The organism is Mesorhizobium sp. M0854, from assembly GCF_040319815.1.
Classification (GTDB): Bacteria; Pseudomonadota; Alphaproteobacteria; order Rhizobiales; family Rhizobiaceae; genus Mesorhizobium.
Genome location: NZ_JAMYOL010000026.1, coordinates 1 through 56,847, shown reverse-complemented (window position 1 = coordinate 56,847; position 56,847 = coordinate 1). Strand labels below are relative to the sequence as shown.

Below are 56,847 nucleotides of genomic sequence, written 5' to 3'. Positions count from 1 at the left end.
CCTTGAACCAGGAGATGCGCGAACGGCTGTGGAAGCGTGTCCAAGAGCACGCCGGGCCACCGCCGAAGGGCAAAAACGGCCGGCGACCATGGGTCAGGCCGGGCTGAAAGCCCACGTCAAGCATCTACGGGGCGAGTTCGGATTTCGCCACGCCTCACTGCAGGATTCAGAGAGGAGTGATACCTCCAGCGAACACGGCACGAATTAGCCGGCAAACCGCGGCGGGCGGGTGCCTTGGGGACAAGATGGTAGATTGCCAATGCGTTTGCGGGTGTGGCCTTAAGTCGCAAACTATTGGCTTCAGAAGCAGGGCGTCGGGCTTCATTGACGGTGCTGCCAATACCATATGGTGATCCATAGCCTCCCAAACGAGAGAAGCTCGCCCCTGACGGGTCGCACTGCGGCCGTCACCCGGCAATTGCTGTGAACTAGGAAACCATCATGCCTGAAAATATCAGACTAACTTCGAGAGATGTCCCCCTCATTCAGCTAGGCCTCTATCAATGCCGCTTCCCGGTGAGCGAAGACCCGTCAGTACCCGGTGGTTATCGTTTTTGTGCTGGGCCAACTTCGCCGGATCGCGTCTACTGCGATCACCACCACAACATTGTGACCGCCGTGGACCCTCGTCGAGCCCGTTCGGGTCTCCACCTCGCTCAACGACGCGCTGCGTAAGTCTGACTGGCGGCGGCCTCCCGGCCAGGCGCTATGCGCTCCAAGGCCTTGGCTACGACCATTCCGTCGGCTCGGTCTGGCGCATCCTCCCTTATGCCGTCTTCGCCGATGTATCCCCCCGTCGCCCGATTGAGAACGACGACTTCTCGCCGAAGCGATCGCTTCGTAGCCCGACTGGAAGCTCAGTGTGCTTTTGTAGAGGTCGAGGGTCCAATCCAACGTCTGGACTCCACTGGAGTGCCTGCACTCGAGAGCGATTGGCTCTGCGGCAGCCGATAAGGACCAAATGCGCCATCTGCGGAAGTTCGAGGCATCGCCGATGAACGGCAGCCATCGGGCCCGTCGCAGAAGTTGGGGTGCGAGCGCACTATGGCGCAAGTCGGCCCCATTGCCGACTTTCCCGCACCCAATATTCCTATGAAGGATGATCTTGCTTTGAGGGCAACCACCGTCCACAACACAAAGGCTTCAACGGTTTTTATGCGGCCAATCGGACTTCTGCCGGGCCACAACCGGACAGCCGTTCACTCCGGCAACCCCGCGAACCGCATGTGTCCGATCCAGCGATCGAGGGCCCCGGGGGCGAGGTAGTTTTTCTCCCATTGCCTGCGTTGTTTGCTGATGGAGTCGCCGGGCGAGTCTTTGAGGAAAACCGCAAGTGCTTCCTTTGCTTCCCGCTTGTTTCCCAGACAAGCGTGGATCCCGGCAAGCATGCGCTGTGCGCCGCTCGGGATTCTAGACATTTTCCGCATCGCCGTCAGCGCAGCCCCGCAATCGTTCTTTTCGTAGAGCGCCCAGCCCATCTGCCAGTGGAACCAGTCAGGGTGGAAGGGATCGATGCCCTTGGCCTGCTCGATCCGATCAATCGCTTCGTCCGTGCGGCCAACGTTCAGCAGCACGCCTGCACTCATGACGAGGATATTCGAGTCGCTGGGGTTCAGGACAATCGCCTGATCGTACCGGGCAAGGGCCTGCTCCATCTCGCCGGCTTCGGTGTGGATGCTGGCGCGGATGTTATGCGCCTCGGAATCGTCGGGAGCGAGTAGAATAGCCTTGTCGGCGTATTCGGCGGCCCGCTTCAACGCCTCGTCGGGGTTATTTTCCTGCTTGTGCCAGAATACCGCGTCATTGCGATAGGACCAGGCCAGCCCAATATAGCCGAACTGGGCGTTCGGATCCGCTTCGATCGCCTTGAGGCTGAACTGCCTTAGCAGATCGTTCCCCGCGGCAGAGAAATTGATCTCGGCCCTTCCCATCAACTCGGCCCTTCCCATCAGGTAGTAGCGGAGCGCGCTGACCTGCGCGGCGTCACTCCTTGGCAGCGGGCGCTGGATTCTCTGCCCGACCCGATCCGCAAGCGTGCGGATGATTTCCTCCTGGACGACGAAAAAATTGCCAATCTCCCGGTTGTAGGTGTTGGCCCAGACATGCGATCCGTCATGCGCATTCAGCAACTGGGCGGTCACTTTCAGCCGGTCTCCGACCTTCTGCTGGCTGCCTTCGAGCAGGTAGTCGACGCCGAGTTCATCTCCGATCTTCCTGGTGTCGACCGGCTGGTCGCGGTACCTGAAGCTCGAGTTTCGGGCGATGACGGCATAAGTCTTGCTCCGCGAAAGCTCGGTGATGATCCCCTCGGCGACGGCATCGCTGAGATATCCCTTATCCGCGCCGGTACTGAAGTCGTCGAAGGGAAGGATCGCAATCCTCGGCATGTCGCTCGAAGGAACTGGAGCGGCTCGCCATATTTCCGCGCCGTAGTATGCGCCGATCGCTGCCGGAGCGAGAACGATTGCAGCAAGAATGAAGCCGCGCTGCGAGAATCGTGTCTTGGCACGTTCCGTGTCGGCTGCGGCGTTTGCGTCCGCCGCGTCCGACGGATTGGCATTCAGCCGGTAGCCTCTCTTTGGGAGGGTTTCCACGATCACGTGCGCGTCGTCCCTCAATGCGCGGCGAATATCGGCAATGCATTGAGTGAGGCTGTCGTCGGTCACGAAGGTCTCGGGCCAAACCGCCTGCATCAGCGCATCCTTGGACACGATTTCGCCCGGTCGCGCCGCGAGCACCGAGAGCACCTCGGCGGACTGGCTGCGAAGATTGACCGCTTTGCCTTCGACGGTTCGGAGTTCTTTGCTTTTCGTCAGGAAGGCAAAACCGCGAAACGTGATCGTTTCAGCAGATTTCAGGTCAATTTCAGGGGCCGTTCGGGACATTTCACCTTCCTGGCGCGCTTTCTAGTTTAGCCCATTCGGCCTTCGCCTCCAAGCGATCCCAGCAGCACCGGATGAAACGGAGGACGACATGAATCGCACCAAGATCATCATCGCTCTCGCTCTTCTTTTGGCAACGCAAACGGCTGCAAAACCGGATCCCCGCATCGCGAGATTCTGTGGTCCTAACCATGTCAACGAGGTTGCCTCAGACGACGTCCGTCCCAACCCCGGCGGTTATTGTGTCGCCAGCCTTAAATCGATGGATAACCGGGCCATGTTCACCGCCATCGCTGTCACAATCCTTCTGACCAACCAGGGGGAGCTAATCAGGCTCCCCGACGTGAAACCCATGACCTCCATGGCGGAGTGCAGAGCTTGGACCCATCAACAGGAGTTCATGCGCGTACTCCCCGGCTATCTCGCCACCTTCCATTACTGCGACAACGCATCAGAACCATGATTTTGCAAGGCCTGGCTGTTCACGCTCGGCCGAAGGATGGCACCACTCCTGCCGGGACCAAGGTGTCGAGATCGGGCCTGTTCCGCCGATCTGTGCGAGCGAATATTTGCTGCGCGTCAACCGTGCCGGTGGAGCGCCCGGTGCCAAGATGCCGATCCATACACATCCGGGACCGGAGGCCTTCTATGTGCTGGGCGGCAAGCTCGGCCAAAGAACGCCCCCCGGAGTGAGCTATGCCGAAGCCGGCACGACCATGGTCGGACAGGGGGTCGACATGCCGATGGAGGTGTTCAGCGCCGGCACAACCGCTCTTGATGAGCTGGCCATCTTCATGGTGGACGCCAATCGGCCGTTCTCGTCGCCGGCCAGCCTCGACTGAGGCGACGTTTCGCGGGGTGGCGCGCATGTTTGGTACGAACTGAGGCGGCACCCCAGCGAAGATCCGCAAGATTCGGGAAATTTGGATTTTCGCTTACACGCATCATCGAAGCCGTCGGGCGGCACTGGGCGCGGCGCTATCCGCATCTCAGCCGCAGCTCGCGCTGGCTCCCGGATCATATCGAGTCCGGCGGGACAAGAAAACAGTTCTCATGCTCTTGGGTCGGATGGAGGCATATATGATAGTCGCCGTCCTGCGACGGAATCTCATCACCATATGGGATGAAATATCGCTGTTGCCGCGTGATCTTCCGATGATCCCCGGTCCTCAGGATCACAACCCAGCCACCGAGACGAACATGAACCGCGCCGTTTGGGATTCGCTGACACTCGCCATGTTCGGCGTCGCCGTGACAGCAGGCCGGCGGATAGCTCCATCCGGACGGGGCATCATGTGCGCTCGAGGGAACCAAGAATCCTGACGACGAAAGGGCCGCAAGGACGACCGCGGCAGGGCTTGGCGCCGCGGCATTCCCTTTTCCGATTGCCGCTTCGGCCACATGTTGAAGCAATTACACGCCTTTATTAGCATTAGCTAACAAAAAGGTGCTGAGGCGTCATCTTATGCACCCGTTCTTGCGTTCCGTTTCGGCATGCTGTCTACCCGGTTCTATCCCGGTTGTGTGTCTCAGTTTGAAATTTCGCGTTCGCTTTCGTTACGCCGTTTCCTGCCTTTGCGTGACAACCGCGTCATCCAGAGGGCAGTGCAACATCACGACCGATGCGGAATCCGTCAAAGCGGTGCGAAACTTCGTAGGAGCAAGGTCTTCGCGAGTGCCGGGCAGGGGATATTTGTCACCACCGCCTCTCGTTCTCGAAAGTAGAGCGAGCGCTACCGAGGAAGGCCCGAGAGACGAAGTCAAGGCTGCATCTGGAGCTGATCGACGGAGAGCAGTTGCTTGAGATGCCTTACACAACCAACACGCCGAAGCCTGCCCTGCCTCCGCCGCAGGTCAAACTCGACCAGGAATGGCGGGGCGTCCATGGCCCGGGCCATTCTCGCACCCGACTTTTACCGATTACATGAGCGGATGGCCCCGTTGGGGGAGCCGCAGACGCGCTCGGCCGAAAGTGTCTGGCATTTGGTCTGAAATCGATCGGGTCGAAGCCAATTTCCGCCTGCCGCGCTTCACGCTATTGCAAGACATTCAAATTTGAGCTTCCGCACTCATGCTTTGTCGAGGGTATCTCCGTAGGTTTTAGCCGTTCTGAATCGCCGTCGGCGACGATGACGACGAAATAGGAGAACGCAATGGCTCGCAATCACGTTGAACGTCTTGGAGAGTTTAGGGAAATCTTGGTCGCGACTCGACGCGAAGGAGTCCGTAACGTGCACCACACTCGCGACGCAATGCGGGCAAGTGGCTTTCAGATCGGGGACAGCGACGGCTCCAGCTACGGAGCCGAGCTGAAGGTGCTCCAAGAGGAAATTGAGGCAGTCGATCGCGCTATCGAAGACGAGAAGCGGTTGGCCCTGGCCCTCGACAGCGCGGCTCAATCCCGCCGACCGACTAAACCGAGAATCGTGAAGGGAACATAGAGTCCGGTAAGGCCCTTGGCGCCCGTCGCGTCGATCGCCTTCGGTCGGGCCCGTCGCCGCCGTGGTGCAGTGCCCTAAGCGGACGTTTCGCTTTCGGCCCCTAGTGCGACGTAGAGCATTTGCTCGGTAAAAATCGCTCCTGTGAACTCCGACCTCGTATGGCGGACCAACAGGTTCGGCCAACATCAGGTGAGACGTAGTCCCAACAAACATGCAGTTCAGACAATCGATTACGCGTCTTTGTTGAAGTCGTGCCATGCGGCCGATCCGAAAGGATCGGCCGCATCCGGCATCCTTCACCTTCACTGACTGAAACACGCTTAAAAAAATCGGGCCCGAGTAGACTAAGTTCCATGGACTAAGTCAGAGGCCCGCAATGCGCACCGTCAATATCCACGAGGCCAAGACATCTGTCTCGTCTTGTCGACAGGGGGCCAAAGGCGAATCCTTCATTATCGCCAAATCCGGCAAGCCGATGGTCAAGGTCGTTGCCATAGACGCACCTGCGGCCGGCGAAATGCGTCGGGTGGGTTTTATGGCCGGGCGGTTTTCAGTTCCGGACGATTTTGATCGCATGGCCGATGACGAAATCGAGAAGCTGTTTGGCGGCCATGAAACTTCTTCTCGATACCCATCTTCTGCTCTGGGCGGCGGGCGAGCCCGAAAAGCTCCCGCCCGCAGCCCTCGCTGAGATCGAGAATGCCGATAACCACTTGACATTCAGCGCCGCAAGTCTCTGGGAGATTGCCTTTAAACGCGGTCTGGGGCGCCCCGACTTCAGGGTCGATGCGCGTCTTTTACGTCGGGGCCTGATAGACAATGCCTATCATGAGCTGCCAATCACCGGCGAGTATGCCATTGCGGTGGATGGGCTTCCACCCATCGACAAGGACCCCTTCGGTCGGATCCTGATTGCTCAATCGATTGTGGAAGGCATTACTTTGCTGACCGTCGACGATCTGGTCGCGCAGTATCCTGGGCCCGTCCGTCGTCTCTGATCAAGCTAGGCCCCAAGCCCCTCGGTAGGGTAGTCCAGCTATCGCTTCAGACCACCCATGAACGCCTTTACTCGAGCAGAGTCGACTTGGTTCCACCAGACGCCGTCGTGCTTCAGCGCGCTGGCGATGATGACCCCGTCGACAATGGCGAGGATATCCTTGGCATTGTCCGGCGTGACACCGCTGCCGACCAGCGTCGGCAGGCCGGCGGCCTGCTTGATCATACTTATGTAGCCCAAATCCGCGGCGTGGCCGGTGCGCTGGCCAGTGGCGATGATGGCGTCGGCGTCGAAGAAGACCAGGTCCTTGACCAGTTCCTCCACCGGGCGGTCGGCGACGATGGCGTGTGCGCCGTGCTTGACATGGGCATCGGCGAAAATGCGAATGCCGTTGGCGCGCAGCCTGGCGCGGTAGCGTGCCGCGCGGCCCGATTCGCCTTCGACAAAGCCCTCATTGGCGACGTAGGCATTTGCCCATTGATTGACTCGCACGAAGCCGGCGCCGGCTGCGCTGGCGATCGCCAGGGCCGGGATCGCGGCATTGGCCAGCACATTGATGCCGATCGGCCTGCCGAGTTCGCGGCGGATGCGGTCGGAAACCACTGCCATGTAGGCCGCCGTCTCCGGGCCGATATCATCAGGCTTGGCGAAGGGGATGTCGCCATGGTTCTCGACGATGACGCCGTCGCAGCCGCCGTCGAGATAGGCCTTGGCGTCGTCGAGCCCGCGCTGGTAGATCGCCTCGATAGCCTCGCCGTCATAGCGCGGCGCGCCGGGCAGCGGCGCCAGATGAACGACGCCGATCACCACCTTTGTGCGGCCGAAAAGGTCCACGAGCGCGTCGCCGCCAGATTGGCCGAGCTGGGTCATGAGAGCTCCATTTGATCGATGAGCGCCGCCATCTCGGAGGCGGAAGGACAGGATGCCAGCGTACCCGGCCGTGTCACGGCGATTGCGGCGGCGGCGAGCGCCAGCTTCAGCGCCGAGATGACCGGCATGCCACGGGCAAGCCCACCGGCCAGACAGCCGCAGAACACATCGCCCGCGCCGCTGGTGTCGAGCGCCTCGACCTGCGGCACCGGCAAGCGAAGCGGTTCCGTCCGGTCCGTGCCAAGCACGATACAGCCTGCGGCACCGAGGGTGATGACGACGGTGCCTGCGCCTTTGGCCACCAGCGCGCCAGCGGCTGCTGTCATGTCATCCCGGCCGGTCAAGATTTGCGCTTCGGATTGGTTGACCACCAGAACCTCCGCCAGGCCGAGATCGGGCAGCGAGGCCGTGTCGATCGGGCTGGCGTTGAGAACGGTGCGCGCACCGTTTTCCTTTGCTGCTCTGAGGCAGGCATTGGTCACGGCAGTCCGCAAATTTCCCTGGCAGACGAGGGTGTCGCCGGGGGCGATCCAGCGGACAAGTGCTGTCTGCGTCACCGGATCGAAGGCTTCGCTGCAAGCGACGCCGCTGACGATGAAATTCTCTCCGCCTTTATCGACGACGATGGTCGAGCGGTCGCTCGGCAGCTCGAATTCGCTCACCTCAAGGTCTGACAGCTCGCTGTCGAGGCGGCTCCTGATCCATGCGCCTGCGGGGTCCTTGCCGAGCGCCGTCCAGAACGTCACCTCTGCACCAGTCCGTGCTGCTGCGACCGCCTGGTTGGCGCCTTTGCCGCCGAGACCGTCGGCGTAGCTCACGGCATTCAAAGTCTCGCCCGCGGCAGGGAAGCGGCCGACACGAAACATGGTGTCGACGCAGGCATTGCCGACGACGTGGACATGCATGACTCAGCTCTCACCGGTCGCCCAGCCCAGCATCTGTTCGAACAGGGTCTTGTAGCCTGGCCAGGCGATGAATTGCGGCGGCAGCCAATGCGGCCCGACATCGGATGTCCAGGCCACGGTGCGGCCCTTGCCGTAATGGCCGGTGACAAGCAGCGGCAGCGAGCCATAGTCCGACGACACGCTGGCCAGGACCTCGGCCCCGTCGTTCAGCGTCACCTCGTTAAAACCGAGCAGGATCGGCCAGTCCGAGCCGAGGCCCCTGAGGATGGGATGGCTCGACCCTGGTTTTGGCACCGGCGCAAAACCTTCGGGAACCTCGACGCGGTCGTCGTAGGCCAGGCAGTTCACCGGTAGCACGTCCTCGACCGGGGTCTTGTGGTAGCGCGCGCCGCCATTGATGCCCTGGAAGCTGTAGTAACCGCCGAACATCAATAGACCGCCGCCGCCGCTGACGTAATCGCGGAGCAGGCGCAGGCGGTTCGGCGTCGGCTTGGAGTGGACCCAGGTGTCGGGATGCAGCAGCAGCGTGTTGGCGCCGATGTCGGAGAGCACGACCGCGTCATAGGCCGACAGCGCCTCCATGGTCTGTGGAAAGCCGCGCTGCGCCTCATGCGCCGGCATGAACATGACGTCGAAGTCGGTCGCCTTCAGTGCGCCCAGCAACTCGTCTGCGCCGGTGTGGTAGGTAACGGTCGGAAACTGGTCGAAACCCTTGATATGGGTCGCGGTCGACACCCAGGATTCGCCGGCAAGCAGGATCTTCTTCTTGGACATTTGAACTCCAGTGTAATTCCAGGCCGCTTAGAGCCGCGCGAATACGCTTTTCGGATTGGCGATCAGCATGCGGTCGATGGCCGGCTGCTCGACGCCGTGGCGTTTCAGGCGCGGTATGAAATGCTTCAGGATATAGCCATAGCCGAAGCCGCCGAAGCGCGTCAGCATGATCTTGAGGAACACATCCTGCGACAACAGCAGGCGGTCGCCGAAGCCCGCCTCGACAAGGGCGGCGATGGCGCGTGCGTTCTCTTCGTCGGAGGGCGATTGCGCGTCCTGGTCGGCATAATAATAGTCCATGCCGATCATGTCGTATTCGAGGAACGCGCCGCGCCGGGCGAGGCTTTTCTGGTAATCGGGATCGTCGTGGCTCGGGTTCATGTGGCAGAGCACGGTGTGGCGAAGATCGGCGCCCTCGGCCTCGACGATATCGAGCACGTCGTGCGCCAGCCGCTCCCAGCCAGGCAGATGGATCGACAGCGGCACGCCGGTTATGCGCGAGGCGCGCGCCGAAGCCCGCAGCGACTTGCGTTCCTCGGCGGTGAAATCCTTGCTGACGCCGACTTCGCCGATCAGCCCGGCCATGATCGGCGGCTGCGTCTCGCCGCCGCCGACATCGTTGACGATGAACTCGGTCACGGCGTCCACCTCCATCGCCTTCAGCCATTCGGGATGGGTGTGCTCGAGATAGAAGCCGGTGCCCATGACGATCTTCAGGCCGGACATGCGGCTGATGCGGGCGAGCTTTTCGGGGTCGCGGCCGATGCCGATATTGGTGGCATCGACGACGGTGTGGCCGCCCAGCGCGCGATAGCGCTGCAGCTCCGACAGCGCCAGGTCGGCGTCGTCGAGCGAAACGTTGTCGCGGTTGACGTAAGGGTTCATGCGCAACTCGCCGATGATCTCGATGTTCACCGGCTGCTCGGCGATCGCCATGTCGTCGGGATGGCAGGGGCATTTCCAGCTGCGCGCGCCATCGAGCAAGATGTGCTCGTGCATCAGCGTGATGCCCATGTCGTCGACCGGAACCGGGCCGAGCACGGTCATCACATGGCCTGTTTCGACCCCGATCGCCAGCCGCTGGCCCGGCACTGCGTCATCGAACAGACCGCTCATCGGCTCAACGGCTCCGCACGGCGCCGCGAAACAGGCGGAAGTTCAGCCAGATGGCGATCAGGATGATCGTTCCAGTGACTATCGGCGTCAGGAAAGGCGACAGATGCGCCAGGATCAGGCCGTTGCCGATGACGGCCACGGTCAGCGCGCCGAGCACCGTGCCGATGATCGTTCCGCGGCCGCCGAACAGGCTGGTGCCGCCGAGCACGACGGCGGCGATGACTTCCAGCTCGAAACCCTGGCCGGCATTCGAAGATCCCGATCCAAGCCGGGCAGCAATAATGATCCCGGCAAGGGCTGCCGCGGTGGCGGAAATCACATAGACGAAGAGCGTCGTCTGCCGCGTGTTGACGCCGGCGCGCCGCACCGCCTCGGCATTGGCGCCGATACCGGTGACATAGCGGCCGAATGGCGTCTCGTTGAAGGCGAGATAGGCGATGGCCAGGATCGCCAGCGCGATCAGCGCCGGCACCGGCACGCCAAGAAACCAGGCGCGGCCCAGCACGGTGAAAGCGCTTCCTGGCTCGATGGGGATGGAATAGCCGCCGGTGATCAGCAGCGCCACGCCACGGATCACCGAAAGCCCGGCAAGCGTGACGATGAAGGACGGGATGCCCTCATAGGCAATGAAATAGCCCTGTACCGCCCCAAGCAGGGCACCGAGCGCCAACATGGCGAGGATAACGACTGGCCACGGCAGGCCAAACTGCAAAACCGTCGCCGACAGCGTCGCCACCAGCGCCAGCACGGAGCCGACCGAAAGATCGATGCCGCCAGTGGTGATGACGAAAGTCATTGCCGCGGCGACGATCAGCAGCGGCGCCGACTGCCGCAGGATGTTCAACAGATTGGGCGATGTCAGAAACGCGTCGGTCGCAACCGAGAAGATGATGCAGACGACCAGAAAGAACAGCGCGATCGAGACGACGCTGCCATTGGCGAGCAGCGCATCGCGCCAGGTGCCCCTGCGTACTCGTGAGGGCTGGGCGGTGTGGATCGCGTCGCTCATGCCGGCGCTCCACCGCGATAGCCGTTGGTGGCGGAACGCGCACTGAACTTGCGGCCGACGATCAGATTGACCACGTCTTCGATATTGGTCTCGCCGATCAGCCGCTCGGCGACATTGCGCCCTTCATACATGACCTGGATGCGATCGCAGACGAGGAACAGATCCTGCAGCCGGTGGGTGATCAGGATGACGCTGACACCGCGCGCACTGACCGCGCGGATCAGTTCGAGCACCGCCTCGACTTCGGCCACGGCAAGCGCTGCCGTCGGCTCGTCCATGATCAGCACGGCCGGCTCGAACGAGGCGGCGCGGCCGATCGCGATCGATTGGCGCTGCCCGCCGGAGAGGTTTTCGACCTTGAGCCGCGTGTCTGCAATGACGATACCGAGCCGATCGAGCATCTGGCGCGTCTCGTCATGCATGCGCTTCTTGTCGAGAAAGGAAATGCCTGCGATGCGGCGGCGCGGCTCGCGGCCGAGAAACAGATTGCCGGCAACATCGACCGTGTCGCACAGCGACAGGTCCTGGTAGACCATCTCGACGCGCGCCGCACGTGCGTCCGCCGGCGAGCTGAAGATCACCGGCTTGCCGTCGATCTCGATGGTGCCGGCGTCGGGAACCACTGCCCCCGACAGCACCTTGCTCAATGTCGACTTGCCGGCGCCATTGTCGCCGACCAGCCCCAGCACCTCGCCCGGCTTCAGCGTCAGCGACACGTCATCGAGCGTCTGGATGGCGTTGTAGCGCTTTGAGATGCCGCTCATCCGCACCCGATAGGTCTGGCCACTGCTCATCTGGAATTCCACGCGATTGCAAGGGATCCGCGGCGCAGCCTCGGGCGGCGCCGCGGCTCGGTCGCCGACGCAGTTTACTTGAACATCGCGCGATATTGGTCGACATTCTTCTTGGTCACGATCGTCACCGGGATATTGATGATCGGGTCGATTTTCTCGCCCTTCTTGATCTTGCCCAGCGCTTCGACCGCGGCCTTGCCTTCGCCGGCCGGATCCTGCTGCACGACCGCCACCACCCAGCCGTCATCGATGCCCTGAACGGCCTGCTTGGTCAGGTCCCAGCCGAACACCTTGACGTCGCCGGTGCGGCCCTGGCTGGTCACCGCCGAAACGGCGCCGAGCAAGGCCGGCTCTCCGGTCGCATAGAGCGAGTTCATGTCGGGATTGGCCGTCATCAGGTTTTCCGAAGCGCTCAACGCGGTCTCCTGAACGTTCTGGCCGTCGACTGTGTCGAGGAAGGTGACGCCCTGGCCGCTTTCGGTCACCGCCTTCTTGAAGCCGTCGAGCCGCTGGTTCTGGATGAATGAATTGAGTGCGCCGACGATGCCGATCTTGGCCTTGCCGGCCATATCGGTCTTCACATAGTCGGCGTAGAATTTGCCGATGTCCTCGCCGGCCTTGGTGTTGTCGACGCCGATGAACGAAATATTGTCGCCGTCGGGGATCTGCGCGTCGATGGCTATGACGGGAATGCCGGCCGCCTTGGCTGCAGTAATCGCAGGCTTGACGCCGTTGACGTCGATGGCGACCAGAATGATGCCGTCGACTTTCTGCGTGATGTAGTTCTCGATCGCGTCGTTCTGCGCGCTCGGCACATTGTTGGCGTTGAAAATGACCAGCTTGGCGCCAGCGGCGTCGGCAGCCTTTTGCGCGCCTTCGTTGATCTGGTTGAAGAACAGGGCCTGCTGGTTGATGTTAACGAGAGCGAACGTATCGGCAAGCGCCGATCCCATGGCTGCCGAGCCCATGGCGATGGCGGCGGCACAGCCGGCGAGAAGTTTGAACAGACGCATTTCGGTTCCCCTTGCTTGCGGACCAGACCTCGGCTGGTCCCGTTGGTGCTACAGGCACGAGGCAAGCATTCAAGAGACTTGAATATTTGTCAATCCAAATGAACGCAGAGCGTTGCTCAGAAAGTCGCCGGCGTGTTGACCCAGAAAATGCTAGCGCGTTCCTCGCCGATGTTGCGGTAATGATGCGGCAGCTCCGACCTGAACACGAAGGCATCACCCGTGGCGAGAGCATGGCTCTTGCCGTCGACGATCAGTTCGATCCGCCCGGCGAGCACGTAGCCGACTTCCTCGCCGGCATGCTGGATCGGACCTTCGCTCGAGCCCTCTGCCTCGATGTGATGGATGTTGCATTGTAAGAGGTGGCCAGGCGAATACGGGATGATGCGTTCGAGCGAAATTCCTTCGCCACGCCGTAGCGCGTCGAGCGCGATCAAAGGCCTTGCGCCCGCCCGGAATACGATCGCCTCGTCGTCGTCGACTTGCTCGAACATCCAGCCGATGTTGGTGTCGAGAACCTCGACCAGACGGTGAAGCATGGGCAGGGACGGCGAAGCCTTGCCGTTCTCGATCTTGGACAGCAGGCTTTCCGAGCAATTCGCAGCCGCGGCCAGCGTCTTCAGCGTCATGCCGCGTGTCTGGCGGGCGAGGCGCAGCCGAGTTCCAAGTCTTGCGGCATTTACGGTGGCGTCCGTTTCTGATTCTGGCCGCCGTCGATCGATTTTGTTCATCTGTTCGCCAACCATTCAACGGTCAAGGGCAACTATCGCGCGAGCAAAAGACCTCGGCTGACGATTTGCAAGTGCTGATGCGTCAAATTCGAGACTGCAGCCGCAGCTGCCTCATCCGGCGAATGCCGCTCCCGCATGAACCGTGCTGATGATCCCGCGCCAGTTACCCCCTATCGCTTGGCTGTCCATCGTGGTCGAAGTCGCCAGCCGTTACCGCGTTTGCGTCACGTGGCGAGTGGACTTGGAACGACAATGCGGGCAAGGCGGGCCACGCAGCCAATCTACACAACCACGGCGCGCCGACACGATCAAATCTGGACTGTCACCGAATTGCGGAGCGCGCCCAGAAGTCACCTGCGGCAGCGCTCCATGGAATTACGCCCAGGGCGCGCAGGCTCTCGATAGCCGCGACGTATCCAATGAAATCGCTGGGGCAGTCGCGCACCGCTTTAGCTTCGGCAATTTTGAAGAAAGTCCAACAGAATTAATTGGACTAGCACATTGCTTATGTAAGTTGCGGAAGCGACGCGCGGTTAATGCTTTAGAAGTATAGATACATCGACACGAGGTGCGAAGAAGCAACGCCAATACAGCTGGTTGGTTACAACATATTTATTTTCGCAGATATGGTATTGCCCGTCCGGGGATTCCTGTACCCGGTCCCGTGGGATGGTGAAATTATGCGGCAAATAAGTGTACCCGCCGTCCACCCTGGACCGCACCGAAGACCGGGGTACGGCGCGGCAATCTGAACCGCCGCAGCACTTGAATTTGGTCTGTGGGTCAATCTTATCTTGGTACCAATCATGGGCGTTAGCGGCTGTTGCGGCGGCGATACACATCGCCGTGAAGATGAGCCTTCGCATGGCATTCCTCAAGTATCTGGCAGGCGCTGCTCGTTGGGTTTCCATGTATATTAGCTTTCCATTGAAAATACCATTGGCCCCGACCGACTTAACGCAGCTCCAGCAAGCGACGCTCGCAACGGAAGACCGCATTGGGTCACGTCAGGACGACACTTGCGCCGACCAAAGGTCAGCTCTTGTCGCTCCGGGTTGGAGACCCGACCGTCTGCTCTGCGCCAATGTCGGCCGTAGACGTCGGTCTTGCCATTGCCCGGAAGCAGACGTCGCCCAAAGCGGGAGCGATCGTGGTTGCGCGACATCTCGAGCACAGACTAGCTATAGTGGAGCGTTACGGCGACCCAGCAGCAGAGCGATGCCCAACGCCGGAAGCGTCGCCGTCGCGACGACGAGGAAGACGAATTGCAGGCCGGCCGACGCGGCGACCAAGCCGAGCGCCGGGCTGCCGAAGCCGAGCGCCACGTCGAGGAAGACGGTGTACAGTCCCATGGCCAGGCCGCGGCTGCGTTGCGGAAGATGGCTTACGGCCTCGGCACCGAAACCGGGATAGACCAGCGAGTAGCCAAGGCCAGTCAGGCCCGCTCCGATGGCGGCGAGAACAGGCCCGGGCGCAAGCCAGGTCAGCATCAGCCCTGCCGCCTCGACCGCCACGAAGATCACAGCGACGCGCGCGCCCCCCAACCTGTCAGGCAGGTGGCCGAAGCACAGCCTTGCCGCGATCAGCGACGCGGCATAAGCGGTGAAGGGAAGCCAGACCGGCTGCCAGCCGCGTTCGGCAAAGAGCAGCGCGCCAAAGGACAGGATCGCGCCATAGCCAAGGCTGCTGAAAGCAGCTCCGACGCCGGGAAGCCAGACCGCTTGCGCCACGCTCGTCCATGACTGTCGCGCGGCGCTCGCGGCGAGGCTGGTGCCACGCATAGGCAGTATGGCAAGCAGCGTCGCAAGCGGCAGGCCGACCGTCGCGAGTGCGATCGCGGCGAAGCCGCTCGCCGCGTAAAGCGCAGATCCGATCGGCGCGCCTAGCGCGAGCGCCGCGAACATCGCCATGCCCACCCAGGCTATGACCTTTCCGGAGTTCTGTCCGCCTGCAAGGGAGAGACCCCAGGCGACGCCGCCGGTGATGATGAAGCTCTCAGACGCGCCCAGTACCGCCCGGCCGGCGAAGAGCGCCGATGCGGACGCTATCGGCCGGTCGAGCAATGCCAGCGAGCCGAGGTAAATGAACCCCGCCAGGGCAGCGGCAATGAGGCCGACGATGACGGCCCGCTTGCCGCCGCGCCCATCGGCATAATTTCCGGCTCCAATGCGCGACAGCATCGAGGCGACAAACTGGCTGCCCGTCACCAGCCCGACTGCGAAGGGGCCGAAGCCGAGCTGCTGGTGAAGATGCAGCGGCAGGACGGGTAGCACCAAGCCGATCAGGAGGAAGCCGGCGAAGACAGCCGCCATGATTGGCACCAGTTCCGCCATCGCGCCATTTCGGTCAGAAGTCCGCGCCATTGTGGCCATCGATGACATGTTGACAGTCGGGCTGTTCCGATCAGTAACGTTCGTAGGTCACGCGCCAGCCTTCGGCCGGATTGTCCGGGGTGAGGACCAGTTTGTTGTCCGAGACTTCGAATTTGCGTTTCATGCTCTTCCCGACAAGATTGCGGACCACGGAGGACTCGATCGTGATGACGAAGGTCTTGTCCTGGTCGTTGATGGCGACCGGCCCGTAATAGGCTTCGTAGCCATTGGCTGTATAAGGCGTGTCCGGCGCCTTGGCGTCGGGGTTCTGGGCCTGCACCGAGAGGGTGCCGGCCTCGGTGAAGATGACCTGGCCGGAATATGGCACGGGCTTGAGGTTTCCATCGGCACCGGCCTCGAGCGACCTCATGCGCCATGCGCCAATGATCGGGGACTCTTGGGAGAAAGCCGGCGTGATAACTGAAAGCGCAAGGGCGGCGATCTTCAATCTCATCGTCATATGCGTTGTTCCTTTTCTGATTGTTGTGGGTGCGGACAGGCCGTCCGTCCAATCTTCCCTCACACCGAAAGCATGACCTTGATGGCGCGCCGCTCGTCCATGGCGCGGTAGCCTTCAGCGACCTCGGCCAACGGCAGCTTGAGGTCGAAGACCTTGCCGGGCTTGATCCGACCTTGCAGCACACGGTCCATAAGGTCGGGCAGGAAGCGGCGCACTGGCGCCGGGCCGCCCAACATGCGCTTCTGGCCGAAGAATAGTTTTTGGCCGTCGAAGCTCACGCCGTGCGGCACCCCGACATAGCCGATGGTGCCGCCGGGGCGAGAGCAGGCCAGCGCCTGGTCGAAGGATTCCGCCGTGCCGACGCATTCCAGCACCGAGTCCGCGCCGACGTCCTTGGTGAGCTCTTTGATCCGAGCCACACCTTCCTCGCCGCGCTGAGCGACGATGTCGGTGGCGCCAAACTCGCGGGCAAGTTTTTGGCGGCTGACGTGCCGGCTCATGGCGATGATGCGCTCGGCGCCCATCTCCTTGGCCGCAAGCACGCCCATCAGGCCGACCGCACCGTCGCCGACCACCACCACCGTCGATCCTTCTCGGACCTCGGCTGCGTCGGCCGCATACCAGCCGGTGCCTAGCACATCGGACACGGCCAGCAGGTCGGGGATGAGTTCGGCCGGCGGCACCTCGGCGGTGGCGACCAGTGTGCCATCCGCCAACGGCACGCGGGCATAAGGCGCCTGCGCGCCCGACATGAATTCGCGTTGCACGCAGGACGACTGGAAGCCGAAGCGGCAGTGCGGGCAGGTATTGTCGGAGAGACAGAACGAGCCGACGACGAACTGGCCGGGACGGACCGTGCGCACCTCTGCGCCGACCTCGACGACGATGCCACAATATTCGTGGCCCATATGCATCGGGCCGTCGACCGGCTGCAGCCCGCGATAGGGCCACAGGTCCGAGCCGCAGATGCAGCTTGCCGAGAGCTTGATGATGGCGTCCGTTGGCTGCATGATTTTCGGATCGGCGATTTCCTCGCAGCGGATGTCGCCCGGTTTGTGAAGAACAGTTGCGAGCATTTTGGTTCCTTTCGAGTGGAGAAGATCAGGCGCCGTAGTCGGCGTCGCTGACATGTTCCAGCCAGTCCACGACCTTGCCGTCTTTGACCTCCTGGAGGGCAATGTGGGTCATGGCGGTCTGAGGCGACGCGCCGTGCCAGTGCTTTTCGCCGGGCGCGAACCAGACGACGTCACCCGGACGGATTTCTTCGACCAGGCCACCCTCGCGCTGCACGCGGCCAAGGCCCGAGACGACGATCAGCGTCTGGCCGAGCGGATGCGTATGCCAGGCGGTGCGGGCGCCGGGCTCGAAGGTCACCTGTGCGCCTTGGACCCGCCCGGCATCGAAGGGATTGAAGAGCGGATCGATCCGCACCGTGCCAGTGAACCAGTCAGGCGACCCCTTGGCGGAAGGCCTCGTGCCTGCGCGAAGAATGTCCATGGTGATGTCCTTGTGTCCTCAAATGCGTTCGATGCGAAGCGGGAACGCGCCGCGAATGTGCAGGGCCTGCTCGCCCTCATCGAAGCGGCCGAGCCTGATCAGCCCGGGATGGCGATAGTCGGCGTAGAACATGGCCAGGTTGCCCCAGGGCATGAAATAACAAAGGTCATAGGGCTGCTCGTTGGCGAACGGACCGCTTCCCTCTTCAGTCAGCTTGCGCGGCAGATAGGCGATCTTCTCGTTATGCGCGTAGTCCTCGATCTTGAGGTCGAGCGGCAGCATGGAGAAGAAGTCGCGCGCCGACGGATTGTCGTAGAGCGTGGCGGTCATGGTGCGGCCGTTGAAAACCATCCTGATCTTCATGTCGGTGGGCTCCTGGCTGACTGAGGCTTCGCGGTCTTGGCCGGCGGCTGCGCGAGGCAGGGCCGCCACCGCGAGCGCGGCGCCGAGCAATGTCCGGCGGCTGAGCGGCGCACGCTCGATGGTCATGGCAAAGACCTCCGGGCCATATGCGATGCGGCAAAGGCGGCGAGCGCCGATCCGCAGAGCAGCACCGCGCCGAAAGTGAATGCTCCCCACCAGCCGACCGTATCGAAGAGCGTGCCGCCGATCGCGGCACCGCCTGTAATGGCGAGCTGGATGACGGCTACCTGCAACCCGCCGCCGGCCTCTGCGTCGTCCGGCAACGTTCGGCTGAGCCACGTGCCCCAGCCAACCGGCGCGGCCGTGCCGAAGAAGCCCCAGGCAACGAGCAGCAGCGCTGTGGGAACCGGCAAGGCACCGACGGCGATGAGCACAGCTGCCAGCGCGGCCATGACCAGCGGGATGACGATGAGGATGCTGAACAGGCGCGTGCGCAAAAGCCGGCCGACGCACCATGTGCCGAGCACCCCTGCCAGCCCCATCGCCAGCAGGATCGCCGAAAGCTCGGCGATGTCGAGCCGAGTGACGCTCTCGAGGAAGGGCCGCAGATAGGTGAAGAGCGCGAACTGACCCATGAACAGCATCATGATTGACGCCATGCCGGTGGCGACAGGAAGACCGCCGAGGAGCGCCAGCGGATTGCCTGGACGCTTCCTCCGGCGCGGGGGCAGCGCCGGCAGGCTTGTCCACTGCCAGACCAGCGCCAGGACCCCAAGCGGCACGACGAGGAAGAAAGCGCCGCGCCAGCCGACATAGGCGCCAAGAAAACTGCCCAGCGGCGCGGCGACGGTGGCCGCAATGGCATTGCCAGCGTTTAGCATGGCGAGACCCTTCGGAACCATGTCTTGCGGCACGAGGCGCATGACGATCGCGGTCGACATCGACCAGAACCCGCCGATCGCGATGCCGAGCAGCGCCCGGCCGACCATGAGGAACGCGTAGTTCGGCGCGAAAGTGACAGCGAGCCCGGATACGATCAGGAGAAGGGTGAAGCCGGTCACAACCAGGCGGCGGTCGATCCGGCGTGTGAGGCCCGCGACCAGCAGGCTGGTCACGACGGCGAAAGCGCCCGAAATCGAGATCGCCTGTCCCGTGCGGCCCTCGGTGATGCCGAGATCGGCCGCTAGCGGCGACAGCAGGCTGACCGGCATGAATTCCGACGCGATGAGCACGAAAACACACAGCGCCATCGACAACACCGCGCCCCATGCGGCGCGGTCTTCGACAAGCCTTGTGTCGTAGGTCGTCTCCATGATTGGCATCCTTGCAAGGCGACTGGGGCGGATCAGCCGCCCATCCCCGTCGCCATGCCGGAAGATATTGCAGAGGAACCCATTCTATTAGACTGAGTAATTCGCATGGACTTATCTGCTCATGATATAAATGTCCGACCGGAGGTGCCCTATGCAGCGCGATGGCATGAAGGATCTGCTCTGGTTCGTGGCGGTCGCGCGGGAGCGCAGCTTCACCAAGGCGGCGGCCAAGCTCGGAACCTCGCAGTCGACCCTGAGTTCGACAATCAAGGAGCTTGAAGCTCGTCTTGGCGTCCGCCTGCTGACGCGTACGACGCGGAGCGTCGCTCCGACCGAGGCCGGCGAGCGACTTTTCCAATCTCTTGTTCCCCGCTTCGAGGAAATCGAAGCCGACCTCGCAAGCCTGGTGGCCTTTCGCGACAAACCCTCCGGAACGGTCCGTATCACGCTGTCCGACCATGCGCTCCAGACGACCGTCTGGCCGAAGCTGCAGCCCTTGCTCGGCGACTATCCTGACGTGTGCGTCGAGCTCTACAGCGACAACGGCTTGAAGAACATTGTGGAAGAGCGCTTCGACGCAGGCGTGCGGCTTGGTGAGAGCATCGACAGGGATATGATCGCAGTGCGCATCGGGCCGGATTGGCGGCTCGTGGCCGTGGCTTCTCCCGAGTACTTTTCTCGCCATCCGGTTCCGACCGCACCCCAGGATCTGGTCGACCATGACTGCATCAATATGCGGCAGGCGACGTTCGGCGGATTATATGCCTGGGAATTCGCCAGGGATGGCCGCGACCTTCGTGTGCGGGTGGAAGGCCAACTCACCTTCAATTCGTCCATTCCCATGATCGAGGCTGCGATAAGCGGTTTCGGGATCGCCTATGTCCCGGAAAACCTCGTCAGCCAGCACATCGCCAAGGGATGCCTTAGGCTCGTGCTTGACGACTGGAGTCCGCCGTTTGCGGGCTATCACCTCTACTACCCGAGCAGGCGACAGCTCTCGCCTGCGATGGCGGTGATCGTTGAGGCGCTCCGCCATCGCATCTGACGGGAGGTCGGGCAGTTTGCGTCTCAGCGCCGCAAGGCCCGATCTGGCTACCTCGGGGGTCGTCCAGAGTGATCACCAGGGCTTTGCGCTGTCAATTTTCGCGGCGGCCACCATCTCCTCCTGCGAAGCGTTGCCGAAAAGACCGGTAGACGTTCTTTCCGGGACCGCTCTACATTTTTGGCGTCGAGGTCGACCGCAACCCACCTGTATCCACGCTCGTCGAGCAATCTGCCGATCACCCGGTCTACCCACCCGAACCCGGCAATGACGAATGTCCGGACACGGCGGACTGAAGCAACGCAGCATTTTCCACTTTGAGGCGAAGTAATTCTCAACTATGGTCCGCCAGGCTTTTGGCATGAGGGGGAATATTGCCGATGGTTTTATCACGCAGGGGTGTCGTGCTCGGCGGCCTGGCGCTGGTCGCGATGGGTGCAACCGGCAATATTGCTCAAGCAGCGGCGGCAAAATCCTTTTTCGCCGGTACCGCCAGCGACAACAATTTTGTGTATCGCAAGACCAACTTCGCCAAGATCGACAAGAGATGGCATCGCCAGATCGTCAAGTATTTCAGTAGCGAGCCGGTCGGCACCGTCGTGGTCGATACCCGCCACCATTTCCTCTACGTCATCATGGAAAACAAGACTGCCATCCGCTACGGCGTCGGCGTCGGCAAGGACGGCTTCAAATGGTACGGCCGCGCGACGATCGACCGCCGCGCGCTGTGGCCGGACTGGGTCCCGCCTCCCGAAATGCGCAAGCGCAGGCCGGAGCTACCGGACATGATCGCAGGCGGCGCGTCCAACAATCCGCTCGGGCCGCGCGCGCTCTATCTGCACCGCGACGGCGCCGACACCGGCTACCGCCTGCATGGCACGCTGGAGCCATGGAGCATCGGCACCGACGCTTCCAGCGGCTGCATCCGCATGTTCCCGGAAGACATCATCGACCTCTACCAGCGCTGCCCGATCGGCACCGCGGTGCAGGTCCTGCCGCACATCGCCGACCAGGCGCCCGCTTCCACCACTGTCGAATGATTGGCGCCTCATGAACCGCATCATTGAAAACACGCGCCGGCTGCTCGCCGCCGGCCTGCTACTGCTGGCCGCATCCTGCTCGACCAGCAACACGCTGGCCCCTCCCACACCCGACGTCACCAACACCGAGGTTGCCGGCTTCCAGAACGTGCAGCCGGGCAGCGAGGAGGATTTTATCCTCAATGTCGGCCGCCGCACCTATTTCACGCAAGGTTCGGCCGCGCTCGATTCGGTCGCCAAGGCCACCCTCGACACCCAGATCGCTTGGTTGGCAAAGCATCCGCGCTGGCTGCTCAAGCTGCAGGGTTTCGCCGACGATCCCGGCGCGAAGGAAACGGCGCTGTCGCAGCAGCGCGCCGATGCGGTGATGGACTACCTCGCCGCCGGCGGCATAGACCGCAACCGCATGTGGGCCAAGGGCTACGGCAAGGACAGGCTCGTCCGCGAGTGCCCCGACACCGCCTGCAGGTCGCAGAACCGCCGCGTTGTGTCTAATTTGCGCGATGTGAGGGACGAGCCGTAGGGGGCTGCTGTTCTGCTTGTGACCCGAAGCAGTGACGGAGGTTGCATATTGCCGGTGGCGCCAGGAGTATCGTGGCCTAAAGGGCGACCCGAGAACACCAGGATTGGGGTCTTGAGATCAACGCAGCTGAACAAATTCCCAGTTCGATTGTCGCCGCCGGGCCATCGTCACTGCTAGTGCGTGCGGCGGTAACGGACGAAGTAACCCTCCTTTTCGAGATCAATACTCGTCAACCTATCGACCAACGAACGGAATCGGTTGTCCGTTTTTTGGCCGTCTAACGACGTTTTCCTCTCGATCAGCGCGGTGAGCAACTCTGCCAACTCATTCCGCAAGACAAGCTCCTCCTCGAGTCCGGGCTCCGGCAACTTTGGCTCAGTGCAAAGCATTTCATATAGCTTTTGCCGCCTCCATGGCAGGTTCCATTCCCGGAGCGCCGGAGAGGTGTTACCATTTTCGTCGATATGAACGAAACCGAGGCTGTTGGGCCACTTAATCTCCCTACCGGCGACGTGCCCCACCGTCTTGCCATTCGAGAACTCGTGGCAACCCCCGCATGTAATCGCTCCCGCCCTTGCCAGGGCCTCGTTTGATGAGACGCCTTTCGACAAGAGGTCCAACTGGGAAAGTGCTGCAACAATTCTCGGCTTGAGCCCTGAGGCTTCCAGCTCAGGATCGTCCTCAGAGTTCGAAGATATGTTCTGGAATTCGTTGAACCGGTTATCGATGTCGGCACCGAACTCGTTCAACAGACTAAGCATGTAGGCCGCTATCGCTGGATCGTCGCCTGGCACAGGCGATAATGTAAGCTCGGGATTGAAAAGTTGAGGGAGGTACTGATCAACAAAGGCCTGCTGATAGGCTATGCGTTGCTGCTCCTGCGCTTTTCCGTCTATCGCGCCTTTACTGTCGTCGCGGTAAAATTCTGCCAAGGCATTTTTCTTCACGGTCTCGATTCGGAAGGCCGTGTCAGAGGTGTTGGAAGGAGGCACAATCTTCCATTCACGCAATTGCCAGTGCTCTGGGCCGTTAAGCGTAGCATTGCCGCGAACTTGCCCGTCCGGTATGCCGTAGTTCTTGGCCAGCACCGCTGCGACAAAGCCTGAACCTAAGCCTTTGTAGTAAAATGTTTCAAGATCCGCCGCCATTTGCTGCTCGGCTTTTCCAGACAGACCGCTCCAGAATTCGGCAACCGGCATACAGCCGGCGATCCCGCGCTCGCGTTCAGGATTGGGTAGCACTGCCTCAAAGTTGAGGAAGAAGCGCCCCGACTCCCCTGTCTGCAACGGGTACTTCATCGCGTATACGATCCGGTATTCGCCGCAGTTCGCCCCGTCGCGCGGGGCGCGGTCGAGGCGATTGAGCAGAGCAACGGGTTGTAGCCCGGAATTGGCATCCAAGAGCATGTCAGCACTCGGGATATTGTTATCCCGCTGCTTCTCGATCGCCATGGGCAGCATACTGTGGGGATCGGGATTCTTCTGCCGGTCAACGTCGTAGGTGTCGAGGAGAGTTTGCACGAGGCCGATGCGATTGGCATCTGGGTCAACTTTGAGGCTCGCTAGAATGGCATCGATGGTGCGCGCGAAACTAAAATCGGCCTTCGAGAAGAAGGTTGGCCAATCTCCCAATGTCACGATCAAGGATTGTTTGGCAACAACTTGATCGAGGCTCGCAGGGCATTGTCTTGCGCGAGCAACCGTTTCAGAAGAGACACTACCGAACAAAAGCGCGGCCAATGCGCCGGCAATACTGCTCCGCCTTCTCATCGCCCCACCTTCGATGACCAGGTCAAAGGCTCCGCAACGGCGGAAGTTGCACCAGTGTGCCGCTTCCAGCGCGGGCGCACGTGCTATCTGCAACGTGTGAGAAGCATCAGCCCGAAAAGGAAGTTTCTTGCCTTGACTGGGTCTTTCTCGTCCTTCACGATCTCAACAATCGCAGTGACGTATTTATCCAGATAGGCGATGTCTGGCACCTCATTCCCGCTTGTCCATTGCTTAGGCAATGAAATGTTGTGCTTCGACTTTGAACTCTTCTTCTGCAAGTCTTCTTTTATTTCAACCAGACAATTTCCATCGTTAATAGATTCCTCGCTTCCATCAATCAATAGGTGAGTAACATCGCATTTTCGACCCTTCGGATCTGTGCCCGCATGTTGCTGCACCAGATCAGCCCGCTCGTCGTCTTGAGCGCCGACGAACCTCTTAAAGTTGCCATTGTTTAAGATCGCGTTCAGGGTGAAATTGCAATATCCATCTTTGCTCGGGCGCGCTCGATCATCGTTGTCCTTGATGTATAGCCGTGCCATAAACGTGCCTCCTAGCCTAGCCTCCCATTCTATGCGACAGATCAACGGATCTCGCAAGTGAGACGATGTTGAGTGAACCCCTTGGGCTGGACCACGAGGACTTAAAAAACTGATACCTCGATGGGCAGCTAGCCGCTAAACGCGTTCTGATAGCGGACCGACCGCTCACGGCCCAGACCCCCCAGAAACTTCTATGTCAAATCGGTCCACCTGTTCAGTCAGGAACCGCTCTTCGCGGGGCGACTTGGGCGGGATGCCCCTGGAACTTAGACTAGCATCGCCACCATGGGCGGCGCGCTCTCGCCAACACGCGTGTTGATGAAAGATCTGTGGGAATGCGACGATCAGCTCATGCCGCCAAAAACACTAAATCAAAAGCAGCGGCTGGTCCGCTGGCGAACCGGCGTCGTAGCTTAAATCGCGGCCATCGGGAGCAAGGAGACGGGCTCTTGCGAACCGTGGTTTGCAGTGACAAAGCCGGGTCGATAAAGCGCGAAACACGGGAATGCCGAATTCCGCTCGTGTCATTTCGGCAAACCACAAATCGATTCCTCTGTGCGCCAAGGCGTTAAGTACGTCTGACAGGTCTCGCTCACCCGCAGGAGGAGATCGATTTGACGCGACCTGTTGGATCGAGGCCATTTTCAGAGGCCGGGTCATCATTGAGACTTTCTCTCGCCATCGCTCCCAACCGCCAACGTTGTTACCAAGCGCACGCGCAGCGCCGAGCGAAATCTCCATCTGAAGCATTTCCGTCAAGGCGGCTGTGGCTGCTGATTGGAGGCTTTGGCCAGCAGAAAAGCCTAGCGAGACATCCTTGCCGTCCGGTTCTGCTGAAGCGGCAGCCACGACTGGGATATCGATATCTGAGGTAATATCGAAGAGCCAAGTTCGACGTCCGCGATCCAACAGCCAGTCGACAAGCGTTTCGATGCCCAAGAGACAGGACAAATCAATGGTTTGGCGCTCCCTTCTGCCATACCACCACCTACCGGTCGCATCCCTCTCGATTAGTTCCAAGACAGCCGCAAGCTTCGCAGCTTCTGCGGTGATCCCTGCTGCGCAACCACTGCTATCGCCGACGGCTATCGCCTCCTCATCGCCAGCCTCTCGACGTCCTATGAAGGCGAAGTCTGCCGGTATGAACGCCTCATCGCCGCCAAATGCATCCTCAACCCTAAGCCAATCCAGCACCGCAGATTGATGCCTGATCGGCGGTCGCCAGTCGAAGCCAGTGTTTTCTCTATTCCACGCAACGCGGGCTATGATCTGATCTGCACTGAAGCCGTTCAGGCTTTCAGGTGTGATTGCCGCCGGTCCGATCTCGTCGACCGTAGCGGTGATCGCCGGCTCGTCACCCCACGAGCAGCAACTGAAGAGTTCTGCTGCCTCGCCAAGACAACTCGCTCGGCAGTCGTCGATGCTCAACCCTCGACCGCTGGCCAGTCTCCCTGTTTGTGGCATTGCTGCGCGCGGAATCATTGGCAATTGCAACAAGGCATTATTAGGAATCGCGATCGCAAAGCGAACCGGAACGTCTGTCACAGGTAAGTTAATCACGTTGAACAGTTCGCCGACCCTGGCGTGTTCGCAACCATCCATGAAAGCATTTGCCATGAGTGTCATTGTGCCGTCGACTAGGCTCGCGTTGGGGAGCAGAATAGCACATTCGACAGGGCAAGCAGCGGCGGCCATGCAAACGAGATCGGAGCGAGCGACCCTTAGAACAATTCTGTTTGCGGACCTGGCTCAATATAGCCGGCTGACCGCTGCCGATGAAGTTGGAACTCTGGATCTCGTTTCGCTCTGTTTCCAACTCTTCCAAACCCATTGCGAGGAATTCGGCGCAGAGTTCATTAAGACGACCGGCGACGGGGTCTTGATCTTGTTTGACGGGGTATCGAGCGCCATCGACTACGCGATCTTTATGCAGGGTACTCTGGCTGATCTCCTGGACAAGAGAGCGTTTTACAGTCGGTTCCGGATCGGATTGCATATCGGAGAGTTTCATCGTCGCGACGGCGACGTGTTCGGCCATGCGATAAACGTTGCTGCCCGGGTGCAAGCTATGGCCGAGCCAGGCGGTGTGTGTGTGACCCAGGACGTCTATTGGGCGGCCCGCAACACCGGGCGGTGGCGTTTTCAGTTCGCCGGGCGGCCCGCTTTGAAGAACATGCCTGAGCCACTGACGCTCTACAGCGTGGTTGCCTCTAACCTTGCCGATGGCCCGGACAACGGCGACCAGCGACTGATTTCGGTCATCGATGGGCTTGGCCTTTACAGGGAAGATGGCGAAGCAATCGCATTGCGTTCCCCGAAAGCGCAGGCGCTGATCGGATATCTCGCACTGTCCAGGAATTATCAGGAGGTGCATGACCGGGTGGCTGCCTTGATTTGGCCAGAACGAAGCCAGATAGCCGCCCGGCGTGCAATGGTGAACTGCCTGCAGATCGCCGAGCGATCAATTGCGGGCGACTCGGCGGCAGGAATTCTCAGGCGCGGAAATATTATTGGGTTGAGCCCCTCGCGCATAAGCGTCGATGTCGTTCGCATGTTGAAGGATCTTGGAGAGGGCAAGATTGACGACTTGCTGCTCAGACGATCGGATTGGTCCGAGGCGATCCTATTTGGCTTGGAAGACACCAGCGACCTATTCAGCGCGTGGCTGAGCGTCACGAGGCACAACTGGCGTGATCACGCACTGGAGGCCTTGGAGGCCATGCTGGAACGCTTCGAGATATCCGAACCTGCAATGCGCAGGGCAGCAAATGCCCTCTTAGTACTCGAGCCCAGCCATGAGCGCGCTGCGCGATGTCTCATCCGCCACCATGCGGAACTGCAGAATGTCGCCGCCGCAATGCGCGTCTACGAAAATCTGCGCGACCTTCTGCGCGAACGATATCAGTTGCTGCCTAGCATGGAAACGACGGCTTTGGCCGAGGCACTTAAGGGTCCGGAACCGCTATTGTTGAACAGAAAGAAACCACCTCGGCCGAGCGGGCCCGCGCCAACACTCGCGGTTGAGAGATTTGAGGCTCGAACAAAGAAAATCTCTCTTTTGGTCTGGGGATTCCGGTCCGAATTGATCGCCAATTTATCCAAATTTCGGGAGTTCACAGTCATCGAGTTGAAAGATCCTGCAATCGAAAGCCCCGACACGGACTATCTGCTGACGGCCCAGTGCGTAGACAGCCAAGACGACATGCAGTTAATCGTCTCCGTAAGCGACTCCAGTACAAACCAGATCATTTGGAGCGATTCGTTTAGATTTGCGTTTGGAAACTGGCTCGCTTTGCAGAAGCAGTTAGTCGGAAAGATTGCTTCCACTTTGGAAGTCTACCTTTCGCATGACAGGCTGTCGCGCCAGGTCAGGGGCGTCCCGCAAAATCTCAATATCTATGATGCTTGGTTGCGCGGCGAGGACTTGCTGACGCGCTGGACGCCAGATGCAGACGACGAGGCCCAACGGCTGTTCGAAGGCGCTATCGTTGCTGACCCGAACTTCGCTCCTGCCTACGCCAGCTTGGCCAGCATCCACAATGCGCGACAATTCATCCGACCGGGAATTGCTGCCGACCCTTCCATAACGGAAAGGGCTGCTGAGCTGGCCCAACGCGCTGTGACCCTCGATCCCTTGGATGCACGCAATCATCTGGTCGTCGCCTGGTCGACAGCGATGACCCGACACTTCGAACAGTCGGAAGTGCACTACGAACTGGCCGCCGAACTCAACCCCAATAGTCCGAAGACACTGGTGTCGGCTGCCTTGGGAATGGCGTTCATGGGCCGCGTGGAATCTGCGTCGCTTCTGCTAGAGCGCGCAATGGATTTAACATCCATGTTTTTGGACTACCAGTGGTCACACATCGCGGTAATCCGCTATTTTGCTGGAGATTTCGAAGGCGCAGTCGAGGCGGCCGATCGATCCAAGAACGCAATCGTCGACACCGCCGGTTGGAAAACTGCCGCCCTGCGCAAGTTAGGCAGAACGGATGAAGCTCGTGCGGCGCTGATGCAATTGCGCGCTTCCATTGCTGCAGCCTGGGCAGGACCTGGAGCACCGGCTCTGAAGGACATCTTGGACTGGTTTCTATGCGCCTTCCCAATCAAGCGGGACAAGGATCGGCGTGATCTGGCACGGCTATGCCAGGTAGATCTGCACACGCACAATGGATAGGAGGAAGCGGGCGGACTGGCCCGCATCGCCTCGCGGTTGCCGCGAGAGGGGACCCTGAAGAAACCGGTGCCAGCGTTTTTTGACCGGGGAGGGGAGGTCATTGCCGGAATGCGAGCCCGATGCTCTGAGCTCTCAATAAGAGCGCACAGACTTTCTGCGCTTCAGGGTCTAAGCGGTCATCGTGCGATCACACTAGTGCCGAAATTTGGCCGGCGCTCCCCCTGCGCTCCCCGGAGCGGCTTTCGGCCCAACGGCACCGGGCCTAACGCGCGGCTTTGCAGGCCGGCACCCTAACCTTGGCTGGAGTATGCTGTCCCTAGCCGGTGAAGAGAAGCAGTCGGGGGCCACCGCAGTTTGAATGGGCACCGCACCGCGGGGCAGTTGAAGGCCGCACTCTGCCCCCACCGTCCAGTCAGCACGCGGCGCAGAAGCGTTGAGGCCGTATTGCTTTCACCTGTGAAGAACCCCCACAGTAAAATCTCCGCTTAGTCTCAGCGGGGCGGACGGCAGCAATTGCCTACCGCCGAACTAATAGTCGACGGTCTGTTCTCGGGCCCCGATTCGGTCATTTTGAAATACAGCCCTTTGATGACTGCTTGTGGCGCTCCTTGCTCCTCCCGATGGACAGGACGACCGCACTCAATAAGGCCCTCGCCGACATGGTTAGACACGGTCCAGGAACTCGAGCACCCGCCGCGTGAGCAGTGCGCTGGCAGCCGCGTCGTACGACGGGAGCGAGCTGTCGGCGAAGTGGTGCTGGTCGCCGGGATAGAGGAACAGCTCCGCGTCCTCGACCTTCTCCACGATCTCGCGAGCGGCGTCGATGTCGCCCTCGCCGATGAAGATCGGGTCGTTATCCATACCGTGGATCTGGACCGGGACGTCGTCCGGCCAGGATCCGAAGGCCCACTCGCCGCTAATCGGCAGACAGGAGTGGACGAGCAGGGCTCCGCAGGCACCGGGTCGTGTCGGTGTGAGCTTCTGCGCCGGTAGTACGCCGAACGAGAATCCGGCGTAAACGAGCTCGGGGGTCAGTTCGCCGGCGACGCGGACGCCGCGCTCCCGCATGTCGTCGAACCCGATCTCACCGATGTAGGCGAGACCCTCGTCAATACTCTGGAATGTGCGTCCGTCGAACAGGTCCGGCGTATGCACGGTGTGCCCGGCTGCCGCAGGTCGTCAGCGAACGCGCGCACGCCGGGAGTCAACCCTTGTGCGTGGTGGAACAGCAGGACCTCGGCCATGGGAGCCTCCAGGTGGGACGTGGATTGCGGCGACAATTGCGAATCGCTTCGCAGAACTGCAAGCGATTCGCTGTGCATCGAAGAACTTCCAAATGATGATAAGCCTCGGCGCATCGTCTTTTCCCGGCGTGACGACGCGGGGGCCGATCTACACCAACAGATAGGCGGCGACGAAAATGCTTCGGCGTTACCCGCGTCCGCCAGACGGACGCACCGCGGCGGTAGTGTCTTGGTTCGAATTTCCAACAAGGTTGATTCCGGCCGATGCGCGAAAGGCAGCTTGAATGAGCGCCATGAAAGTCGCTTTGAGCGCGTCCATTCGTTCAAGAACCCTAAGCTGCCGAACGACCGAATTCGACGGCGAAGGACTGGCTGGGGTGGATACTGTGAAAAAGTCCGGCGCACCGCAAATCGCCACCGATCTTAGAATCCAGTTCCACCCTGGCGCATTGCATGGAATCAGGATTCAATTTTGGGGTCTCTACGAAACGCCATCCTACGAAAGTGCCACGGGCGACCGCGACGCGGACTTTTTTGAACAATATCGGTATCGGTGGAAACCGGAAGTTCGACGCGAACCCAACAGAGAGCTCGCCGGCTGTTCACAGCTGCTCTACGGGCTCGGTCCTCGGACAAGCCGGCCAGAGAACTATCCTTCCAGAAGCGACGCGGGATCAAGGGGCGCGTCGCCTGGCCGGACGTGACGCGCAGGAGAGGGCATCTTTGCAGCCGCGACGATCACTCCGGCACGCCGGCAATACCCAACGCTTCGACGTAGTGCTCGGCGAACACCTTGTCCCGCCACGGGTTGATCTGCCTCTGCAGGCCGAGCGTGTAGGTCGGGAACGCCTCCATCAGCCGCCGCGCCGCCGCCTGCGCTTCGTCCGGCCGGTTGAGTTTGACCAGCGCCATGATCACCACCCGGTGCGAGGAGCCGTAATTCGGCATCTCGCGCAGCGCTCGTTCTCCCCAAGCCAGCGCTTCCTCGTAGCGTTCTAGCATCAGGTAGGTCATCCCGATGCCGGAGAGCGCGATGCCCTTTTCGGGGTCGACCGGACTCAGCCGCATCGCCCTGTGGAAGTGCTCGATCGCGACGAGGGCGTGGCCGGAATGGGCGTTCACCCAGCCGCTGCCCGTATGGCCCTGCGCCGAATTGGGGTTGAGGAGCAGGGACCGTTCGATCGTGTCCAGCGCCGTCTCGTAATCCTTGGCGCTGTAGGCGATCACCTGCGCGGCGAAACGCAAGCTTGTCGGGTCGTCTCGCGCGTCCGCCAGCACCTCGCGGGCCATGCGCACGGCGACGCGGATATCGTCGGGCTCGTGCCAGCACTGACTCACCGACAGGCTGCGGATATAGGCACCGAGTGCCTTCGCCAGGGTGAAGTCTGGGTCGATGCTGAGCGCCTCGTTGGTGAGCCGGCGCACGTCGGCGAAGCCTTCGCGCGTCATGCTGTAGAAGCGCGGCAGCGCACGAAGGTAGAGGTCGTAGGCACCGATGTAGTCGGTCGGCTTCATGCGCGCCTGCTTGATCTCCTGCAGCCGGATGCTCGGTTCGACAGCGCCGACGACGCTCTCGGTCACCTTGTCCTGCAGGTCGAAGATGTCGCTCACGTCGCCCTCGAAGCGGTCGGCCCAGACATGGTGTCCGCTGATCGCGTCCACCAACTGCCCACTGATGCGCACCCGCGATCCTGCTCTGCGGATGCTGCCTTCGAGCACGTAGCGGACGCCCAGCTCGCGCCCGACCTGGCGCAGGTCCACCGCCCGGCCCTTGTAGGTGAAGGACGAGTTGCGGGCGATCACGAAGAAGGAGTTCACCCGGCTCAATCCCGTGATGATGTCCTCCACCAGCCCGTCGGCGAAGTATTCCTGGTCGGGATCGCCGCTCATGTTGGTAAAAGGCAGAACCGCGATCGAGGGTTTCGCGGGCAGCGGAGGCGATGCAGCCACCGAGGCGCCGGCGTCGGTCTCGACGCGGTAGGCGCGCACAGGCCGCTCGATGTTCTTGAGGCGCAGGTTGCCGAGCGACGTGAAGCCGCAGTCGAGCTTGCCCTGAAGGTGGTCGTAGGCGGTGCCTGAGACGACCACGGTGCCGGGGTCGGCGATGCTGTCGAGGCGGGCTGCGATGTTGACCCCGTCGCCGTAGAGGTCGCCGTCCTCCTCGCAGACCACGTCGCCGAGATTGACGCCGATGCGGAAGCGAATCCGCTCTTCCTCGGGCATCTGCGCCTCGTGTTCTGCCAGGGCCTGCTGGATCGCCATCGCCGAGGCCACCGCGTTGACGACGCTAGCGAACTCACACAGCATGCCGTCGCCGGTGAGCTTGACGATCCGACCCCGGTGCTCAGAGACCAGCGGTTCGAGCAGGTTCTTGCGGTAGATCTTCAGCCGCTCGAGCGTGCCGCGCTCGTCGCGCTCCGTCAGGCGCGAATAGCCGACCACGTCGCAAACCATGATCGCTGCGAGGTGGCGCTGCGTGTTCATTGCACCGCTCGGCCAAGCGCCTGCACGCGGGCCGCCCCGCGTCCATGTCCTGCCAACTTCCTGACTCCCCGTGTGCATGGTATCCGTCTCTCCCAGTCGCCGCCCGTCGCCGATAGAGAACGGAAAACGCAGCTCGACCTTGCCTTCACGAGATTTCGCTATCCCGCTTGCGAGGCGTGGAGCATTCCAGTCGCCGCGCTAACAGCCAACCGGCGACACGCCCACGCAGCCTCTGGGGACGCTGACACGCCACTCCCAGAAGGCCGGAGATATTTACTGCCCTTGGTAACCGGTTGACGCCACCGTGGCGGTGCTTTTGTCACCGCCATGTAACAGCGAGATGCCTACGAACGTGCGCATCGGGCATCACACCAGACGTCGCGCTTAGAGGTGCTGAGGTCGGAAAGTGGCGCGATCGAGGCGATGCGGACTTCGCCTACTCGGCAGCTGCCAGCGTGGGTCAAACGGCTTGGTTGAATAGAAAGTTGCCGCATGGCGCGGCCTGTCGGAACAGCGTGATTGCGGCAAGGAGCGGACATCGAGTGGCCCAGCGTTGAGGCTTGCTCAAACTAGTCGCTCGCGGGCCGTTGAATCGAAATCACAAAGCATAAACCTGAGGGCAGACCTTAGTCCTCCGGAATTTCGGTGACAGTACACTTTTTGTCGCGTTCGCCCGACCGTCGTGTGTCGATTGACTGGGTGGCGGCGCGCTCGCCAAAGTGCTGCGTAGGACTATCCAACGCGCGGCAAAGGAGCACTGGGCATGTTTTGCAAGCCGCTTCGGGAAGTTGTCGCACCATCGCGTGTCTCGATCAGATCGCGGATGATGGTTTCGAGCACGCGCGAACTAGGGCTCGGTCGCATGAGCGCGACCTGCGCGCGCGACCAGTCGAGAATTCGGGCGCCCTCCGGGTGCCGCTCTAGCGTATAGCTGTCGAGCAGTCCGGGCGGCGCGTCACCGCGGATAGTGGCAGCGAGCTTCCAGCCAAGGTTCATCGCGTCGCCAAGCCCAAGGTTGAGGCCCTGGCCCCCCAACGGCGAATGGATGTGCGCGGCGTCGCCCGCCAGCAACACGCGGTGCTTGCGATAATCGATTGCCTGATAGGCGCGGTCCGTCCAGGTGGTGGCAAGCTCCAGCGCCCTGACTCTGACATTGGTGCCGGAGACTTTGCGCAGCACTGCCTCGATATGATCGAGGGTGACCGGCTGGGTTCGGTGGAAGGTGCCGCCATCGAAATCGACATCGCGATCGTGCCGGGCAGCGCATAGGTATACATGCCCATGGGGGTGTAGTGACGGCCGGGCTTGAGCGTGTCCGGATCGGCCAGTTCGACCTGCACCGAATAGCCGGTAAATTCCGGATCGGTGCCGGTGAAGCCTATGCTGGCCGCCTTGCGCACCATACTGGGCCCGCCATCGCAGCCGACGAGCCAGCGCCCTCGAAACGTCTCAGCGCCCGCGCGGACGGTAACCTCCTCGTCCGATTGCTCGAAATCTTCGACGCCGCAGCCGCGCTTTATCTCGGCGCCTATCGCCGTCGCGCGCAGCCAGAACGGCTTCGATGCTCGCCATATCGGCCGCGCCATTCCGTGCTGTTGACCTGATCGTGGAAGAATTGGATGCCGGCAAAATGGCCGCCCAGGCGGCGCCTTTGCTGCATCCAGTGCGCAGCCGCCGTAAGGTCGCGGCCGACCGCGCGATCCTTGATGGTGTCCAGCAGATCGCGGCGATCGAGACTCTCGATCGTCGGTACAGACAAGCCGCGCAGCCCGAACGGCAGCGCCTTCAATGGCGAGTGCGGTTCTTGCGCCTGCTCCAGCACCAGCACCGAGCAGCCCGCGTGGCGCAGTTCACAGGCGAGGAACAGGCCAACGGGACCAGCACCAGCAATTACGACATCATGAAGAGCGGTGTGAGGGATGTGCACAGGATACTCCTTGGTCGATGTTCGACCGGAGCGTTCCTGAGCTTCAGACCCACACGGACGAACAATTGGGCGCCTGCGCGGCGACCGACGTTCGTCGTGGGGACCTTATGCACGAGGCCAAAGGCCAGAGCTTTCGTTCCCGAAAGGACTTGGGCTTACCAAACCAAGTCTGCCTTTTCCGACGTAGCCCCAATAGCATCGTTGCGATCGATCCGCAACGGAACATGGCGGCGGCAAACTGTGGGCTTTGGTGGTGCGAGCGGCAGCTTTTCGGAACGCGAATGGCGGCCTTGGAGGTCGGCTAGTGGGTCGTCAGCGGAATGGCAGTTTTCTGGCTAGTTCATTCCAGAACCGAATCGTCCGCTTCCGGCCCTATTCTGCCGAGAAGCAATGCGCCGCTAACCGACATTCGCAGCAAATGCGGCATGCGCTAGCAGTCAAAAGTCCTGGTACCAATCGGGGAGCTTTGTCATCTCGACTTCTTATAGCCAACCGCCCGAAAAACCTGCTCGGTGCAGTCCCGCGATGATGGCCGGCACGCGGCGCATCAGGCGCCACAGGAAGCCCGAGCGGTAGTTCTCTATCATCAGAGTGATCGGCCCCTGATTGATGCCGACGTGGTCCGGCGATACCCAACCGCATGGCCGGCCGTCGGCGGCTGCTATTGTCGGATTGAAGCTTGCGGTGAAGCCGTAAGGGTTGCCCTCTTGCAGGTCGATCTCATGGAAATAGCGCAGTGCCGGCAGAACGATCTCTGGCGCAAAGGGCAATGAGGTAATCGCTGCCCACGGCGACAACGTTCCATCATCAGGGCCGAATGGCGCACCGCGTGCCAGATAGCCGAAGAAACGGCGGCCACCGACCATGATTTGACGTTTTGTCGGGCTTGGGCCGTCGCTGGCGGTAATGCCCCAGCAATTCTCGCCATAACCGCTGAAGCCCTTCGGATTGCGAATGGCGTAGTCGCGTTGCAGGTAGGTTGCCTCGCGGCTGTTCTCGAAATAGTCGCAGTCGTGGTTGCGCATGGAAGCATCGCGGATGCCGCGAAAATCGATCCAAATATGCGAGAGCTGGTGGATGAAGAGTGGACCGGCGTAAACCAATTCCCGGCCATAGATCTTTTTCCACTTGTAGGTGGATAGCCAGGCCGCATAGCTCTCGGGCGGCAGCGGATGGGTTGGCGAGCCGAGGCCCAACACATAAAGGATCACCGCTTCGTCGTAGCCTTGCCAGCGATAGCGCAGGAAGCCTTTTCCAGGCCGCCAGCCATGGGTGACGGTAGCGCCGCCGTTCTGCGCCCATCGCCAGTCGGTGCGCCGGTAGAGCGCATCGGCAAGCCGCCGGATTTCCAGTTCGGATTCATCGTCCTCGCCAAAATAGGCGCCGGCGGCCAGCGCACCGGCAAGCAGAAGCGCCGTATCGACCGTGGACAGCTCACACTTCCAGACGCGGCGGCCGGTCTCCATGTCGAGGAAATGGTAGTAGAAGCCCTTGTGGCCCGTTGCGTCGGCTTCGGGCCCTTGCGGCGCGTTCCAGAAGAAGCGAAGCGTGGCGAGCGTCCGTTCAGCGGCGGCGGCGCGCGTCATGAAACCGCGCTCGACACCGACGGGATAGGCCGACAGGGCGAGCCCGACGGCGGCGATGCTGGCCGGTGACCCCGGGGTGTTGCGGTCGGCGATCAGGCCATTCGCCGGGTTGGCCTCTTTGAGAAAATAGTCGAAGGACAGGCGCTGGATGTCCGAGAGAAGCTCGTCGTTCGGCGGGTGGTCGCTCGATGCATCCATGGCTGTCGATATAGAGGGTTTCGCTGAGCTTCCCACCTTTTTGGTCGACTTGTCGCCTTTGGGTCATGTCACGACGATGCTCGCGCTGGCCCCAGGTGTCTCTATAACTAGGTTCGAACACCAGAAGCTGACATTCCGCTAACGGCCCGAAACGGTCATTCCGGATGACAGGTTGCGTGAAGCAGTCCGCGCAGTGCAGGGTGGCGCAAGAAGGATGGTTCAGTCGAAGAAGCCTGCATCCTCGTCCCGGAGATACTTCCTGGCTGTTTCGGCGTCGATATCGAGGCCCAGCCCCGGCGCTTCCAGCAGGTCCACCATGCTGTCCTTCACGATCTGCGACGGCAGGCCAATTACGAGGTCCTCCCACCAGGGGTCGGAGGCGCTCGGGTATTCGAACGCGATGTAGTTGGCGGGCAGGGTGGCGCAGACATTGATCAGCGCGCCGAGGCCGAGAAGGCCGTTCGCGGTGCCGTGCGGTGCCATCAGGATCGAGTGCATGCAGGCGTGCTCAGCGACCCATTTGAGCTCGGCAATGCCGCCAATATCGGCTGGATCGGGGCCGATGACGCGCACCGCCTGCGTTTCGATCAGCTCCTTGAAATTGTGCCGCAGGTAGATCTGCTCGCCGGTATGGATTGGCGTCGAGGTGGAGGTGGTCAACTCCCGATAGGCCTGCGGATTGACCCACGGCACATAGTCGCCGGTCAGCATGTCCTCGAGCCACATCAAATTGTACTTCTCGACCGCGCGAGCGAACTTGATTGCATCGGGCAGCATCCAGCCCGGGCCGCAGTCGAGCGCCAGGCTGACCTTGTCGCCCAGCACTTCCTTCATCGCGATCACGCAGTCGAGCATATGGTTGAAACCGCGCTCGCTGATCACGCCCTGGTCCATGGCACCGTGATAGCCGGCCTTCTTCTGCGTCACGCCGTAGTGAAAGCCCTCGATGGTATCCTTCATGTTGGAGTGGAACGAGATTCCCTGCTTGATCATGAAGAAATTCTGCGGCTGCTCCATCATCCATTTCACGTCAGCGGCGTAATCCTCCGGCCGGTCCCCCGTTCGCTTCTGGCGGATCGAGCCGTTATAGACGCGCACCTTGTCGCGCACCTTGCCGCCGAGCAGTTTGTAGGCCGGCACGCCTGCGGCCTTGCCGGCTATGTCCCACAGCGCATGCTCGATAGCGCTTACCGCCGCGCCATAGGGCTTGAAAGAGCCGCGTTGGCGGATCTTCAGCATCACCCGCTCGACGTCGGTAGGGTCCTCGCCGATCAGCGCCTCACGGAAATGCAGCACCCAAGGCTTGAGATAGGTCTTGGTGAACTCGACTTCGCCAAGGCCATAGAGGCCCTCGTCGGTAACGATGCGGACGATGGGATGTTTGCCGATGACGGCGCAGCGGAGATCGGTGATCTTCATCTTCGGTTCTTTTCGCCTCAGCTCCAGATACGGTCCCAGGAATACTCGTCGTCCCAGTGATCCGTGGGCTGCCAGATGCCGGTGACACCCGGCTGCAGATGCTGCGAGATCACCTCGTCGACGACGTCGTCAATCCCCAGGCCAGGTTTGTCCGGAACAGTGATAAAGCCGTCCTTCACGAGCGGCTTGGGAAGGCCGGTGACGATATCGTCCCACCAGTCGACATCGGCAGAGTGGTATTCGAGCGCCATGAAGTTTTCGGTCGCGGTCGCGACATGTGCCGCGGCCATTGCGGCGATTGGACTTTCGGCCATATGGATGGCCATTGCGACGCCATGGTCCTGGGCCATGTCGCCGATCTTCTTGGTCTCGAGGATGCCCCCGCTTGTGAGCAGGTCCGGGTGGACAATGGAGAGGCCGCCGCTCTTGAGCAGAGGCTCGAAGCCTTCCTTAAGGTAGATGTCCTCGCCGGTGCAGATCGGCACCGTGGTGGCGGCCTGCAGTTGCCGGAACTGCTCGGTGTACTGCCATGGGATCACATCCTCGAGCCAGGCCGGCACGTATTTTTCAATCCGCCTGGCGAGCCGAATGCCGTTCTGCAGCGAGATGTGGCCGACATGGTCAATGGCGAGCGGAATATCCATGCCGATAACATCGCGAACCTCGGCAATGTACTGTTCAAGCAGGTCGAGGCCCTTGTCGGAAAAGTGGAGGCCGGTAAACGGATGGGGAACGTTATGCAAATCGTAAGCGGCATTGCGGGCGCGGCGCTCCTCCATGGTCTTGACCGGGCCGCGGCCGGGATGGATGCGGTACCCTTCAAGTGAGCCGGCAGGGGAGACGACCGCACCGGGTACATCCGCGATCTGCATCAGCCCCAGATCCATCTTGAGGAAGGTGAAGCCGAGCGCCATGCGCTGCTTGAGGCGCTTGCCGGTCTCGGTGCCGCTCGGCACGGTAGCGTCGGTGTCGCAATAGACGCGCACCTTCTCCCGAAACCGGCCGCCGAGCATCTGGTAGATGGGAACGCCATAGGCCTTGCCGGCGAGATCCCACAACGCGATCTCGACCGCCGAGACGCCGCCGCCTTGCCGGCCGTGGCCACCGAACTGCTTGATCCGGCGAAACAGGCGGTCGATGTCGCAAGGGTTCTCGCCAAGCAGCCGGCTCTTCAGCATCAGCGCGTAGGTGGCACTGGCGCCGTCGCGCACCTCGCCAAGCCCGACGATACCCTGGTTGGTGTAAATCTTGAGCAGGGTTGAGGTGAACGGCGCGCCGACGATTTCGGCTACCCGCATGTCGGTGATGCGAAGCTGGGATGGCTTGGAGTTCGCGTTTACCCGATTGAGCGCTTCGTCGGCGCCACCTGTCTTTGCCATGACTTATCCTCGTTTTCGGCTTGTCGTCCCCCACCCTGGGCCGGCATTTAGTCTTGCTAGCCCAACTCAATCTCGTGGGCCTGCAGGTAGTCGCGGTCCATCTCAATACCGAGACCAGGCTTCGACGACAGCTTGAGGCTGCCGTTCGAAATGTCGAGTGGTCTGTCGATCAGGTGATCGTACTTGCCCAGGTTCCACTCCGACGTTTCGAGTTTGTAGAAATTGGGAACGGTCATCATCACCTGCGCTCCCGCAACCACGTTGATCGGTCCCGCGGCGTCATGTGGCGAGACCGGCACGTAGTAGGCTTCGCACAGCGCAGAAATCTTCTTGAGTTCGGTAATGCCGCCGGTCCAGGTAACGTCGGGCATGATGTAATCAGCGAGCCTGTTCTCGAGTACCGGCACGAAATCCCATTTCGTGTGGCCGCGCTCGCCCCACGAGATGGCGGTATTGACCTTCTCACGTACCTGCTTGAGGGCGTTAAGGCTCTCGGGCGGGCAGGGCTCCTCAAACCAGTCGATCTGGCCGGCCTCCTCGAGGCTCCGACAGAGGCGAATGGCGGTGGGGACATCGAAGCGGCCGTGCGCATCGATGAGAATGTCGACATCGGGTCCTGCCGTTTCGCGGATCAGAGCCGTGAGTTCGGCGGCCTCGCGCTCGTCCTTGCGGGTCATGCTGCCATCGAGGTAGCCGTCTCGCTGTTCGCGGGGCAGGCCATCGGCGCTGCGGCCCTGGTGGGGGTAGGGATCGAACTTGAGCGCAGTGTGTCCGGACTCGACAATGTCTAGAATTTCGCGGACCACGGCCTCCTTGCTGGTGAATTTGGCCTGGTTGGGATGGGTGTAGAGCGCGATTTCATCGCGTACCGGCCCGCCAAGCAGCTCGTAAATCGGCTTGCCGAGGACTTTGCCCTGGATGTCCCAGAGGGCTATGTCGATGGCGCTCACGCATTCGACGGCGGCGCCGCGGCTTCCCATGTAGGTGAAGCTGCGGAAGATCTTGTGCCAGAGATGCTCGATACGCGCCGGATCCTCGCCTGTCGCGGCGACGCCGATCTGCCGCAGGATCGTGCACAGAGCGCGGTTGGCGAGCCTTGTCGTGGTGGTGATCTCTCCCCAGCCACTCACTCCCTCGTCGGTCGCCACTTCGACGAACAGGAACTCTCCCCAGTAGGAAGCATCGGACTTGATCAGCCACGGCCGAATGCTCGTGATTTTCATCTCAACTACCTTTGCCTGGAAATGGTCAGCTAACGATGTTCTGGACTGGACATTCTATCCGGCCCGAGCGGCGTTGCGCGCTCGCATCTGTTCGAGAATATGCCGGCCCGAACCCTCGACATGGCGGGAAACGAGTTCGGCCGCCTTGTCGGCCTCTCCCGCCTTCACAAGCGCGATGAGTTCGCGGTGCTCGCGCATGATCGCGGCACGTCGCGCCAGCGTGAAATTGAAACGACGGCTCACGGCTCGCAGCACTTCGCGGTGCTTCCACCAAAGCTCGGCGGCGTGGCGGTTGTAGTGCCGCTGGTACATCACGGTGTGGAAAGCGGTATCCAGCTCACTGTGCCTGAATGTGTCGGCGAAGTTGTTCTCTTCGATCAGGCCTTGGAGACGTTCGAGTTCGGCGATGTCCTCGCCGGTAGCCATATTCACAAACCATCGTGTCAGGGCTGGCTCGATCAGAACACCGATCTCGTAGATATCCCGGACAAAATCTTGATCAATGGGTCGCACGCGCGCCCCGCGGTTGGCGATAAAGGTGACAAACCCTTCGCCGCGCAACAACTGCAGGGCCTCGCGCACAGGATTGGTCGAAGTGCCGTGACGCCGGGCGAGATCGGTCACGACAAGCCGTTCGTTGGCAGCGAGCCGTCCCTCGATGATATCTTCCCTGATCAATTCATAAAGCGAGGCGCCCTCGCTGGAGGCCCCGATGGGATCGGTCCCCACCGGTGGCATCGCTTTGAAATCGCTTATTTCGGCCAAGGCCGGCTCCCCAATTTAATACATACCTTGCCCGATATCACACACGGCTTTCGCAAACAATGTACGATTCTGCGCGTTGACAGGCAATTCATGATCTGAAAACGTACCAAGCGATCGAGAGGATACACTGAGCTGGCAGAAGCATCCTCGCGATCGAAACGAGTAAGGACCGCTTCAGGGCGGCATGGGAGAACCAGGGAGGATACCTATGACGAGAATTGCGCTCGGCAGCGCCGTCCTGCGCGGCACTGTCGCCACTGCTTTGATGGCATCCCTGACGTCTACATCGGCGCTGGGTGCACCGCCGGTCGACCTGAGCAAGTGGTCGCCGGAGTATGTGCGCTCGATTGCGGGCACACAGGATTTTGACACGGCGGCCGATTGCGCCAAGGTCACCCCGCTCGATTACAAGGGGCGACTGACATTCTGGTATCAGGGCGTGTTCGAGGGCGACCCGGACCTCCTGCGCCAGTACTACAAGGATTTCTTCGAGACCTTCCGCAAAACCTATCCGAACATCCAGCTCGAGGAACAAGCCCTCACCTATAACGACCTTCTCGACAAGTTCCGCACCGCGCTCCTGGGCAATGCCGCGCCTATGGCGGTCCGCCTGCAGATCCTGGGTGGTACCGAGTTCGCCTCAAAGGGCTATCTGCAGCCGCTCAAGCCAGAGGATGTGGGGTATTCGACAGAGGATTTCTGGCCCGGCGCCATGAAGGCAGTGACCTGGGAGGGCGTGACCTACGGCATTCCGACCAACAACGAGACGATGGCGTTCATCTGGAACGCCGACATCTTCAAGCGTGCCGGCCTCGATCCGGACAAACCGCCGGCAACGTGGGACGACGTGGTCAAGTATTCCAAGCAGATCCACGACAAGCTCGGCATTGCCGGATATGGCCTCGTGGCTCGCAAGAATGCCGGCAATACGCCGTACCGCTTCATGCCACAGCTGTGGGCCTATGGCGGAGGTGTCTTCGACGAAGCGACGCCGAACCCGACCTATGAGCAGGTCCAGCTCGATAGCCCGCAAAGCAAGGCAGCGCTGCAAGCCTCCTACGACATGTATGTTCGCGACAAGTCGGTTCCGGTTTCGGCACTCACCAATCAGCAGGCCGATAATCAGCCCCTGTTCGTCGCTGGCCAGCTCGGCATGATGATCTCGCACCCGTCCGATTACAACGTCATGCTCGACCTGCAGAAAAAGGCGACGGGCACCGACAAGGACAAGGCGCAGACGGTCATCGACAACATGCGCTACGGCCTGATCCCGACTGGTCCCGACGGCAAGCGCGCCGTCGTGTTCGGCGGCTCGAACATTCACATCCTGAAACCCGAATATGTCGAGGGCGGCAAGGTAGACGAGCCGGCCGCGAAAGCTATCATCTGCATGTGGACGAGCCCTGAATGGTCGCTGAAGATGGCCTACGCCGGATCAAACCCTGGCAACCTCAACGGCTTCAAGACCAAGTGGATGAAGGAACGTCTGGACAACATCAAGTTCCTCGACGTCACCACCTCGATGCTGCCATACGGCATCCCGTTCCCAGCTCTGCCGCAGGCCCCCGAGATCATGAACATCATCATCCCGGACATGCTGCAGAATGCCCTGACCGGAGCGATGACCGTCGACGAGGCAGCGGACGATGCGGCCAAGAAGGTAAAAGACCTGATGGGCGGACTCTAGTCCAAGCCACACCTACGACCTGGACCGGCTGCGCCGCTGGCGCAGCCGCAGCGTTCCGAAGAAAAAGGGCACGCCACAAGTGACGATCGTGACCGGCAAGGCCGAGGCTCGCCGAAGATTGCAACCCGGTTGGTCCGGCGCGCTGCGGAAGGTCTGGGAGCATCGTGCGGACTACGCGTACGTGCTCCCAGCGATCGCCGTGATGCTCATCGTCATCGCCTATCCGATCTACTACACGGTCGAGCTGTCGTTCTTTAAGACACCGCCTGGCCTGCAACTCCGCGACAAGACCTTCATCGGCTTCGACAACTACACGACCATCCTCACCAGTCAGGTGTTCTGGAAAGTCACCTGGAACACACTGATCTGGACTCTGGGGTCAACTTTCATCTCCTTTGTCCTGGGGTTTGCCACAGCGCTGGCGCTCCACCGCGACTTCATCGGCCGTGGTGTCCTGCGCGCCGTCCTGATCATCCCTTGGGTCATCAGCGCCGTCGCCGCCTCCTACATCTGGAAGTGGATCTACCATTCGGACTTCGGGATCATCGGCGCGGTGCTGGTCGGCCTCGGATTGGCCGACCAGCCGCCGAATTTCATCGACAATGTCAGCACGGTGCTGCCCTCGCTGATCGTCGTCAATATCTGGCGCGAGTTTCCGTTTGCCATGATCATGATGATGGCCGGCCTGCAGACAGTCCCCGACCAGTTGCTGCGCGCCGCAAAAGTCGATGGTGCCAATGCATGGCAGCGCTTTTGGCACGTCACCTTCCCGCACTTGCGCAACGTCTCGGTGGTGACGATGCTGCTGCTCGCGGTGGCCAACTTCAATTCCTTCATCATCCCCTGGATCATGACCGGCGGCGGGCCGTCGAACGCATCGCATATCTGGATAACCCACATTTATGAGCTCGCCTTCGGACGGCAGCGCTGGGGCGTGGCATCGGCCTATTCGGTGCTCCTGTTCCTCACGCTGATGACGCTGGGCTACTTCTACGTCCGTGCGTTAAGCGGCAACGAGCGGAAAGAGGGGAGCTGATGAGCACGATTGCCGAGACAGCACCTCGTGCCCAGACCCGTCGCCGCATGCGCGTCGACGGATGGCGGTGGGCCGGCCGCATATTCCTCGTGTTTATGCTGCTTTATACCGCGTTGCCGATGATCTGGATGCTGATCACCTCGATCAAGTCCGGATTCGCGGCGACGCAATTCCCGCCGCAATGGTGGCCGGACGAACCTACCCTCGCCAGCTATCAGAAACTGCTCGATCCGCAGAACAGCGTCGGCCAGGACTTCCTCCGCTTCTTCTGGAACAGTCTTTTCGTGTCGACCGTCACGACAATCCTTTCGGTGATCGTAGCTGTCCCAGCGGCCTACGCGTTTTCGCGCTTCAGTTTCCCCGGCCGGAATTTCCTGTTCTTTGCCGTGCTGCTGCGCAACATGTTCCCGGCGGTGATCTTTCTCGTGCCACTCTTCATCCTGATGCGCGCCATCGGTCTGATAAACACGCATGGCTCACTGATACTCACCTATCTCACCTTTGGCCTGCCGCTGGCGATCTGGCTGCTCAAGGGCTTTTACGACAATATCCCGGTGCAGCTTGAGCAGGCGGCGCGCATCGATGGCGCAACACGGTTCCAGGCCTTCATCATGATCGTGATGCCGCTCTCGACGCCGGGGATCATCGCCACCGCAATCTATTCCTTCATCGGCGCGTGGAACGAGTACATCTACGCCTACACCTTCCTCTCCAAGAACGAGCAGTTGACCCTGCCGGTCGGCATCCAACGCTTCTTCTCGGAAAATACGACGGACTTTCCGGGCCTGATGGCGGCCAGCTTCATGATGAGTGTGCCCGTCGTGGTGCTGTTCCTGGTCCTGCAACGATACTTCGTACGCGCCCTTACAGAAGGCGCGGTCAAGCACTAGGGAGTTGCCGATGGCCCACGTGGTCCTCCAAGATCTCGTCAAGAGCTATGGCAGCTTCAAAGCTGTCAACCACGTTTCGCTGACGGTCAATGACGGCGAGTTCGTTGCGCTCGTCGGGCCTTCAGGCTGCGGCAAGACAACCACGCTCAATCTTGTCGCGGGGCTGACCCCGATCACAGCGGGCGACATCATCATCGGCGAGCGGGTGGTCAACGACCTCGACCCCAAGGACCGGGACATCGCAATGGTGTTCCAGAACTACGCGCTCTACCCGCAGAAATCGGTCTACAAGAACCTGGCGTTCCCGCTTCAGATGCGCAAACTCCCCAGGGACGAGATCGACAAGAAGGTCAAGGAAGCGGCGCGAGTGCTCGACATGACGCACCTGCTCGAGCGCAAGCCGCGCGAACTTTCGGGCGGGCAGCAGCAGCGTGTGGCCCTTGGCCGTGCCCTCGTTCGCGACCCCGCCGTGTTCCTCATGGACGAGCCACTGTCTAACCTCGATGCCAAACTGCGCGTGCAGATGCGGTCGGAGATCAAGCGTTTCCACCAGGACCTCAAGGCGACGATTATCTATGTGACGCACGACCAGCTCGAAGCCGTGACCATGGCTGACAAGATGGCGGTGATGAATGGCGGCTACCTGCAGCAATACGATTCACCGGCGCAGGTCTTCGCCCATCCGGTGAACATGTTCGTGGCCAGCTTCATCGGCAGCCCGGCGATGAGCCTTATTCCGTTAGAGGCCTCGATGGCAAACGGCAACACGGTGTTGACCGGCGCCGAGGGCTGGCGCCTTGAGCTCTCACCGCGCAATGCCCAGAAGGTGGCGAAAGCGACGACCAGGAAAGTCGTGCTCGGCGCACGTCACTCGACGATCAAGCTCCACAAGAGTGCGGTCCCTGGTTCCATTCCGGCCAAGGCCTACACGGTGGAACCGACCGGCGACGTCACCTTCGTCCAGGCGTTCCTGTCCGGCGCCATCGTCAACGTCAGCGTGCCGCCAAACATTGCCGTCGCGCCCGACGAGCAGATCTGGCTCGAGTTCGACCAGGAGCGGATGCATCTGTTCGATGGCGAAACTGAAATGGCCCTCAAGGCCAACTGAGATAGAGCGAATGCGCGTGAAACGTGGGCGTGGATGACTGAGAAACTTAAGATCACCGCGATCAAGCCCTATCCGGTGTGGGTAGGAACGCGCAACCAGATGCTCGTCAAGGTCGAGACCGACCAGGGCATCTTCGGCTGGGGCGAGAGCGGCTTGAGCGGTCGCGAGAGGGCCGTGGCCGGCGCGGTTGAGCACTATCGCGAGTTTCTCATCGGCCGCGACCCGATGCAGATCGGGCGGATCTGGCAGGAGGTTTACCGCAGCCAGTACTTCGAAGGCGGGCGAGTCCTTCAGGCGGCGATTTCCGCCATCGACATCGCCCTTCACGATATCAAGGGCAAGGCGCTGGGCGTGCCGGTCTACGAGCTGCTGGGCGGCAAGCAGCGCGACCGCATTCCCACCTTTGCCTCGACCGGCGACGAGGCCGAGGGCGACGTTGCCATCGAACGGGCCCGCGAACTTCGCGCGCAGGGGTGGCAGGCGATCCGCTTCTTCCCCTTCGGGCAAAACAGCAAGGACATCTTCGAGCCGCGCGAGTCCATCGGCGCTACCGCAAGTATGCTGAACAAAGCGCGCGAGGCGCTGGGCAGCGACGTGGTCCTCGGCCTCGACTATCATCATCGGCTGTCGGTGGCAGAGGCCGCGAGCTTCTGCAACAAGCTCGGTCGCGGCGTGCTTGATTTCCTCGAGGAGCCGATACGGGCCGAAACGCCGGAGGCCTATGAATCGCTGCGCACGATGACCGAAATCCCCTTTGCCATAGGCGAGGAATTTGCCAGCAAGTGGCAGTTCCTGCCCTACATCGAGCGCGGCATCCATCAGTTCAACCGGCTCGATGTTTGCAATGTCGGCGGGCTCACCGAGGCGATGAAAATCGCTGGCTGGAGCGAGGCGCATTATGTGGACCTGATGCCGCACAATCCGCTTGGTCCAGTGTGCACGGCCGCGACCGTGCATCTCGCTGCCGCGGTACCCAACTTCGCGTGGCTCGAGACCAGGGCACCCGAAACAAAGCTGGGCTTCGACAATTCCGACTTCTTCCCCGTGCAACCACGGCTCGACGGGACCGATTACCCGGTCGGCGATCTGCCGGGGCTCGGCGTCGAGGTCAACGAAGTTGCGGTCCAGGCGCAGAGTTTGCGTTTCTGGGAAGCGCCTCACCTTAAGCGCCGCGACGGTTCTGTTGCGAACTGGTAGTTCCATTCAATCGGAGTCCACAATGACACATACTTCCGACATCATGCGGCCGCCTAAGGACCTGATCGACGCACTCAGGGAGATCGGCGCCGCGACGGTTGCCGGCACGCTTGGCCATATGGGTTTCCGCAATCCGCACATGGTCGGTCCGGTGGCGCAAAACCACGGGAAGTCGATCGTCGGGCCGGTGCTGACGCTGCAGTTCCTGCCGCAGCGGCCGGACCTCTTCACCGAAGGAGAATATGCCGATCCGGAGACACAGCTGCACCGGCACGTGCTCTATCACGCGCAGGAGGGCGATGTGGTCGTGGTCGACGCGCGCGGCGACATGAGCTCGGGCGTCTTCGGCGATATGATGTCGACGTATTTCAAGGGCAGGGGCGGGGCCGGTATCGTCATCGATGGGTGCATGCGCGACCGGCCCAATGTCGAAAAGCTCGACCTGCCCCTATGGCTGCGCGGCTGGACGCCAAACTATCATGTGCAGACCAGCATCTATCCCAATGCCGTCAACGTTCCGATTGCCTGCGGCGGTGTCACGGTGATCCCGGGCGACATCATCGTCGCCGACGACGACGGGGTGGTGGTGCTTCCCGTCGTGATGGCCCCGAAGGTGATCGAAGAATCACAGAAGCATCATGATTGGGAGGAGTTTTCGCGAGCGAAGCTCATGGAGGGCGGGCCGTTGCAACGCTACTATCCGCTGCATGATGATGCCCGCGGAGAGTACGAGGAGTGGCGCAAAACAAATCGCCTGGAGAACCCGAGTTAGTCAGCAGGCCTTGGCGATCAGTTTTGCCAGGCAATCGCCAGCCTCGGTCCCCGGCACGCCAAGATCTCTGACACTGTCCATATGGTTGCGGTTCGGGAGCACATCCGACGTTACCAACGATCCCTGCCGCAGCAAGCTTGCTTTGAATCGATCGGCTTGCTGATGGAAGGGTGGCGTCTCGTTGGCTCCGACCAGGACCGCCGCCTTGGTTTGAGCATCATGCCGACAGGCGAGAGGTGTGAACATGGCGACTTCCTCGTCGGTTATTCCAATCTCGTTGGCGAGAAAGGAATCCTGGAGCGGCTTCAAATCATATAGTCCGCTCAGGAGAAGGGCTGCCTTCACATTCGAGGGGGTATGCTCGCCTTCGAACAGGAACGTTGCAAGATGGGCTCCAGCCGAATGACCACTGACGGTCAGGGCCGCCGGGCTTCCGCCATGATCGGCGATGTTGGCCAGGACCCACTGCTTGGCGCGGCGCACCTGGTCGACAATCCTCGCCATTCGGACCTTGGGCATCAGAGCATAATCAAGGATGACGGCGATGGCCCCGGCTTGGGTAATCGTCGTCGCCATATATGAATAGTCGCGCTTGGAGAACATTCTCCAGTAGCCGCCATGGACAAAGATGTGCACCGGTAGCGCCGTTCTTTTGCCCGCGGGAAAGAACAGGTCCATGGTCTCGGTCGGATCCGGTCCGTAGGCCACGTCGGCGGCCATCGGAATGGCGGCGCGGGCGACCTCGCTGCGGTCAACAATGTCCTGCACGATTTGGTCAAAATCAGCAACGTGGTCGCGGATGCGAAAGGGATCGCCTTGCATTCTTCTTCAGCTCACATGCTGACGGCGAGGTATTTCGCCTCCATGAACTCGGCAATGCCGTGATGCTGCCCTCCCTCGCGGCCGAGCCCACTTTGCTTGACGCCGCCGAAGGGAGCTGCCGGATCAGACATCAGCCCGCGGTTGAGAGCAATCATCCCGGCCTCGATGCGGGAAGCCACCCGCATGCCGCGCGCCAGATCGCGCGTGTAAATGTAGGCAGCAAGCCCATATTCGGTGTCATTGGCGCGTGCGATGACCTCGGCCTCCGTTTCGAAGCTCGAGATTGGCGCCACCGGCCCGAATATCTCCTCATGCGCCATCTTTGCGTCGCCCGGCACGTCGCGAAGCACCGTCGGAGGATAGAAGAAACCGCGCCCGGACAGGACTGAGCCGCCGCACATGACCCGCGCGCCGCGTGTGACCGCGTCGACGACAAGGCGGTCTATCTTCTCGACCGCCTTTTTCGTGATCATGGGCCCGCATTCCGTGTCCGGATCTGTGCCAGGGCCGACCTTGAGCGACGACATCCGCTTCTCGAGGCCATCGCAGAAGGCTTCGTAGATGCCAGATTGCACATAGAGGCGGTTTGCGGCCGTGCAGGCCTCGCCGGCGTTGCGCATCTTGGCCACCATTGCACCATCGAGCGCCGCTTCGAGATCGGCGTCGTCGAACACAATGAACGGTGCGTTGCCGCCCAGCTCCATGGAACACGAAACCACATGCCTGGCAGCCTCTGCCAGCAGAGCGCGACCCACACCCGTCGAACCGGTGAAGGAGAGTTTGCGCACCCGCGGATCGGCCAGCATGGCGGCTGTCAAAGGCCCGGGACTGGAGGTTGTCAGGACGTTGACCACCCCTGGTGGAACGCCCGCGTCCTGGTAGAGCGCGGCGAGCGCATAGGCGGTAAGCGGGGTCTCACTGGCCGGTTTCAGGATCACCGTGCATCCAGCGGCAAGTGCCGGCGCGATCTTGCGCGTCGCCATCGCGGCAGGAAAATTCCAGGGCGTGATCAGGATGCAGATGCCGACGGGTTCGTAGTCGACCACAATCCGATTGGTGCCGGAAGGCGCAGTACCGAATTCACCGGTAATGCGAACGGCCTCCTCGGCATTCCAACGGAAAAATTCCGCGGCATAAGCGATCTCGCCGCGGGCATCCCGCAGGGCCTTGCCGTTTTCCAATGCGATGAGAGTAGCCAGTGCCTCGGATCGTTCCGTCATCAGCTCAAAGCAGCGTCTGAGGATCTCGGAACGCTTTCGCGGCGACGTTGTCCGCCAGCCATGGGCTGCTTTGGCAGCGGCGTCAATGGCGGCGGCCGCGTCCTCCAAGGTCGCATCGGGTACGGCCGCGATGATGGCTTCCGTCGACGGATCAATGACCGGAATTACCCTGCCATCCGCGGACTGCCGCCATTGGCCGCCGATATACAGCCGGTGCGAAATTGTGTGGAAGTCGCTGACGCCCTGATCATCCGACAGAACCTGTGAAAACGTGTTCATCTCGATATTCCCGATTGTTACATGATGCTGGCGAGGTCGCCATCGAAGGCCGCCTGGACCAGGTGTCGCATGGTCCGCAAATCGAATGGACGCGGGTTGTTCTTGATGAGGCGCTCGATACCGATCGCCTGTTCCGCCGTCCAATCGAGCTTATCTGCGGGCAGCCCCAGCTCGGCTAACGAGGAGGTGATCCCGATTGCCCCAAACAGCCGGCTGACTTCGGCAATGGTCGCGTCGGCCAACTCGTCGGGCGTCCGGCCTTTACCATCGAGGCAGAGCGCGTTGGCGATCTCGGCCATCTCGGTCGCTGCGGCTGTTTTGTTGTACTTCATGACGTACGGCAACATGGTGGCGACGCCCAATCCGTGAGCGGTGTGGGTTATCGCGCCAACCGGATATTGCACGGCATGCGCTGCCGCTGTGCCGGCCGTTCCGAACGCGCAGCCGGCTGCCAGTGCACCCATCATGACGTCGGCCCGGGCGTCCTCGTCAGAGGGCCGGCCGCATGCCGTTTCAAGGCTTCGGCCAAGCAGCTTGATCGCCAGCAGGGCGAAATGATCGGTCAAGGCGGTTTTGCCGATAAAGACATGGTTCTGCGGAAGGCCGGGATCGGTCCCCCGCCTGGCGGCCGTGAACGCCTCGATTGCGTGCGTCAGCGCGTCGGCGCCTGCGATCGCCGTCAATCCCGGCGGGCATGTCATCGTCAGTTCAGGATCGCAGATGGCCGCGGCCGCGATCAGATACGGGCTGGAGATGCCGACCTTCAGTGTGCGATCCGGATCCGAGATCACGGCAACCGGGGTCACTTCAGAGCCGGTGCCGGCTGTCGTCGGCACCGCAATCAGCGGCAGCGTCGGGCCGGGCACCTTGAACTCGCCGTAGTAATCCTGGAGCTGACCGCCGTGACTGATGAGCAGCGCGGCGCATTTGGCCAGGTCGAGACAGCTGCCGCCGCCAATGCCGATCACCATGTCGGGCGTGAACTTCCGTGCTTCCTCGACGCAGACGGCAATGGTGCCCCGAGGAACGTCGGGTAGCACGCGGTCATGCACCAGTACGTCTATCGAGGCGGCTCGCAGTGCCGCGATAATCTCTGCGAACTGGCCCGTTGCGGCAAAACGTTCATCGGTGCAGACGAGCGCGCGACGCCCGAGCCTGGCCGCGACAACCGGAATGACGTGGCGTTGGCCCTTCCCGAAGAGGATTTCGCGTGGCAGCCTTATCGCAGCGAAAAGGCTCATGACCTGCATCCTGTGATGATGTCTGGAAAGGCCGCTGGGGCGGCACGCTGCTCCCGCAGGGCTACCGGTAGCGTCATTGCTTTGTCTCCTAGCTGCCGCAAATGATATCCTCTATAAAATCGTATAGGATATAGGATTGCATTGGCCGGAGCATCGTGTTAGCAACTCAATGTGTCAAGAGACAAAACATGCAGGCCATGAACTTACCCAGTCTAGACGAAGCGAACCTCGCCGGCGGGCGTATCCAGCGCTCCAGCAGCCTGGTTGAGGACGTCTACGAAGCGATCTTTGCGCAACTCATGTCGCTGAAGATTGCGCCGGGCTCGCGGATCACGGTCGACAGCCTGGTCAAGGAATTCAACGTATCCCACACGCCGATCCGCGAGGCGCTTGGCCGGCTCGAAGGCGAAGGCCTGGTGCTGAAGACGCATCTGATCGGTTACCGCGCTGCGCCGCAGATCACGAAACGGCGGTTTGACGAACTTTATGAGCTTCGCCTGCTGCTCGAACCTCATGGCGCAGCCAAGGCAGCCGCGCTCATGGACGAGGTAAAGCTCGCGCAGCTTCAGAAGTCGGCCGGCGTCATGGCGCGCCGTGAGGGCAAGGACGAGCGCCTGCGGTATTCCAACTTCGCCCGCCAGGATGCCATTTTCCATGACAAGGTCATGGAATTCGCCAACAACGAACTCGTGCGCGAGACATTGGCGCACCAGCACACCCACTTCCACATATTCCGCCTGATGTTCCATTCGCGCGTCACCGAGGAGGCGCTTGACGAGCATGAGGCCATCCTGGCCGCTTTCGCTGCGGCCGATCCTGCCGCTGCCGAGCAGGCGATGCGTCGCCATATCGAGCATTCCCGCGACCGTTTGTTGTTGGCGTTCGACTGAGACTGTCCCGATGTCCCCGTACCCGCCGTTGACGGTCATCACGCAGGCCAGTGCCAACGAAGACTACTTCCCCGATTCACCCTTCTAGAAACTCAAACCTACCAGGCGAGTACAGATCTCGCCCGGCCGTTGTCACAGGAAAGGAAGTACCATGCCAGGCAAAAAGATCCTGATGCTGACCGGTGAATTCACCGAGGAATACGAAATCTTCGTCTACCAGCAGGCGATGGAAGCGGTGGGCCACACCGTGCACGTCGTGTGCCCAGACAAAAGCGCCGGAGACCTGATCAAAACATCGCTGCACGATTTCGAGGGCGATCAGACCTACACCGAAAAGCTCGGCCACTATGCGCTGATCAACAAGACCTTTTCCGACGCTGAGAAGCAGCTGGAGCAATACCACGCCGTTTACTGCGCCGGCGGCCGTGGCCCCGAATACATCCGCACCGACAAGCGCGTACAGGCGATGGTGCGCCACTTCCACGAAACCAAGAAGCCGATCTTCACGATCTGCCACGGCGTGCAGATCCTGATTGCGGTGGACGGCGTCGTGCGTGGCAAGAAGGTCGGCGCACTGGCGGCTTGCGAGCCCGAAGTGACGCTTGCGGGCGGCACCTATATCGACCTGTCTCCAACGGAGGCATATGTGGATGGCACGATGGTTTCGGCAAAGGGCTGGACGGCCCTTGCAGCGTTCATCCGCGAATGTTTGAAGGTGCTGGGAACGGAAATCCGTCACGCGTAAGCGTTTGCTTCCGACGCGTTCCAGAGGATGCGTCGGTTCCCTTCAATGGCGGGTCGACTACATCATTCAACAAGTCGGATAAGCGAACGCGTCAACGTTGCTCTTGCCGACGCCAGGTGCGCTCGGCAGGCCCGCTCAATCCGGTCAGATTCGCGGCTTTCGAGCGCATCGATATAGGCGAGATGCTCGAGGATTGCCGCCTGGTTGCGCTGCTTTTCGTCCTGCTTGTTCCACTGATAGTGGTAGTGAAAAATGAACGTGATGATGTCGTAGAAATCATCGATGAAGCGGTTCGGTGATGCCTCGTTTATGAGCCGGTGAAACCGGTTGTCCAGGCCGGAGAAGTCATGAAAACGGCCCTCAATTCGCTCCAGCAGGTCGGCATGCGCCATCTTGAGCGCAGCGAGTTTCGACCATAGGGGAGAACTGTCCGGCTGTAGTGAAAATAGTTGCGCCGAACGCAGTTCGAACATTACTCGGATCTCGAAGAGCTCAAGCGCAAAGCCTTCGGTGAAACCCTTGAAAAGCCAGCCTGTATTCGGCCTTTTCTCGATCAGCCCAAACCGGCTGAAGCGGATCAGGAATTCGCGAATTCCGTTGGTCGCAACGCCGAATTGGCGCGCAAGCTCGAGCTCATTGATGCTGGTTCCAGGCCTGGTGTCACCCCGCAGCATCCACTCCATGAATTGCTGTTCGACATGCTTGGCGCGAGGTGTGGTTTCGGCGTCCGGATAGTAATCGTTGTCGCTGACCGGGCGGCCCGTCGACCTGAGGCCGTGGCGTTCGGTGATAAGTTCGCGGTGAACCAGTTCCCGCAAAACCTTTCTGACGGTTGTGCGGCTGACGCACATTCGCCGTCTAAGCTCATTTTCGGAAGGAAGTTCACCGGCCAGTTGCCCGTAGCGCAGCATATTCGCAGCCCGATTGAAGGCCTTCTTGTAGACGGTGTCGGTTCTCATCGGATTTTCCTTGGGAACTATAGCTTGTCCTTTTAGCATGAACTTTATCCATAAAAAACAACTTGACCCGGCCTGGCCGGTTGTTTTTTATCGATAAGAAGAGGACTTGAACACGAATTGAGTTTTTGACGACGCGGCTCGTACAAGCCGCGGCGGGGAGGGGAAATTTGCCTGAAACGGGAAACACCGGCACGACTGTCGGCGAGGCCGCGTTGCCGGCATCCAGGAAGCCAGAAGCCGTTCCCGGCCTTGCGCTCGGCCTGATGCTGCTGAGCGCTGGTCCGGTCGTCATCCTGGTGCTGCTGATCGCCGTCCTCAGCTTTCTGTCGCCCTATTTCCTGACGGGACGCAATCTCAGCAACATCCTTGCCCAGACGGCCGTCATCTCGGTTGTCGCGATGGGCCAGCATCTGGTCATCCTGACACGCGGCATCGATCTCTCCGTCGGCTCGAACCTTGCACTGGCCTCCGTCTTCGGCGCGCTGAGCTTTCATGCCGGTGCTCCCGCCATCATCGTGATCGCCGTGATGGTTGGCTGCGGTGCCGCGGTCGGCGCCATCAACGGGCTCTTCTACGTCTTCGGCCGGCTGCCGCATCCTTTCATCATCACGCTGGCGACATTGAGCATCGCCAAGGGGCTGGCCCTGCAACTGGCCGATGGCCGCGCCATCCCTGGCATGCCGGATTCGATCGATGCGCTTGGCCGCGAGGCGGTTTGGGGCCTGCCTGGATCGGTTTTCGTCGTTGCGGGCGTTGCCGCGGTTCTTTCCGTCATGGCTAAAACCATGGTCTGGGGGCGCTGGATTTATGCCGTCGGCGGCCGGCCCGACGCCGCGCTGCGCATGGGCATTCCCGTGTCCCGGGTCCTGGTTTCGGTCTATGTCATCTCAGGACTGTGCGCCGGCATCGGTTCCGTCATCCTTGCCGGCCGCACCGACGCCGGTTCGCCGCTGTTCGGCAATCTGCTGGAACTGGACACGATCGCGGCGGTGATCATTGGCGGCGCCAGCTTTCTTGGCGGCCGCGGCCACCTCGGCCATGCCTTGATCGGCGCCATCATGATCGGCGTTATCCGCAACGCGCTCAACCTGCTCAACGTCAATGTCTTTTTCCAGCTCATCGTCATCGGCGTGGTCATCGTGATCGCGGTCGAGTCCGACGTGCTGCGCAATTACCTCGAAGGGCGTGTGCGTGTCCTGCAAGCCGGAAGGCAGTCATGAGCGCCGCTGCGGATAACGCCGATCACGCGGTCACGGCGGACAATCCCGTGCTGGCGGTACACGGTGCTACCAAGCGTTTCGGTTCGGTTCTGGCCCTCGACGATGTCAGCATCGAGGTGCGGCGCGGCGAGATCGTCGGCCTGCTCGGCGACAATGGCGCGGGTAAATCGACGCTGACCAAATGCATCAGCGGGGTGCACCAACTCGATGCCGGCGCGATCCTTTTGGACGGTGCGCCAACGCAGATACGCTCCCCTGCGGATGCGCGCTTCGCCGGCATCGAGACCGTCTATCAGGATCTGGCGCTGTTCGACAATCTAACGCCGGGACAGAACTTCTTTGCCGGTCGCGAGCTGGCTGGCCCGCAATGGCTTCCGCGCGGCCTGCGGTTTCTGCAGCAGCGCCGGATGGACGCCGAGACCCGCGCTCTGCTGGCAAACCTGAAAGTTACGCTGCCGCGGCTGGATGCCGTCGTCGCCATGATGTCTGGCGGTCAAAGGCAAGCGATCGCCGTGGCCCGCTCGACCGTGTTCGCCCGCAAGGTTGTCATTCTGGATGAGCCGACCGCCGCACTCGGCCTGCGTGAATCACGCCAGGTGCTCAATCTGGTCGCTGCGCTCCGCGACCAGGGCAATGCCGTCATCCTGATCACTCACAACATGGAACACGTCGTCGAGCTCGCCGATCGCGCGGTGGTGCTTCGCCAGGGCCGCAGGGTCGGCGAACTGGTGCCGACCAAAGGCAACAAACAGGAACTGGTTTCCATGATCGTTGGAGCCTGACCCGTTCGAAATTTGGGGACCTTTCAGGTCCGCAAATGCCTGAAGCGTCTCCCGCCGGGAGGCGTCTCAATCCAAGGGAGGAATACAATGCCAATGAACCGAAAACTGTTCGCAGGGCTGGTGATCGCTGTTGCGTTTTCCGTGCCGGCTTCGGCCGCAGACAAGATCAAGGTTGGCCTGATTACGAAATTCCCGGTGCCGTTCTACTCGACCATGGAGGACGCCGCCAAGAAATACGCGGCCGCTCATCCGGAGATCGAACTGGTCACCGGCCAGGGCCAGGCAGCTACCGACATCGAAGGCCAGATCGCTCTGATCGAATCCATGATCACGCAGGGCGTCAACGGGCTGGCAATCACTCCGGTCGACCCGACGGTCGCGCCGGCGCTCGACAAGGCGGTGGCCGCCGGCATCAAGGTGGTTCTCGTCGACAACAGCATTCCCAACTGGAAAGGCCAGACGGCATTGGTCTCGACCAACAACCTCAACGGCGGCAAGATCGCCGGAGAGTATCTTAAAACGGTGCTCAAGAGCGGTGACAAGATCGGTATCCTGCAAGGCGTTCCCGGGGTGCCGGCTCTGGATGACCGGGTCACGGGCATGATGGAGGGATTGGGCGACGTCAAGGTCGATGTCGTCGGCAAGGGCGCAACCAACTGCACGCTGGAACTTGGCACGTCAGTGACCGAAGACATCCTCACCGCCAATCCCGATCTCAAGGCGATCTACTCGGCCTGCGGTCCGCCGATCCCTGGCGCCGTCAAGTCGATCAGCAATTCCGGCATTGCCAACGACAACCTCATAGTGGTCGGCTTCGACGCGTGCTGCGGTGAGATCGAAGCGATCAAGTCGGGAGCGGAGGACGCCAGCGTAGCTCAATTTCCAGCGAAAATGGGTGAGCTTGGCATCGACACCGTCGTCAAGGCCATCCGCGGGGAACCCGTCGAGGCCAATGTGGATACCGGCGCCGGACTGGTGACGCTGCAGAACGTCAAGGACTTCGAGTGATCCACCAGCGGTGCGGGGGGGGGGGGCGGCGGGCGGCGGGGGGGGGGCGGGGGGGGGGGGGGCGAGGGGGGGGGTTTTGGTGGGGGGGGGCCGCGGGAGGGGGGGGGGGGGGGGGGGGGGGGGGGGGGGGGGGGGGGGG

Annotated in this window: 49 protein-coding genes and 2 pseudogenes (1 of these 51 only partly in view); 21 read left to right on the top strand and 30 right to left on the bottom strand. The window is 61.3% G+C overall.

All coding sequences use genetic code 11. From position 1 onward, the window contains the following. Nucleotides 1–107 carry the final stretch of a hypothetical protein gene (locus NKH99_RS26560; RefSeq protein ID WP_353016482.1) on the top strand. 256 nt of this gene lie to the left of the window's left edge, so only the last 107 of its 363 coding nucleotides appear in the window; its start codon lies beyond the left edge, outside the window; the stop codon is at nucleotides 105–107. 1,092 nt (nucleotides 108–1,199) lie between these two features. Here NKH99_RS26560 and NKH99_RS26550 read toward each other — a convergent pair. Then, complete coding sequence (locus NKH99_RS26550; protein ID WP_353016480.1) at nucleotides 1,200–2,885, bottom strand: winged helix-turn-helix domain-containing tetratricopeptide repeat protein; 1,686 nt, start codon at nucleotides 2,883–2,885, stop codon at nucleotides 1,200–1,202. 88 nt (nucleotides 2,886–2,973) lie between these two features. On the opposite strand from NKH99_RS26550, the gene NKH99_RS26545 reads away from it, so the two are divergent. The 5 genes from NKH99_RS26545 to NKH99_RS26525 all read left to right on the top strand — a co-directional run bounded on the left by NKH99_RS26545 (nucleotide 2,974) and on the right by NKH99_RS26525 (nucleotide 6,321). Further along, entirely contained in the window at nucleotides 2,974–3,345 is a 372-nt protein-coding gene (locus NKH99_RS26545) for a hypothetical protein (protein ID WP_352503419.1), read from the top strand. 148 nt (nucleotides 3,346–3,493) lie between these two features. Continuing rightward, on the top strand, nucleotides 3,494–3,724 hold the full coding sequence (locus NKH99_RS26540; RefSeq protein ID WP_352780213.1) for a hypothetical protein: 231 nt from the start codon (nucleotides 3,494–3,496) through the stop codon (nucleotides 3,722–3,724). 1,311 nt (nucleotides 3,725–5,035) lie between these two features. Beyond that, on the top strand, nucleotides 5,036–5,323 hold the full coding sequence (locus tag NKH99_RS26535; protein WP_352780211.1) for a hypothetical protein: 288 nt from the start codon (nucleotides 5,036–5,038) through the stop codon (nucleotides 5,321–5,323). A gap of 376 nt (nucleotides 5,324–5,699) precedes the next feature. Next, nucleotides 5,700–6,014 carry a type II toxin-antitoxin system Phd/YefM family antitoxin gene (locus tag NKH99_RS26530; protein ID WP_353016477.1) on the top strand — a complete coding sequence of 105 codons (315 nt, stop codon included), beginning with the start codon at nucleotides 5,700–5,702 and terminating at the stop codon, nucleotides 6,012–6,014. Next, entirely contained in the window at nucleotides 5,935–6,321 is a 387-nt protein-coding gene (locus NKH99_RS26525; protein WP_353016474.1) for a type II toxin-antitoxin system VapC family toxin, read from the top strand. Before NKH99_RS26530 ends, NKH99_RS26525 begins: the two co-directional genes overlap by 80 nt. Nucleotides 6,322–6,359: 38 nt before the next feature. Here the strand turns inward: NKH99_RS26525 and NKH99_RS26520 are convergent, their stop codons facing one another. The 14 genes from NKH99_RS26520 to NKH99_RS26455 all read right to left on the bottom strand — a co-directional run bounded on the left by NKH99_RS26520 (nucleotide 6,360) and on the right by NKH99_RS26455 (nucleotide 19,534). After that, complete coding sequence (locus NKH99_RS26520; RefSeq protein WP_352474307.1) at nucleotides 6,360–7,190, bottom strand: BtpA/SgcQ family protein; 831 nt, start codon at nucleotides 7,188–7,190, stop codon at nucleotides 6,360–6,362. Next, complete coding sequence (locus NKH99_RS26515; protein ID WP_352503421.1) at nucleotides 7,187–8,095, bottom strand: ribokinase; 909 nt, start codon at nucleotides 8,093–8,095, stop codon at nucleotides 7,187–7,189. Before NKH99_RS26515 ends, NKH99_RS26520 begins: the two co-directional genes overlap by 4 nt. A 3-nt stretch (nucleotides 8,096–8,098) precedes the next feature. After that, on the bottom strand, nucleotides 8,099–8,869 hold the full coding sequence (locus tag NKH99_RS26510) for a glutamine amidotransferase (RefSeq protein ID WP_353016469.1): 771 nt from the start codon (nucleotides 8,867–8,869) through the stop codon (nucleotides 8,099–8,101). Between the two features lie 27 nt (nucleotides 8,870–8,896). Then, a complete protein-coding gene (locus NKH99_RS26505; RefSeq protein WP_353016467.1) occupies nucleotides 8,897–9,985 on the bottom strand; it encodes a phosphotriesterase family protein in 1,089 nt (362 codons plus the stop codon). Between the two features lie 4 nt (nucleotides 9,986–9,989). Beyond that, nucleotides 9,990–10,994: an ABC transporter permease gene (locus tag NKH99_RS26500; RefSeq protein ID WP_352503424.1), complete on the bottom strand. Its 1,005-nt coding sequence runs from the start codon at nucleotides 10,992–10,994 to the stop codon at nucleotides 9,990–9,992. Then, a complete protein-coding gene (locus NKH99_RS26495) occupies nucleotides 10,991–11,788 on the bottom strand; it encodes an ATP-binding cassette domain-containing protein (protein ID WP_023721835.1) in 798 nt (265 codons plus the stop codon). The genes NKH99_RS26500 and NKH99_RS26495 overlap by 4 nt, the downstream gene beginning before the upstream one ends. Before the next feature lie 74 nt (nucleotides 11,789–11,862). Next, nucleotides 11,863–12,801, bottom strand: a complete 939-nt coding sequence (locus NKH99_RS26490; protein ID WP_352542622.1) for an ABC transporter substrate-binding protein — start codon at nucleotides 12,799–12,801, stop codon at nucleotides 11,863–11,865. 116 nt (nucleotides 12,802–12,917) lie between these two features. Further along, a complete protein-coding gene (locus NKH99_RS26485; protein WP_023679230.1) occupies nucleotides 12,918–13,529 on the bottom strand; it encodes a cupin domain-containing protein in 612 nt (203 codons plus the stop codon). 1,181 nt (nucleotides 13,530–14,710) lie between these two features. Then, nucleotides 14,711–15,892, bottom strand: a complete 1,182-nt coding sequence (locus tag NKH99_RS26480) for an arabinose transporter (RefSeq protein WP_353016464.1) — start codon at nucleotides 15,890–15,892, stop codon at nucleotides 14,711–14,713. A gap of 40 nt (nucleotides 15,893–15,932) precedes the next feature. Then, on the bottom strand, nucleotides 15,933–16,271 hold the full coding sequence (locus NKH99_RS26475) for a lipocalin-like domain-containing protein (protein ID WP_353016462.1): 339 nt from the start codon (nucleotides 16,269–16,271) through the stop codon (nucleotides 15,933–15,935). A gap of 149 nt (nucleotides 16,272–16,420) precedes the next feature. Then, complete coding sequence (locus NKH99_RS26470) at nucleotides 16,421–17,437, bottom strand: zinc-dependent alcohol dehydrogenase family protein (protein WP_352503430.1); 1,017 nt, start codon at nucleotides 17,435–17,437, stop codon at nucleotides 16,421–16,423. Nucleotides 17,438–17,462: 25 nt separating this feature from the next. After that, nucleotides 17,463–17,858 (bottom strand): (R)-mandelonitrile lyase, encoded by a 396-nt coding sequence (locus NKH99_RS26465; RefSeq protein WP_352542625.1) that lies wholly within the window; start codon nucleotides 17,856–17,858, stop codon nucleotides 17,463–17,465. An 18-nt stretch (nucleotides 17,859–17,876) separates the two neighbouring features. Then, nucleotides 17,877–18,347 (bottom strand): cyclophilin-like fold protein, encoded by a 471-nt coding sequence (locus tag NKH99_RS26460; protein ID WP_353016459.1) that lies wholly within the window; start codon nucleotides 18,345–18,347, stop codon nucleotides 17,877–17,879. Further along, nucleotides 18,344–19,534 carry an MFS transporter gene (locus tag NKH99_RS26455; protein ID WP_353016457.1) on the bottom strand — a complete coding sequence of 397 codons (1,191 nt, stop codon included), beginning with the start codon at nucleotides 19,532–19,534 and terminating at the stop codon, nucleotides 18,344–18,346. The genes NKH99_RS26460 and NKH99_RS26455 overlap by 4 nt, the downstream gene beginning before the upstream one ends. Before the next feature lie 151 nt (nucleotides 19,535–19,685). Between NKH99_RS26455 and NKH99_RS26450 the strand changes: the two genes are divergently transcribed. The 3 genes from NKH99_RS26450 (at nucleotide 19,686) to NKH99_RS26440 (ending at nucleotide 22,139) form a co-directional block, all read left to right on the top strand. Beyond that, complete coding sequence (locus tag NKH99_RS26450) at nucleotides 19,686–20,579, top strand: LysR family transcriptional regulator (RefSeq protein WP_352775843.1); 894 nt, start codon at nucleotides 19,686–19,688, stop codon at nucleotides 20,577–20,579. Nucleotides 20,580–20,956: 377 nt separating this feature from the next. Further along, entirely contained in the window at nucleotides 20,957–21,616 is a 660-nt protein-coding gene (locus NKH99_RS26445; protein WP_352474291.1) for a L,D-transpeptidase, read from the top strand. Between the two features lie 10 nt (nucleotides 21,617–21,626). Then, entirely contained in the window at nucleotides 21,627–22,139 is a 513-nt protein-coding gene (locus NKH99_RS26440; protein WP_352474289.1) for an OmpA family protein, read from the top strand. 173 nt (nucleotides 22,140–22,312) lie between these two features. Here NKH99_RS26440 and NKH99_RS26435 read toward each other — a convergent pair whose 3' ends face one another. The 3 genes from NKH99_RS26435 to NKH99_RS26425 form a co-directional block, all read right to left on the bottom strand. Next, the gene (locus tag NKH99_RS26435; protein ID WP_353016455.1) at nucleotides 22,313–23,878 is read right to left on the bottom strand and encodes a hypothetical protein; all 1,566 of its coding nucleotides are present in this window, start codon (nucleotides 23,876–23,878) and stop codon (nucleotides 22,313–22,315) included. Between the two features lie 113 nt (nucleotides 23,879–23,991). Then, entirely contained in the window at nucleotides 23,992–24,450 is a 459-nt protein-coding gene (locus NKH99_RS26430; protein WP_353016453.1) for a hypothetical protein, read from the bottom strand. A 366-nt stretch (nucleotides 24,451–24,816) separates the two neighbouring features. Continuing rightward, nucleotides 24,817–26,076 (bottom strand): YcaO-like family protein, encoded by a 1,260-nt coding sequence (locus NKH99_RS26425; protein ID WP_353016450.1) that lies wholly within the window; start codon nucleotides 26,074–26,076, stop codon nucleotides 24,817–24,819. Between NKH99_RS26425 and NKH99_RS26420 the strand changes: the two genes are divergently transcribed. Next, nucleotides 26,051–28,627, top strand: coding sequence for an adenylate/guanylate cyclase domain-containing protein (locus NKH99_RS26420; protein ID WP_353016448.1), 2,577 nt, complete (start codon nucleotides 26,051–26,053; stop codon nucleotides 28,625–28,627). The genes NKH99_RS26425 and NKH99_RS26420 overlap by 26 nt on opposite strands. A gap of 663 nt (nucleotides 28,628–29,290) precedes the next feature. Here NKH99_RS26420 and NKH99_RS26415 read toward each other — a convergent pair. The 8 genes and pseudogenes from NKH99_RS26415 to NKH99_RS26380 form a co-directional block, all read right to left on the bottom strand. Further along, nucleotides 29,291–29,871 (bottom strand): annotated as a pseudogene (locus tag NKH99_RS26415) (dienelactone hydrolase family protein). 738 nt (nucleotides 29,872–30,609) lie between these two features. Then, nucleotides 30,610–32,355, bottom strand: coding sequence for an adenylate/guanylate cyclase domain-containing protein (locus NKH99_RS26410; RefSeq protein ID WP_353016446.1), 1,746 nt, complete (start codon nucleotides 32,353–32,355; stop codon nucleotides 30,610–30,612). Nucleotides 32,356–33,144: 789 nt separating this feature from the next. Beyond that, a pseudogene (locus NKH99_RS26405) lies at nucleotides 33,145–34,282 on the bottom strand (FAD-dependent monooxygenase); the annotation flags it as partial. A 482-nt stretch (nucleotides 34,283–34,764) separates the two neighbouring features. Further along, nucleotides 34,765–36,066, bottom strand: a complete 1,302-nt coding sequence (locus NKH99_RS26400; RefSeq protein ID WP_352774853.1) for a glucoamylase family protein — start codon at nucleotides 36,064–36,066, stop codon at nucleotides 34,765–34,767. A 219-nt stretch (nucleotides 36,067–36,285) separates the two neighbouring features. Continuing rightward, the gene (locus NKH99_RS26395) at nucleotides 36,286–37,485 is read right to left on the bottom strand and encodes a mandelate racemase/muconate lactonizing enzyme family protein (RefSeq protein ID WP_353016444.1); all 1,200 of its coding nucleotides are present in this window, start codon (nucleotides 37,483–37,485) and stop codon (nucleotides 36,286–36,288) included. A gap of 17 nt (nucleotides 37,486–37,502) precedes the next feature. Beyond that, nucleotides 37,503–38,864: a mandelate racemase/muconate lactonizing enzyme family protein gene (locus tag NKH99_RS26390; RefSeq protein WP_352774857.1), complete on the bottom strand. Its 1,362-nt coding sequence runs from the start codon at nucleotides 38,862–38,864 to the stop codon at nucleotides 37,503–37,505. Between the two features lie 56 nt (nucleotides 38,865–38,920). Further along, the gene (locus NKH99_RS26385) at nucleotides 38,921–40,087 is read right to left on the bottom strand and encodes a mandelate racemase/muconate lactonizing enzyme family protein (RefSeq protein ID WP_352774859.1); all 1,167 of its coding nucleotides are present in this window, start codon (nucleotides 40,085–40,087) and stop codon (nucleotides 38,921–38,923) included. Between the two features lie 54 nt (nucleotides 40,088–40,141). After that, nucleotides 40,142–40,852: a GntR family transcriptional regulator gene (locus NKH99_RS26380; protein ID WP_352503622.1), complete on the bottom strand. Its 711-nt coding sequence runs from the start codon at nucleotides 40,850–40,852 to the stop codon at nucleotides 40,142–40,144. Nucleotides 40,853–41,060: 208 nt separating this feature from the next. Between NKH99_RS26380 and NKH99_RS26375 the strand changes: the two genes are divergently transcribed. From NKH99_RS26375 to NKH99_RS26350, 6 genes are all read left to right on the top strand, one after another. Beyond that, nucleotides 41,061–42,539, top strand: coding sequence for an ABC transporter substrate-binding protein (locus NKH99_RS26375; RefSeq protein WP_352503623.1), 1,479 nt, complete (start codon nucleotides 41,061–41,063; stop codon nucleotides 42,537–42,539). A 79-nt stretch (nucleotides 42,540–42,618) separates the two neighbouring features. Further along, nucleotides 42,619–43,575 (top strand): carbohydrate ABC transporter permease, encoded by a 957-nt coding sequence (locus tag NKH99_RS26370; protein WP_352774862.1) that lies wholly within the window; start codon nucleotides 42,619–42,621, stop codon nucleotides 43,573–43,575. Continuing rightward, the gene (locus tag NKH99_RS26365) at nucleotides 43,575–44,465 is read left to right on the top strand and encodes a carbohydrate ABC transporter permease (RefSeq protein WP_023679256.1); all 891 of its coding nucleotides are present in this window, start codon (nucleotides 43,575–43,577) and stop codon (nucleotides 44,463–44,465) included. The genes NKH99_RS26370 and NKH99_RS26365 overlap by 1 nt, the downstream gene beginning before the upstream one ends. A 10-nt stretch (nucleotides 44,466–44,475) precedes the next feature. Continuing rightward, nucleotides 44,476–45,573 carry an ABC transporter ATP-binding protein gene (locus NKH99_RS26360; RefSeq protein ID WP_352474430.1) on the top strand — a complete coding sequence of 366 codons (1,098 nt, stop codon included), beginning with the start codon at nucleotides 44,476–44,478 and terminating at the stop codon, nucleotides 45,571–45,573. Between the two features lie 33 nt (nucleotides 45,574–45,606). Next, nucleotides 45,607–46,770, top strand: a complete 1,164-nt coding sequence (locus NKH99_RS26355; RefSeq protein WP_352474432.1) for a mandelate racemase/muconate lactonizing enzyme family protein — start codon at nucleotides 45,607–45,609, stop codon at nucleotides 46,768–46,770. A 22-nt stretch (nucleotides 46,771–46,792) separates the two neighbouring features. Beyond that, the gene (locus NKH99_RS26350) at nucleotides 46,793–47,542 is read left to right on the top strand and encodes a ribonuclease activity regulator RraA (RefSeq protein ID WP_352474433.1); all 750 of its coding nucleotides are present in this window, start codon (nucleotides 46,793–46,795) and stop codon (nucleotides 47,540–47,542) included. On the opposite strand, the gene NKH99_RS26345 is transcribed toward NKH99_RS26350, so the two are convergent. The 3 genes from NKH99_RS26345 to NKH99_RS26335 are packed head-to-tail and all read right to left on the bottom strand — an operon-like array spanning nucleotide 47,543 to nucleotide 51,104. Further along, nucleotides 47,543–48,364: an alpha/beta hydrolase gene (locus tag NKH99_RS26345; protein ID WP_502899689.1), complete on the bottom strand. Its 822-nt coding sequence runs from the start codon at nucleotides 48,362–48,364 to the stop codon at nucleotides 47,543–47,545. It abuts the gene before it with no gap. A gap of 11 nt (nucleotides 48,365–48,375) precedes the next feature. Further along, nucleotides 48,376–49,863 (bottom strand): NAD-dependent succinate-semialdehyde dehydrogenase, encoded by a 1,488-nt coding sequence (locus NKH99_RS26340; RefSeq protein ID WP_352774864.1) that lies wholly within the window; start codon nucleotides 49,861–49,863, stop codon nucleotides 48,376–48,378. 17 nt (nucleotides 49,864–49,880) lie between these two features. Beyond that, complete coding sequence (locus NKH99_RS26335; protein WP_353016442.1) at nucleotides 49,881–51,104, bottom strand: iron-containing alcohol dehydrogenase; 1,224 nt, start codon at nucleotides 51,102–51,104, stop codon at nucleotides 49,881–49,883. A gap of 188 nt (nucleotides 51,105–51,292) precedes the next feature. Here NKH99_RS26335 and NKH99_RS26330 point away from each other — a divergent pair, with 188 nt between their 5' ends. After that, nucleotides 51,293–51,994, top strand: coding sequence for a GntR family transcriptional regulator (locus NKH99_RS26330; protein ID WP_352474438.1), 702 nt, complete (start codon nucleotides 51,293–51,295; stop codon nucleotides 51,992–51,994). A 151-nt stretch (nucleotides 51,995–52,145) separates the two neighbouring features. Beyond that, nucleotides 52,146–52,739: a DJ-1/PfpI family protein gene (locus NKH99_RS26325; RefSeq protein ID WP_352493019.1), complete on the top strand. Its 594-nt coding sequence runs from the start codon at nucleotides 52,146–52,148 to the stop codon at nucleotides 52,737–52,739. A gap of 62 nt (nucleotides 52,740–52,801) precedes the next feature. On the opposite strand, the gene NKH99_RS26320 is transcribed toward NKH99_RS26325, so the two are convergent. After that, nucleotides 52,802–53,698: a GntR family transcriptional regulator gene (locus NKH99_RS26320; protein ID WP_353016440.1), complete on the bottom strand. Its 897-nt coding sequence runs from the start codon at nucleotides 53,696–53,698 to the stop codon at nucleotides 52,802–52,804. Nucleotides 53,699–53,865: 167 nt separating this feature from the next. Between NKH99_RS26320 and NKH99_RS26315 the strand changes: the two genes are divergently transcribed. The 3 genes from NKH99_RS26315 to NKH99_RS26305 all read left to right on the top strand — a co-directional run bounded on the left by NKH99_RS26315 (nucleotide 53,866) and on the right by NKH99_RS26305 (nucleotide 56,708). Beyond that, nucleotides 53,866–54,918: an ABC transporter permease gene (locus tag NKH99_RS26315; protein WP_352774869.1), complete on the top strand. Its 1,053-nt coding sequence runs from the start codon at nucleotides 53,866–53,868 to the stop codon at nucleotides 54,916–54,918. Continuing rightward, a complete protein-coding gene (locus NKH99_RS26310) occupies nucleotides 54,915–55,700 on the top strand; it encodes an ATP-binding cassette domain-containing protein (RefSeq protein WP_352503633.1) in 786 nt (261 codons plus the stop codon). Before NKH99_RS26315 ends, NKH99_RS26310 begins: the two co-directional genes overlap by 4 nt. A 93-nt stretch (nucleotides 55,701–55,793) precedes the next feature. Then, nucleotides 55,794–56,708 carry a sugar ABC transporter substrate-binding protein gene (locus NKH99_RS26305; protein WP_352503634.1) on the top strand — a complete coding sequence of 305 codons (915 nt, stop codon included), beginning with the start codon at nucleotides 55,794–55,796 and terminating at the stop codon, nucleotides 56,706–56,708. Nucleotides 56,709–56,847: the final 139 nt, after the last annotated feature.

What these genes read in the sequence shown, in the direction of transcription:
- NKH99_RS26550 (WP_353016480.1), bottom strand. Translation starts at nt 2,885, where the DNA reads ATGTCCCGAACGGCCCCTGAAATTGACCTGAAATCTGCTGAAACGATC.
- NKH99_RS26545 (WP_352503419.1), top strand. Translation starts at nt 2,974, where the DNA reads ATGAATCGCACCAAGATCATCATCGCTCTCGCTCTTCTTTTGGCAACG.
- NKH99_RS26540 (WP_352780213.1), top strand. Translation starts at nt 3,494, where the DNA reads ATGCCGATCCATACACATCCGGGACCGGAGGCCTTCTATGTGCTGGGC.
- NKH99_RS26535 (WP_352780211.1), top strand. Translation starts at nt 5,036, where the DNA reads ATGGCTCGCAATCACGTTGAACGTCTTGGAGAGTTTAGGGAAATCTTG.
- NKH99_RS26530 (WP_353016477.1), top strand. Translation starts at nt 5,700, where the DNA reads ATGCGCACCGTCAATATCCACGAGGCCAAGACATCTGTCTCGTCTTGT.
- NKH99_RS26525 (WP_353016474.1), top strand. Translation starts at nt 5,935, where the DNA reads ATGAAACTTCTTCTCGATACCCATCTTCTGCTCTGGGCGGCGGGCGAG.
- NKH99_RS26520 (WP_352474307.1), bottom strand. Translation starts at nt 7,190, where the DNA reads ATGACCCAGCTCGGCCAATCTGGCGGCGACGCGCTCGTGGACCTTTTC.
- NKH99_RS26515 (WP_352503421.1), bottom strand. Translation starts at nt 8,095, where the DNA reads ATGCATGTCCACGTCGTCGGCAATGCCTGCGTCGACACCATGTTTCGT.
- NKH99_RS26510 (WP_353016469.1), bottom strand. Translation starts at nt 8,869, where the DNA reads ATGTCCAAGAAGAAGATCCTGCTTGCCGGCGAATCCTGGGTGTCGACC.
- NKH99_RS26505 (WP_353016467.1), bottom strand. Translation starts at nt 9,985, where the DNA reads ATGAGCGGTCTGTTCGATGACGCAGTGCCGGGCCAGCGGCTGGCGATC.
- NKH99_RS26500 (WP_352503424.1), bottom strand. Translation starts at nt 10,994, where the DNA reads ATGAGCGACGCGATCCACACCGCCCAGCCCTCACGAGTACGCAGGGGC.
- NKH99_RS26495 (WP_023721835.1), bottom strand. Translation starts at nt 11,788, where the DNA reads ATGAGCAGTGGCCAGACCTATCGGGTGCGGATGAGCGGCATCTCAAAG.
- NKH99_RS26490 (WP_352542622.1), bottom strand. Translation starts at nt 12,801, where the DNA reads ATGCGTCTGTTCAAACTTCTCGCCGGCTGTGCCGCCGCCATCGCCATG.
- NKH99_RS26485 (WP_023679230.1), bottom strand. Translation starts at nt 13,529, where the DNA reads ATGAACAAAATCGATCGACGGCGGCCAGAATCAGAAACGGACGCCACC.
- NKH99_RS26480 (WP_353016464.1), bottom strand. Translation starts at nt 15,892, where the DNA reads ATGGCGCGGACTTCTGACCGAAATGGCGCGATGGCGGAACTGGTGCCA.
- NKH99_RS26475 (WP_353016462.1), bottom strand. Translation starts at nt 16,271, where the DNA reads ATGAGGTCGCTCGAGGCCGGTGCCGATGGAAACCTCAAGCCCGTGCCA.
- NKH99_RS26470 (WP_352503430.1), bottom strand. Translation starts at nt 17,437, where the DNA reads ATGCTCGCAACTGTTCTTCACAAACCGGGCGACATCCGCTGCGAGGAA.
- NKH99_RS26465 (WP_352542625.1), bottom strand. Translation starts at nt 17,858, where the DNA reads ATGGACATTCTTCGCGCAGGCACGAGGCCTTCCGCCAAGGGGTCGCCT.
- NKH99_RS26460 (WP_353016459.1), bottom strand. Translation starts at nt 18,347, where the DNA reads ATGACCATCGAGCGTGCGCCGCTCAGCCGCCGGACATTGCTCGGCGCC.
- NKH99_RS26455 (WP_353016457.1), bottom strand. Translation starts at nt 19,534, where the DNA reads ATGGAGACGACCTACGACACAAGGCTTGTCGAAGACCGCGCCGCATGG.
- NKH99_RS26450 (WP_352775843.1), top strand. Translation starts at nt 19,686, where the DNA reads ATGCAGCGCGATGGCATGAAGGATCTGCTCTGGTTCGTGGCGGTCGCG.
- NKH99_RS26445 (WP_352474291.1), top strand. Translation starts at nt 20,957, where the DNA reads ATGGTTTTATCACGCAGGGGTGTCGTGCTCGGCGGCCTGGCGCTGGTC.
- NKH99_RS26440 (WP_352474289.1), top strand. Translation starts at nt 21,627, where the DNA reads ATGAACCGCATCATTGAAAACACGCGCCGGCTGCTCGCCGCCGGCCTG.
- NKH99_RS26430 (WP_353016453.1), bottom strand. Translation starts at nt 24,450, where the DNA reads ATGGCACGGCTATACATCAAGGACAACGATGATCGAGCGCGCCCGAGC.
- NKH99_RS26420 (WP_353016448.1), top strand. Translation starts at nt 26,051, where the DNA reads ATGAAAGCATTTGCCATGAGTGTCATTGTGCCGTCGACTAGGCTCGCG.
- NKH99_RS26425 (WP_353016450.1), bottom strand. Translation starts at nt 26,076, where the DNA reads ATGACACTCATGGCAAATGCTTTCATGGATGGTTGCGAACACGCCAGG.
- NKH99_RS26410 (WP_353016446.1), bottom strand. Translation starts at nt 32,355, where the DNA reads ATGAACACGCAGCGCCACCTCGCAGCGATCATGGTTTGCGACGTGGTC.
- NKH99_RS26400 (WP_352774853.1), bottom strand. Translation starts at nt 36,066, where the DNA reads ATGGATGCATCGAGCGACCACCCGCCGAACGACGAGCTTCTCTCGGAC.
- NKH99_RS26395 (WP_353016444.1), bottom strand. Translation starts at nt 37,485, where the DNA reads ATGAAGATCACCGATCTCCGCTGCGCCGTCATCGGCAAACATCCCATC.
- NKH99_RS26390 (WP_352774857.1), bottom strand. Translation starts at nt 38,864, where the DNA reads ATGGCAAAGACAGGTGGCGCCGACGAAGCGCTCAATCGGGTAAACGCG.
- NKH99_RS26385 (WP_352774859.1), bottom strand. Translation starts at nt 40,087, where the DNA reads ATGAAAATCACGAGCATTCGGCCGTGGCTGATCAAGTCCGATGCTTCC.
- NKH99_RS26375 (WP_352503623.1), top strand. Translation starts at nt 41,061, where the DNA reads ATGACGAGAATTGCGCTCGGCAGCGCCGTCCTGCGCGGCACTGTCGCC.
- NKH99_RS26365 (WP_023679256.1), top strand. Translation starts at nt 43,575, where the DNA reads ATGAGCACGATTGCCGAGACAGCACCTCGTGCCCAGACCCGTCGCCGC.
- NKH99_RS26360 (WP_352474430.1), top strand. Translation starts at nt 44,476, where the DNA reads ATGGCCCACGTGGTCCTCCAAGATCTCGTCAAGAGCTATGGCAGCTTC.
- NKH99_RS26355 (WP_352474432.1), top strand. Translation starts at nt 45,607, where the DNA reads ATGACTGAGAAACTTAAGATCACCGCGATCAAGCCCTATCCGGTGTGG.
- NKH99_RS26350 (WP_352474433.1), top strand. Translation starts at nt 46,793, where the DNA reads ATGACACATACTTCCGACATCATGCGGCCGCCTAAGGACCTGATCGAC.
- NKH99_RS26345 (WP_502899689.1), bottom strand. Translation starts at nt 48,364, where the DNA reads ATGCAAGGCGATCCCTTTCGCATCCGCGACCACGTTGCTGATTTTGAC.
- NKH99_RS26340 (WP_352774864.1), bottom strand. Translation starts at nt 49,863, where the DNA reads ATGAACACGTTTTCACAGGTTCTGTCGGATGATCAGGGCGTCAGCGAC.
- NKH99_RS26335 (WP_353016442.1), bottom strand. Translation starts at nt 51,104, where the DNA reads ATGAGCCTTTTCGCTGCGATAAGGCTGCCACGCGAAATCCTCTTCGGG.
- NKH99_RS26330 (WP_352474438.1), top strand. Translation starts at nt 51,293, where the DNA reads ATGCAGGCCATGAACTTACCCAGTCTAGACGAAGCGAACCTCGCCGGC.
- NKH99_RS26325 (WP_352493019.1), top strand. Translation starts at nt 52,146, where the DNA reads ATGCCAGGCAAAAAGATCCTGATGCTGACCGGTGAATTCACCGAGGAA.
- NKH99_RS26320 (WP_353016440.1), bottom strand. Translation starts at nt 53,698, where the DNA reads ATGAGAACCGACACCGTCTACAAGAAGGCCTTCAATCGGGCTGCGAAT.
- NKH99_RS26310 (WP_352503633.1), top strand. Translation starts at nt 54,915, where the DNA reads ATGAGCGCCGCTGCGGATAACGCCGATCACGCGGTCACGGCGGACAAT.
- NKH99_RS26305 (WP_352503634.1), top strand. Translation starts at nt 55,794, where the DNA reads ATGAACCGAAAACTGTTCGCAGGGCTGGTGATCGCTGTTGCGTTTTCC.